The sequence below is a fragment of the Paenibacillus sp. N3.4 genome (assembly GCF_008017805.1).
GTDB lineage: Bacteria > Bacillota > Bacilli > Paenibacillales > NBRC-103111 > Paenibacillus_E.
Genome location: NZ_VRTT01000061.1, coordinates 1 through 44,196 on the forward strand (window position 1 = coordinate 1; position 44,196 = coordinate 44,196).

Annotated in this window: 44 protein-coding genes and 5 pseudogenes; 31 read left to right on the forward strand and 18 right to left on the reverse strand. The window is 40.5% G+C overall.

Annotated elements, in window-relative coordinates:
• Positions 1-98 precede the first annotated feature (98 nt).
• Positions 99-270 (reverse strand): annotated as a pseudogene (locus tag FU659_RS39370) (IS4 family transposase); the annotation flags it as partial.
• A gap of 230 nt (positions 271-500) precedes the next feature.
• Here FU659_RS39370 and FU659_RS25045 point away from each other — a divergent pair.
• From FU659_RS25045 to FU659_RS25055, 3 genes are all read left to right on the forward strand, one after another.
• Complete coding sequence (locus tag FU659_RS25045) at positions 501-2,099, forward strand: sensor domain-containing diguanylate cyclase (protein WP_261808038.1); 1,599 nt, start codon at positions 501-503, stop codon at positions 2,097-2,099.
• 12 nt (positions 2,100-2,111) lie between these two features.
• A complete protein-coding gene (locus FU659_RS25050; RefSeq protein ID WP_147950058.1) occupies positions 2,112-2,303 on the forward strand; it encodes a hypothetical protein in 192 nt (63 codons plus the stop codon).
• Between the two features lie 140 nt (positions 2,304-2,443).
• Entirely contained in the window at positions 2,444-5,230 is a 2,787-nt protein-coding gene (locus FU659_RS25055; protein WP_147950059.1) for a glycoside hydrolase family 3 C-terminal domain-containing protein, read from the forward strand.
• Positions 5,231-5,253: 23 nt separating this feature from the next.
• On the opposite strand, the gene FU659_RS37625 is transcribed toward FU659_RS25055, so the two are convergent.
• On the reverse strand, positions 5,254-5,376 hold the full coding sequence (locus FU659_RS37625; protein ID WP_261808039.1) for a hypothetical protein: 123 nt from the start codon (positions 5,374-5,376) through the stop codon (positions 5,254-5,256).
• Between the two features lie 345 nt (positions 5,377-5,721).
• Between FU659_RS37625 and FU659_RS25060 the strand changes: the two genes are divergently transcribed.
• From FU659_RS25060 to FU659_RS38980, 6 genes and pseudogenes are all read left to right on the forward strand, one after another.
• Positions 5,722-6,246: a DoxX family membrane protein gene (locus tag FU659_RS25060; RefSeq protein WP_187274382.1), complete on the forward strand. Its 525-nt coding sequence runs from the start codon at positions 5,722-5,724 to the stop codon at positions 6,244-6,246.
• A 76-nt stretch (positions 6,247-6,322) separates the two neighbouring features.
• Positions 6,323-6,562, forward strand: coding sequence for a diguanylate cyclase (locus FU659_RS25065; RefSeq protein WP_261808040.1), 240 nt, complete (start codon positions 6,323-6,325; stop codon positions 6,560-6,562).
• A gap of 117 nt (positions 6,563-6,679) precedes the next feature.
• On the forward strand, positions 6,680-7,153 hold the full coding sequence (gene mobA, locus FU659_RS25070) for a molybdenum cofactor guanylyltransferase (protein WP_147950061.1): 474 nt from the start codon (positions 6,680-6,682) through the stop codon (positions 7,151-7,153).
• A gap of 334 nt (positions 7,154-7,487) precedes the next feature.
• Entirely contained in the window at positions 7,488-7,631 is a 144-nt protein-coding gene (locus FU659_RS37630; RefSeq protein ID WP_261808041.1) for a cupredoxin domain-containing protein, read from the forward strand.
• Positions 7,621-8,256, forward strand: a pseudogene (locus FU659_RS25080) (pyruvate formate lyase family protein); the annotation flags it as partial. The gene FU659_RS37630 and the pseudogene FU659_RS25080, both read left to right, overlap by 11 nt.
• 32 nt (positions 8,257-8,288) lie before the next feature.
• Complete coding sequence (locus tag FU659_RS38980) at positions 8,289-8,492, forward strand: hypothetical protein (RefSeq protein ID WP_397356492.1); 204 nt, start codon at positions 8,289-8,291, stop codon at positions 8,490-8,492.
• A gap of 232 nt (positions 8,493-8,724) precedes the next feature.
• On the opposite strand, the gene FU659_RS25085 is transcribed toward FU659_RS38980, so the two are convergent.
• The 9 genes from FU659_RS25085 to FU659_RS35795 all read right to left on the reverse strand — a co-directional run bounded on the left by FU659_RS25085 (position 8,725) and on the right by FU659_RS35795 (position 18,250).
• The gene (locus tag FU659_RS25085; RefSeq protein ID WP_147950062.1) at positions 8,725-9,348 is read right to left on the reverse strand and encodes a hypothetical protein; all 624 of its coding nucleotides are present in this window, start codon (positions 9,346-9,348) and stop codon (positions 8,725-8,727) included.
• A gap of 20 nt (positions 9,349-9,368) precedes the next feature.
• Entirely contained in the window at positions 9,369-10,028 is a 660-nt protein-coding gene (locus FU659_RS25090; RefSeq protein ID WP_147950063.1) for a hypothetical protein, read from the reverse strand.
• 234 nt (positions 10,029-10,262) lie between these two features.
• Positions 10,263-12,344 carry a methyl-accepting chemotaxis protein gene (locus tag FU659_RS25095; RefSeq protein WP_147950064.1) on the reverse strand — a complete coding sequence of 694 codons (2,082 nt, stop codon included), beginning with the start codon at positions 12,342-12,344 and terminating at the stop codon, positions 10,263-10,265.
• Between the two features lie 369 nt (positions 12,345-12,713).
• Positions 12,714-13,304, reverse strand: a complete 591-nt coding sequence (locus FU659_RS25100; protein WP_187274383.1) for a TetR/AcrR family transcriptional regulator — start codon at positions 13,302-13,304, stop codon at positions 12,714-12,716.
• Positions 13,305-13,903: 599 nt separating this feature from the next.
• Entirely contained in the window at positions 13,904-14,581 is a 678-nt protein-coding gene (locus FU659_RS25105; RefSeq protein ID WP_147950066.1) for an MBL fold metallo-hydrolase, read from the reverse strand.
• Positions 14,582-14,914: 333 nt separating this feature from the next.
• Positions 14,915-15,280: a YybH family protein gene (locus FU659_RS25110; RefSeq protein ID WP_147950067.1), complete on the reverse strand. Its 366-nt coding sequence runs from the start codon at positions 15,278-15,280 to the stop codon at positions 14,915-14,917.
• 223 nt (positions 15,281-15,503) lie between these two features.
• A complete protein-coding gene (locus FU659_RS25115; protein WP_147950068.1) occupies positions 15,504-15,959 on the reverse strand; it encodes a chemotaxis protein CheX in 456 nt (151 codons plus the stop codon).
• Between the two features lie 37 nt (positions 15,960-15,996).
• Positions 15,997-17,211, reverse strand: a complete 1,215-nt coding sequence (locus FU659_RS25120; RefSeq protein ID WP_187274384.1) for an HD-GYP domain-containing protein — start codon at positions 17,209-17,211, stop codon at positions 15,997-15,999.
• 838 nt (positions 17,212-18,049) lie between these two features.
• Positions 18,050-18,250 (reverse strand): hypothetical protein, encoded by a 201-nt coding sequence (locus tag FU659_RS35795; RefSeq protein WP_187274385.1) that lies wholly within the window; start codon positions 18,248-18,250, stop codon positions 18,050-18,052.
• A gap of 119 nt (positions 18,251-18,369) precedes the next feature.
• On the opposite strand from FU659_RS35795, the gene FU659_RS25125 reads away from it, so the two are divergent.
• From FU659_RS25125 to hpf, 3 genes are all read left to right on the forward strand, one after another.
• Positions 18,370-18,555, forward strand: a complete 186-nt coding sequence (locus tag FU659_RS25125; protein WP_147950070.1) for a hypothetical protein — start codon at positions 18,370-18,372, stop codon at positions 18,553-18,555.
• A gap of 135 nt (positions 18,556-18,690) precedes the next feature.
• Positions 18,691-19,233, forward strand: coding sequence for a hemerythrin domain-containing protein (locus FU659_RS25130; protein ID WP_147950071.1), 543 nt, complete (start codon positions 18,691-18,693; stop codon positions 19,231-19,233).
• Positions 19,234-19,245: 12 nt separating this feature from the next.
• Positions 19,246-19,788, forward strand: coding sequence for a ribosome hibernation-promoting factor, HPF/YfiA family (gene hpf / locus FU659_RS25135; protein WP_147950072.1), 543 nt, complete (start codon positions 19,246-19,248; stop codon positions 19,786-19,788).
• A 16-nt stretch (positions 19,789-19,804) separates the two neighbouring features.
• On the opposite strand, the gene FU659_RS25140 is transcribed toward hpf, so the two are convergent.
• Positions 19,805-20,023 (reverse strand): hypothetical protein, encoded by a 219-nt coding sequence (locus tag FU659_RS25140; protein WP_147950073.1) that lies wholly within the window; start codon positions 20,021-20,023, stop codon positions 19,805-19,807.
• 156 nt (positions 20,024-20,179) lie between these two features.
• Here FU659_RS25140 and FU659_RS25145 point away from each other — a divergent pair, with 156 nt between their 5' ends.
• Positions 20,180-20,662: a hemerythrin domain-containing protein gene (locus FU659_RS25145; protein WP_147950074.1), complete on the forward strand. Its 483-nt coding sequence runs from the start codon at positions 20,180-20,182 to the stop codon at positions 20,660-20,662.
• A 64-nt stretch (positions 20,663-20,726) separates the two neighbouring features.
• On the forward strand, positions 20,727-20,969 hold the full coding sequence (locus tag FU659_RS25150; RefSeq protein ID WP_261808042.1) for a universal stress protein: 243 nt from the start codon (positions 20,727-20,729) through the stop codon (positions 20,967-20,969).
• An 83-nt stretch (positions 20,970-21,052) separates the two neighbouring features.
• Here the strand turns inward: FU659_RS25150 and FU659_RS25155 are convergent, their stop codons facing one another.
• Positions 21,053-21,799: a Crp/Fnr family transcriptional regulator gene (locus tag FU659_RS25155; protein WP_147950093.1), complete on the reverse strand. Its 747-nt coding sequence runs from the start codon at positions 21,797-21,799 to the stop codon at positions 21,053-21,055.
• Positions 21,800-22,097: 298 nt separating this feature from the next.
• On the opposite strand from FU659_RS25155, the gene FU659_RS25160 reads away from it, so the two are divergent.
• From FU659_RS25160 to FU659_RS25175, 4 genes are all read left to right on the forward strand, one after another.
• Positions 22,098-22,559 carry a GAF domain-containing protein gene (locus tag FU659_RS25160; protein WP_147950076.1) on the forward strand — a complete coding sequence of 154 codons (462 nt, stop codon included), beginning with the start codon at positions 22,098-22,100 and terminating at the stop codon, positions 22,557-22,559.
• Between the two features lie 92 nt (positions 22,560-22,651).
• A complete protein-coding gene (locus FU659_RS25165) occupies positions 22,652-23,305 on the forward strand; it encodes a response regulator (RefSeq protein WP_147950094.1) in 654 nt (217 codons plus the stop codon).
• Positions 23,298-24,410 carry a PAS domain-containing sensor histidine kinase gene (locus FU659_RS25170; RefSeq protein WP_147950077.1) on the forward strand — a complete coding sequence of 371 codons (1,113 nt, stop codon included), beginning with the start codon at positions 23,298-23,300 and terminating at the stop codon, positions 24,408-24,410. Before FU659_RS25165 ends, FU659_RS25170 begins: the two co-directional genes overlap by 8 nt.
• 337 nt (positions 24,411-24,747) lie before the next feature.
• Entirely contained in the window at positions 24,748-25,008 is a 261-nt protein-coding gene (locus FU659_RS25175) for a formate/nitrite transporter family protein (protein ID WP_261808045.1), read from the forward strand.
• Here FU659_RS25175 and FU659_RS38985 read toward each other — a convergent pair.
• Positions 24,919-25,155: pseudogene (locus FU659_RS38985) on the reverse strand (transposase); the annotation flags it as partial. The gene FU659_RS25175 and the pseudogene FU659_RS38985 overlap by 90 nt on opposite strands.
• A 324-nt stretch (positions 25,156-25,479) precedes the next feature.
• On the opposite strand from FU659_RS38985, the gene FU659_RS25185 reads away from it, so the two are divergent.
• The 4 genes from FU659_RS25185 to FU659_RS25195 all read left to right on the forward strand — a co-directional run bounded on the left by FU659_RS25185 (position 25,480) and on the right by FU659_RS25195 (position 29,329).
• Positions 25,480-25,854, forward strand: coding sequence for an HsmA family protein (locus tag FU659_RS25185; protein WP_222708639.1), 375 nt, complete (start codon positions 25,480-25,482; stop codon positions 25,852-25,854).
• 219 nt (positions 25,855-26,073) lie between these two features.
• Complete coding sequence (locus FU659_RS36515; RefSeq protein ID WP_222708638.1) at positions 26,074-26,271, forward strand: cation-transporting P-type ATPase; 198 nt, start codon at positions 26,074-26,076, stop codon at positions 26,269-26,271.
• Positions 26,250-28,388 carry a magnesium-translocating P-type ATPase gene (mgtA, locus tag FU659_RS25190; RefSeq protein ID WP_261808046.1) on the forward strand — a complete coding sequence of 713 codons (2,139 nt, stop codon included), beginning with the start codon at positions 26,250-26,252 and terminating at the stop codon, positions 28,386-28,388. Before FU659_RS36515 ends, mgtA begins: the two co-directional genes overlap by 22 nt.
• Before the next feature lie 404 nt (positions 28,389-28,792).
• On the forward strand, positions 28,793-29,329 hold the full coding sequence (locus FU659_RS25195) for a hypothetical protein (protein WP_147950080.1): 537 nt from the start codon (positions 28,793-28,795) through the stop codon (positions 29,327-29,329).
• A gap of 65 nt (positions 29,330-29,394) precedes the next feature.
• Here the strand turns inward: FU659_RS25195 and FU659_RS25200 are convergent.
• Positions 29,395-29,607: pseudogene (locus FU659_RS25200) on the reverse strand (DDE-type integrase/transposase/recombinase); the annotation flags it as partial.
• A gap of 832 nt (positions 29,608-30,439) precedes the next feature.
• Positions 30,440-30,586: pseudogene (locus FU659_RS38995) on the reverse strand (DDE-type integrase/transposase/recombinase); the annotation flags it as partial.
• Positions 30,587-31,008: 422 nt separating this feature from the next.
• On the opposite strand from FU659_RS38995, the gene FU659_RS25215 reads away from it, so the two are divergent.
• From FU659_RS25215 to FU659_RS25235, 5 genes are all read left to right on the forward strand, one after another.
• The gene (locus tag FU659_RS25215; protein WP_397356500.1) at positions 31,009-31,965 is read left to right on the forward strand and encodes an ABC transporter permease; all 957 of its coding nucleotides are present in this window, start codon (positions 31,009-31,011) and stop codon (positions 31,963-31,965) included.
• Complete coding sequence (locus FU659_RS25220) at positions 31,959-32,843, forward strand: carbohydrate ABC transporter permease (protein WP_147950082.1); 885 nt, start codon at positions 31,959-31,961, stop codon at positions 32,841-32,843. Before FU659_RS25215 ends, FU659_RS25220 begins: the two co-directional genes overlap by 7 nt.
• Before the next feature lie 109 nt (positions 32,844-32,952).
• Positions 32,953-34,521, forward strand: a complete 1,569-nt coding sequence (locus FU659_RS25225) for a type 2 periplasmic-binding domain-containing protein (protein ID WP_261808043.1) — start codon at positions 32,953-32,955, stop codon at positions 34,519-34,521.
• Between the two features lie 80 nt (positions 34,522-34,601).
• Positions 34,602-36,506 carry a PDC sensor domain-containing protein gene (locus tag FU659_RS25230; RefSeq protein WP_187274386.1) on the forward strand — a complete coding sequence of 635 codons (1,905 nt, stop codon included), beginning with the start codon at positions 34,602-34,604 and terminating at the stop codon, positions 36,504-36,506.
• Positions 36,499-36,909 carry a helix-turn-helix domain-containing protein gene (locus FU659_RS25235; protein ID WP_147950085.1) on the forward strand — a complete coding sequence of 137 codons (411 nt, stop codon included), beginning with the start codon at positions 36,499-36,501 and terminating at the stop codon, positions 36,907-36,909. The genes FU659_RS25230 and FU659_RS25235 overlap by 8 nt, the downstream gene beginning before the upstream one ends.
• Positions 36,910-37,517: 608 nt before the next feature.
• Here FU659_RS25235 and FU659_RS25245 read toward each other — a convergent pair.
• Positions 37,518-39,068 (reverse strand): response regulator, encoded by a 1,551-nt coding sequence (locus tag FU659_RS25245; protein WP_147950086.1) that lies wholly within the window; start codon positions 39,066-39,068, stop codon positions 37,518-37,520.
• The gene (locus FU659_RS25250) at positions 39,061-40,803 is read right to left on the reverse strand and encodes a cache domain-containing sensor histidine kinase (protein WP_187274387.1); all 1,743 of its coding nucleotides are present in this window, start codon (positions 40,801-40,803) and stop codon (positions 39,061-39,063) included. Before FU659_RS25250 ends, FU659_RS25245 begins: the two co-directional genes overlap by 8 nt.
• Positions 40,804-41,230: 427 nt before the next feature.
• Here FU659_RS25250 and FU659_RS25255 point away from each other — a divergent pair, with 427 nt between their 5' ends.
• The 4 genes from FU659_RS25255 to FU659_RS25270 all read left to right on the forward strand — a co-directional run.
• Positions 41,231-42,106, forward strand: a complete 876-nt coding sequence (locus FU659_RS25255) for an ABC transporter substrate-binding protein (protein ID WP_147950088.1) — start codon at positions 41,231-41,233, stop codon at positions 42,104-42,106.
• Entirely contained in the window at positions 42,103-42,558 is a 456-nt protein-coding gene (locus FU659_RS25260) for a hypothetical protein (protein ID WP_147950089.1), read from the forward strand. The genes FU659_RS25255 and FU659_RS25260 overlap by 4 nt, the downstream gene beginning before the upstream one ends.
• A 1-nt stretch (position 42,559) precedes the next feature.
• Positions 42,560-43,501: a carbohydrate ABC transporter permease gene (locus FU659_RS25265; RefSeq protein WP_147950090.1), complete on the forward strand. Its 942-nt coding sequence runs from the start codon at positions 42,560-42,562 to the stop codon at positions 43,499-43,501.
• 15 nt (positions 43,502-43,516) lie between these two features.
• Positions 43,517-44,196 (forward strand): carbohydrate ABC transporter permease (locus FU659_RS25270; protein ID WP_147950091.1); only part of this gene is annotated, 680 nt, incomplete at its 3' end.

Here is a 44,196-nt window from a genome sequence, read left to right on the forward strand (position 1 = left end):
CTCTGCATTTGGTTTTAAGTAGAATCCACTACTCATTCTAACCAAAAGCAACCTACGTTAGGCGAATGAGGGCCGCCTCGTTCATTATGACTAACGGGATTAAGAAAGCAATAAACGACATCTTTACCAGGCAATGAATCACCGCGATCACTTTCCAAAAGACGAAACCAATTTCGCTCCTCAAACATGGAAAATAGAAGCTGAAAAACATCCAAACTAGAAAAGCAAAAAAGATTTGATGATTCCAGCATTTCGAAGCAGTTGGCCTACTTACTTTGCCTGTTCAGACAAGGATTTTTGGTGTACCACAGGAGTTGCTCGCCACTTCCATGATACCAAACAAAGAGGGTGTTTTTTTGTCAAGAGGAGCAAAAATTCTCCATTAAACCTCGCAACCATAAGGCTCAACTAGTTTTTCGTAGGTGCGAAAGTTGAGTAATTAAATATATCAGAATATGATATATTAGTTTATAGAAATGTAATAAGGAGAAATTACATCCATGAAGCTTTCGTTAAAGCACTTAATTTTATCAGTAGCACTGATTTCGGTGATTTTTACTCTGTGTAACAGCACTTTATCTGGTTATCGAATAAGTCAGAAAACACTTATTGAAAATACTTTAGAAACTAACCGAGTCTATGCACAAAAACTTGCCAGTACAACAGAAGTTTTCTTTAAAATGACACTTCAAACGTTGGAGCTGAGCTCAAAGAATATTTCGTTATACATGAGAAGCGATGAATTTAAGCCAAAGCTTTTTCAAGAGGCGGATCGTTTGAAAAATCAGACCAATACGTTTAATTCGGTAGTGATTGTCGCTGCCAATGGTGAAATTCTAGCGGCGTCACCGCAAACTCTAGATATAGTTGGGAAATCTCTAGATTCTACAGGTGGACAGCAAGCTTTAAATGGGAAACGTCCGCTTATATCAAAGCCCTACTTATCTATCACGGGGCGGTTAATTATTTTTATTTCGTATCCGATCTTTGAAGAAGATGGGAAATATCTTGGTTTAATTGGCGGCACCTTGTATTTAAAGGAAGAAAATATTTTGAGCGAAATTTTAGGAGAGCATTTCTACAAGGATGGATCTTATGTATATGTTGTAGACGAGGACGGTCGCATTATTTATCATCAAATGCAAGAACGGATCAATGATCATGTCCCGCAAAATCCGGTCGTACAGAAACTGCTGAAAAAAGAGAGCGGATCTATCCGTGTCACAAACACACAAAATGTGGACATGCTTGCAGGATATGCCTATATTCCGGCGGTTGGATGGGGAGTCGTATCACAGCGACCGACGGCTGTTTCATTAGCACCAACGACGGACATGATGAAAGAAATGATTATGAAATCATTGCCGTATTTATTGTTATCTTTAATACTTATTTCGCTTATTTCCAAGGTAATTGCTCAACCCTTACAGAAGCTAGCGTTCTTTACGGAATCAAGCACCCAAAATAATCAAGATGAAAGTTTGAAAAAGGTTAGAGCTTGGTATTATGAAGCGATTCAATTAAAAAAAGCACTGACCTATAGTCTTGGTTTTTTCCATGATAAAGTAGACTATTTTACATATCAGTCTAAAACAGATCCGTTGACAAAACTTACAAATCGGCGGACGTTAGATGAAGAGACTCAAAAGTGGGCGGAGAATGGGACACCTTTTTCAATTATTATACTTGACATTGATCATTTTAAGAGGGTTAATGATACATTTGGCCATACGAAAGGTGATGAGGTGTTAAAATTTTTGGCAGAACAAATGAGAGAAGTATCCAGGGAAGAAGATATTTGTTGCCGCTATGGCGGTGAAGAGTTTGTGTTACTTCTCCACGACCTGAATAGTGACGAAGCGTTTCAAGTTGCTGAAAAATTACGTAAGAAAGTAGAAAGCACAGTGAGTCCATGCGGCGACATAATTACAATATCTTCAGGAATCGCTTCTTATCCAGTTTGCACGACTAATCTTTCAGTTTTATTTGAAATGGCTGACCTATTTTTGTATGAAGCGAAGAATACCGGAAGAAATAAAAGTGTAGCATCACTCGGTAATCATCAGTTGCCTTCGGTCAGTGCCGATGCTATAAGGTGAACCGTATCACAAGTGATGGTAAAGGAAAAGTTTGAAATAACAATACCATATAAAATGACCGTACAAAGCCAAATGATTTTTGCAGTTTCCCCATCAAAAAGAGAAATTCGGGGTTTTAAATGCACCGGGTTTCTCGACATGCTGGAAAAACCCACAGCTGTAAGCGTTGTGGATTTTGCTTTTTCAGAAGCAATGCTTGTTTAATAATATTATGGCATTTATCCGTAAAGTACTTTGTAGAAAACATGCATAGGTTCGCGAAAACCTAGAAGTTTCGAAAGGGTCGAGCTACCCTCCCTTAGAACCGCCAATATGCATGGAAATAACAATCGGGAGGAAACGAAATGAGTACACAGAGTGTGGGAGTTCCATTAGAAGGTTTTGCTGAATTTAGTCGAACGGTAGCCGCAGAAGGCGCCGTGCTGTTAAAGAATGAAGGACAGATGCTTCCGCTTCGAAATGGCGACAACATTTCAGTTTTTGGCAGAACCCAAGTTAATTATTATCGCAGCGGTACAGGTTCGGGTGGGAGTGTCCATGTTTCATATACGACCAATTTATTGAACGGTCTTCGCAGTAAAAAGAACCTTACCGTTAACGAAGAACTGGCGGCTATCTATGAAAAGTGGATTGAGCAAAATCCATTTGATGATGGCGGAAAAGTATGGGCGGCAGAGCCGTGGCACCAGAAGGAAATGCCTTTGAGCGATGAATTGGTGTCGGAGGCAAGAAGCAAATCGAACAAGGCGATCATTGTGATCGGCCGTACGGCGGGAGAAGACCAGGATAATGCCGACGCGCCGGGCAGCTACCAATTAACGGCCGATGAACAAGCGATGCTGAAGCAGGTTACTGCCTATTTTGAACAAACCGTTGTTGTGTTGAATGTATCGAATATTATTGATATGAGCTGGCTGAACGATGACAGTTATGTACACCCGATACCGTGCGCTATTTACTCTTGGCAGGGCGGTATGGAAGGGGGCAATGCGATTGCCGACGTACTGGCCGGAGAGGTGACACCGAGCGGTAAATTAACGGATACGATCGCTTATTCCATAGAAGATTATCCATCGACCCGCAATTATGGCAATGAATTTAAGAACCTGTATCAGGAAGATATTTATGTGGGCTATCGTTATTTTGAGACGTTTTGCCCGGATAAGGTGCAGTTTGAGTTTGGTTATGGTATTTCTTATACTTCATTTCAAGTCGTGCCTGAAGAAGCCAAGATGACCACCCGAGAAGGAGAAACATACGTTGAAATCGGCGTAACGGTAACCAACACGGGAACTGCTTTTGCGGGAAAAGAGGTCGTACAGGTCTATTACGAAGCACCGCAAGGAAAGCTGGGACAGCCGGCTAAAGCTCTGGCGGCATTCGGCAAGACAAAAGTCCTTCAGCCGGGCGAATCAGAGCGTCTTACGGTTAGCTTCCCTGTTCGTTCTATGGCCTCCTATGATGACGCCGGTGTGACGGGCTATTCTTCGGCTTATGTGATGGAAGCCGGGACGTACCGCTTGTATGTGGGAACCAGTGTCAAACTAGTGGAGGAAGTCAGCGTGGAAAGTCAAGTCGGCTATGTTGTGGAAACTCTTCAAGTGGTGGAGCAGCTGCAAGAGGCGATGGCTCCGATAGAAGACTTTACGAGAATGAAGCCGGGCGCTCGTATGGAAGACGGTTCGTATGAACTTATTTTTGTAGAGGTACCAAAACGCAAGATTGCCATGGCGGAGCGGATCAAGAAGAACCAACCCGAAACTTTGGAGCAGACCGGTAATCAGGGGTATCAATTAAGAGATGTTTTGGACGGAAAAATCGGTATGCGAACCTTCATCGCCCAACTCAGCGACCAGGATCTGGCTGCGATCGTCAGAGGAGAAGGCATGAGCAGTCCGCTCGTTACACCGGGTACCGCTTCGGCTTTCGGGGGAGTAAGCGATCAGTTATTCAATTACGGTATTCCAGTGGCTTGTACCGCAGACGGACCTTCCGGGATTCGTATGGATAGCGGGCAGAAGGCGACCCAGGTTGCTATCGGAACCTTGCTTGCGGCAACTTGGAATGCGGAGCTAGTTGAAGAACTTTATGTCATGGAAGGCAAGGAACTATTGAGCAACAACGTGGATACCTTGCTCGGACCCGGCCTCAATATCCGGCGCAGTCCGCTCAACGGACGCAACTTTGAGTATTTTTCAGAAGATCCGCTGATTTCCGGGGTATTTGCTGCAGCATGCACTAGAGGTATTATGAAAGGCGGCTCTAACGCCACACTGAAGCATTTCGCCTGCAACAACCAGGAAAAGCATCGCAGCAAGGTAGATGCCGTCGTTTCCGAACGCGCTCTGCGGGAGATTTATCTAAAAGGCTTTGAAATTGCAGTGAAGCAGGGCGGCGCGAATTCGATTATGACCTCCTATAATCCTATCAACGGGCACTGGGCAGCGTCCAATTATGATCTGAATACCACGATTCTTCGCGGGGAATGGGGCTTCGCAGGTATTGTAATGACGGACTGGTGGGCTATCATGAATGATGTCGCCGAGGGAGGAACTGCAGATCGGAAGTACACGAACTGGATGGTTCGTGCCCAAAACGATTTGTACATGGTTGTTCCTAACTATGGGGCAGAAATCAACGGCTGGGATGACAATACGATTGAATCTCTGGAAAATGGTTCATTAACCCGTGGGGAACTTCAGCGCTCCGCCATGAATATTTGCGAGTTCATTATGCACGCACCGGTGTTCTCCAGAAAACACGAGATTGTAGAATCGGTTGCTGCCTTCAAGGCGAATCCATCTCTTTCGCCGGAGCGGGTGCAGGCACTAACCGAACATGCACAGGTTAACCCTGCCACAGCCGGATCAACATTTATGAGAGTGGATCAAGCCGGACAATATCGGATCATCGTCCACATCATGTCACCGGAACCGGAACTTGCCCAAAGCGCTTGTAATGTAACACTGAACGATCAATTGATGACGACCATTCAAACGAATGGGACGGAAGGCAAATGGGTCAGACAGAAGCTTGTGAAAATCGAACTGGAAGCTGGCCTTTACGAATTGAAATTGGATTTCGTTAAACCGGGCTTGCAGATCGACTGGATCGAATTTAAACAATTGTGAATGTAGAAACGGCAATGAGTTCATTAAACGGCCATGGCCAAGCCACCTCCATCTTGAAACCCGCTCTTGGAGCGGGTTTTTCCCATTTTCGGTATGAAATTGTAGCCAACAGCATTCAGTCTTACGGATGGGGATAGTGCAAACATCTACGCTGGTAACAGCATAATGAACACCGTTTCCTTCAGGAAGAGTCACTTACATGATCAATAGGTGAAACGATAAATTCCTGATCCGAAAGCTGAAGCCATTCTAACAGAAAAAGCAGCATTGAGAGAATCAAATAATCAAATATTTAACCGGATTTTCCACGATTTGATCTTGAAAAATGTCGGTTTTCTCCTCCAAAATGTGAACCCGGTTTAGAAGCTTTATAAATGACGTTTTCTTTGTTAGCAGAATGACGTCATGACCACAGGTTGTGATATATCTCACATACACTTCATTTTTAGAGAGATATAATCAAATCATAAGGAACGAAGGAGATGGTTCAAATGATGAAATGGTTGAGGGAAAATAATTACGCTGCCATATTGTTGACGATCATTCGCTTATATGTAGGTTGGGAATGGATGATTGCTGGATGGCACAAAATCGCCGGAGAAAAAGCTTTTGATGCTACAGGGTTTTTAAAGGGAGCTATTGCTAAACCTGTTCTTGAAACGGGCACAAATGATATGATTTATGCAAATTATGTGGGCTTTTTAAAAAATTTCGCGCTTCCGCATGCGGGTTGGTTCAATGTTATAGTTCCATGGGGTGAACTTTTGGTTGGATTAGGTTTACTGATAGGCGCATTAACGACAACAGCGATGTTCTTTGGCGTATTGATGAATGTGATGTACATGTTTGCTGGTACGGTCAGCACGAATCCTTGGTTAATGTTGCTAGGTTTCATCATTTTAGCGGCAGGTGCTAACGCAGGTAAGTTTGGTGTGGATCATGTGATTCTTCCTTACCTTCACAAATGGTTCGATAAAATTGTAGATCGATTTCATTTAAAGCCTAAATACAGATAAGTTGAGGGTCACATCAATGATCATATTTTGAAAAGCCTATTCTCTTTCTCAGTAGCTGAGACTAAGAATAGGTTTTTTGTCTAATGCAAGGCTTGGAAGAACGGTTGCAGAAAGACTTCGCAAGAAGATTGCCGCGACCAAAAGTCCTACAGGGGAAGCTGTAACGGTTTCAATCGGAATAACGGATAATACAGATCATCCTGATAATCTGAAAATACTGCTTGAAAGAGCAGACATAGCACTATACAAAGCGAAAAATCAAGGCCGCAACCGTACCGTCATTGAAACTTCACTTAAAATAAATGTATTAGCGTAGGTGTGTGGCTATGTTACGACGGTATTGTGGCGGTGTGACATTTTTCACTTACAGACAATGTTATTTTGACTAAAGTGAAACTATACCAAGCCTTCGAAGAGGGAGAAGTGATGGAAAATGCTTTCGGGAGTTATTCTGGCTGGTGGGGAAAACCGTCGCATGAGAGGAGAACTGAAGGCATTGCTTCCGTTTGGCGGAAAGCCTCTCATTGCTCGGCAGATTGATATAATGAGGGAAATTTGTGATGAAATCATTGTTGTAACAAATGAGCCTAAACCTTATTTAAGCGTAGTAGATCGTTCAGTACGTATTATTACGGATTTTTATGTGGGTCAAGGGCCTCTTGGAGGAATGCATGCAGCACTATCTTTAGCTAAACATGCTTCCATCTGGGTCGTAGGTTGTGATATGCCCTTTATATCCAGTAAAGCTGCGCAGTTACTGCTGCAAAGAAAGTTGGATGGATTTGAAGCCGTTGTTCCTTTGGTGGCTGGGCAGATGTATCCCTTGCATGGGATTTATGATCAAGCCTGCGCGTCTCATATTGGACCTCTGTTACAACTAGGTGAACTCGAGTTTCAGCCTTATTAAAACATGTTTTTTGGAGTGAATTAGGAGATCAGTTCTTACGTGAGAACGGTATCCAATTGAATTTTATTTCCAATATCAACACGTTCGAGGACTACGAAACTATGCTGCACTTGGAAAGCCAACGTTAGTAACGAGCTACGTTCTGTAAAGGGTAGATTCAACCATGATAAGCTTGAAAAGATTTGGCTTACGATTGGGATCGTCATGTTATTTATGTGTTTAGGTGTGCTCGGGATCTCCGCATTTGCAAGGGGCGTCAAGCCGCCGAGTGAGCACCATCACGCCATTGATCCGGTCAAGGTCCAAGTGACGGCGCCTTTCGACAAGCCCAGATGTGGTACACGGATTTGAAATTCCGGGTGCGAACGTCAACATGATGATTGTTCCAGATGAAATCAGTCACGTAAGCAGCCACACCTTTTACGATACCGTTAAGGATCTGATCGTGAATTCGACCATGGGATCGAAAGCTCTCTGAACAAATCCGCAGTCTGGGTGAGTTGAAGCTGATGGCCAAGACCTACGGCTTCGACGCTAAACCGGCAATGAATGCCCGTGAAGCTGTGCAATGGCTGTATTTCGCTTATTTAGCCGCTATTAAGGAGCAGAATGGTGCAGCAATGAGTCTTGGCTGCGAATCCAGCTTTCTGGATATTTATATCGAGTGGGATCTGCGTGCGGGGACGTTGACAGAAACAGAAGCACAGGAACTTGTGGACCATTTTGTTATGAAGCTTCGCATCGTCAAATTTTTGCGCACGCCCGATTACAACGAGCTTTTCAGCGGAGATCCGACTTGGGTGACCGAATCGATTGGCGGCATGGGGCTGGACGGCAGAGCGCGCGTGACGAAAAATTCCTTCCGCTTCCTGCATACCTTATACAATCTGGGGCATGCGCCTGAGCCGAACCTGACTGTGCTATGGTCGACCAAGCTGCCTGAAGGCTTTAAAGCTTATTGTGCCAAGGTATCGGTGGAGACCAGTTCTATTCAATATGAGAATGATGATCTGATGCGGCCTTACTTTGGGGATGATTACGGTATTGCATGCTGTGTATCCGCTATGCGCATCGACAAGCAAATGCAGTTCTTCGGTGCCCGCCGTTTACGGGCAGAAGACGGGGAGCACCCCGGATGGACGTAAAGCCGGAGAACCCTTCGCGCCAGGCGCTAATCCTATGCACGGACGCGATCGGAAAGGGGCGCTCGCTTCAATTGACGATTCGCGTTTCCGGCTATGCGGTAAACTTTATCAAGCTGACGCGGAAGCAGCAGCTTGATGTGGATTCATCGTACGTTCCACGGCACGATGTAAGAGAGAAGAGTACAGACCGATGAAAGGACGCATACACTCCTTCTTTCAGCAAGAAGATGAAAATATAAAATATGAGAGCTAACAAAAAGCCCTTTATGATTAACAACACATCTTATCGCTTCAAAGAACCAATATATACCTACTAAAAAGAAGAGTGTAGCACCCATACTAATGAATCAAGCGCAAAAGGAGCTTTAAAAAGTATCCATGGAAGCATCCCTAAGTTGAGATCTTTTAAAATTCCGCTGTACACTTTTAAATTATAATCTGTATTTTGCTGCGTTCTTTTGGTTCTAAAAGATCGATAAAATAGTTCCAGCCTTCAGACCATGAGGAAGTCTTCGTCTTTGTTTGCAGCAGTAACGCCTTTTCAAACTTTTCATCAAAGTGAGGATCGTCTGAACGAATGTATCCTGTTTTAAATAGATTTGCAGTTAGTTCTTTCGACTGTTTGACATAGACTCGCTCAAAGTCTGCGAACGCTTGATCAAATTTACCTTTGAATTGTTCACCGGGTCCGTTAAATATATCGCCAATGTTTTTCATGATGTTTTGGGCGAGAGTGCGGTCGATATTTCGCCCGAATGCAACACTATTATTTGCCATTGTATCTATTTTTGATAGGATTACACGATCTAACGATCTAGTAAATGCCGTACGAATAGAATCCGAAATCTCGACATTATTGATCATCATTGTTGCTTTGGCTTTAGTCAAACCTAATGATGCGCTAAATATTAGTTCATGAGCAGTCATATCATCTGGCTTCGCTGGTATATCATCCGCACGGGAAATACCGTCATTTGTTCTACGAACAATATTTAAGAGTGCTGAAAGATCTTTTTCTCCGAGGTTCTCAAGCTTTTTTTGATCCGTCATTACATCTGCGCTATCATGACTTACCAAATCACTAAAAAATCAACATTGGATGCAGACAATCCAAAAACTCGATACTTATTCCAGTCCGCGTCATGAGAGTCACTCATGTTTTTGAAATATTGTCTTTTACTATCATATATATTCCCTAAGTGCTGCTTGAATTTTGATATATCGAAATCAGTACTTTTAAAAAAAATACCCATTTCATCTGTTATACCGTTTACAATTTTATCTTTAATTTCAGAAACAAGATCGTTGAGTTTATTTAATTGATCCTGTTGCTCATCACCCAAAATGAATTGTTTGATATTATCCCGATATCTCGCTTCCAACTCGACTAGTTGATCCATTTTTTCTAACGGATCCTGGTATACAGATTCGCCAAATTTCAATTGATAATTTTCAGAGTCCTCGAATGCTTGTTTAAAACGTCCCAAATCAGTCAAGTTTTTGCCTGTAGGGGCAGATGCATTAATTTGGTGATCTCGTGGTGGATTCTTCATTAAATCTAGCGCCTCTTGAGAAATAGTTACATGATCGACAGGAATTCTCGCCTCGATAGGTATGTTACGATGGGCAATTTCGTTAACAGGTATTGCATGCATTTCCATCTCTTTAAAGACATTTGTGCGCGTGTCATTCATCGAACCCAACAACCTATGCGAATAGTTAATATACATGCTCAACCTCCCATATGATGAATATCTCTCATCTTCAAATATAACATACCGACCGTTGGTTTTAAAATTTTCGGAGAAAGTATTTAATATTCTTCAAAAATGGCCACCTTGGAATGTTTACCCTTGAAATCAACTCTCCGTCCACGTCCGCTATGGCTATATTTCTTTTAAGGGATAAAGCAAAAGCAGCTAATACACTTGAAATTGAGGGGAGAGGGGTCATTTAAAATTTAACTAAACTTTAAATTGAGAGATAAGTTCTTGTAACTCTTGAACCATTAGAATTAGGGATTTAGAGGAAGTTGTGATCTCTTCCATAGAGGCTAATTGTTCTTGGCTGGAGGCTGCAACAGATTGAGAATTATCCGATGCACCAGCAGCAATTCTTGAAAGTTCTTCTACAGTAGCAGTAACCTGTTCTGAGCCCGCTGACATTTCCTCCGTTGAGGCTGATATTTCTTCAATTTGTCCTACCATTGAATCGATGTCCTGCAAAATATGGTTAAATGATTCACCTGCTTCTTGGACAAGATTTGTGCCTCTTTCTACTGTTTGAGTACCTATTTTAATCGAATTAACCGCATCCATCGTATCACTTTGTATGACTTCAATAATTGCTTTAACCTGTGTAGCGGAATTTCTACTTTGTTCGGCTAAATTACGAATTTCTGTAGCGACAACCGAAAACCCTCGTCCGTATTCCCCGGCACGTGCAGCTTCAATACTCGCATTTAGAGAAAGTAAATTTGTTCGTGTACTGATTTCACTCATTACTTCAATGATATTATTAATCTTTTTTATGCGTTCACTTAATCTAGTAATAATATCGGAAGTCTCGTTAACAGTTTGATTAGCTAAATTCATGTTCATTACAGCATTTTGGATAATCTCATTACCTTGAAAAGCCATATCGGAGGTTACTTGAGAGACTTCCCTCACAATTGAGCATGACGCAGCAACCCGTTGAACCCCGAGTGTTAACTCTTCCATGGCTCTTGCACTTTCTTTGGAACCTTGCATTTGATGCTCCGCTCCGTTTGCAACTTCTTGAATGGTGGATGATATGACCTCAGCTGCTACACTAGATTGCTCGGCACTTGCCGTCAATTGCTCTGACGTAGAAGCTACATAATTGGCATGATCGGAAATTTTGGTAAACATCTGCTTTAATAATCCCGTTGTTTGGTTGAAATTAGTAAGCATCTGTCCGAACTCATCTCTAGTAGTGACAGGAATTGTTTGTGTGAAATCTCCTTGAGAAAGATAGTGAGATAACTCATTAACTTTTTTAATATGGCTGGTAATATCTCGGCTGTACAAAAATATGACAATAATAATTAGGGCTATACCCACCAGACCGACCAATATAACTTTTTCAATCAGCGAATGAATGGGCGCCACCAATTCTTTATCCGGAAGTGCAATTGCTAAAATCCAATGCGTTCCAGGCATTTCTTGAAAATAAACATGAACATTCTCATTAGATTTTCCGTAATGTAAATTCCCATTCTTTTGAGCAAGTATAGTTTTACCAAGATTTGCTAGAGTTGCGTCTTTATCTTCTTGAAGCTTTTCTTTCATAATCTTATCTGTATCAGGTCCAGCAAGATAGGTTCCGTTTTTATCCAACAGAAAGGCCCAGCCCGTCTCCCCAACTTTGGTCTCACTAATAATTTGTTTAATCTTAGAAAGAATTAGATCACTAGTCGTAACTCCAATAAATTGTTCTTTGGAATTGAACATAGGGACTGTCGCAGTAACCATATACAATTCTCTTACATCATCAAAGTAGGGGTCTGAGAATATGACACTTTTTTTATTTGAACTACTTTCAATTTGTTCTACTGTCGTTTTATAAAAATCTTGGTTGGGATAATCAAAGCTTGGATCACTATATTCTTCCGATGTAATAATTTTATTGTTATCCCATAAAGCATATGTAGAGAAGTATTTCGTACGGGTCTGGTAAGCGTTAGGTTCAAAGAAAATACCAACCCCAAATAAGTCCTTATTTATTTCTAAATTATGGCTAGCGATAGTGTGATAATCATCCAAGGAAAATTTAGTATGCAAATCTTCCACTGTTCTAGCGAAAACTTCCGGAACTTTGCTAGCAGCTGTAATTCGATCTTGAATATTATAACTTATCGTTTGGAGTTGTTGATTCATTTGATCATTTGATTGTTTCACAATTATCGAATCCGAATAAATAAAAGCCAACGAAACCACGGAAACAAGAATAAGGCTAACTAAGGGTAAAATAATGAATAACGTCTTTGCTCTCACACTTCTGAATTTAAGTGTTGGTACTTTCATATTGGTAAACCTCCGGTATCAATCTGTTAATTGAGTTAAACTAAACAAGTTTATAAGATATTTGATAACCCCCTCAAAATATTCACTACTTTAGACCTATACAAACTAAATAATTATCATTATATGTCGATATAATAAACCAAAACTTTACCTAGAGTCAAGTTTATTTGAAAAATCTAAAAATCTTTTTTTGTTAATCTCCAAATTATTCTATAATTGTTTAATTGTACACAAATAGACCCGCCAGATGTATCCCTAGTAGGCCTAATACATATTAACATACCTTTAAGTCAGGTTAGATTGAAATATCTGACTATTCATTATATGGGAGTTCACCTGCACCCTGAATAAGCTTGCGAAAAGTTATCCTTATCCTTCAATCCCACTAATATAATTTTTTATAGTATCATCCATAACTTCTGCTAAATCTTTATTTGCTTCATCTAGAAAACTCCACTGTACGATAACCCCAATATATATTTTCACTAAATTTTCTCCGATAATCATGGGGGATATATTTTTAGTAATAACACCAATTTCTTGACCGTGTTGAATCGTTTTATACATTATGCGTGGCAAAATGTTAAAAATCTCTGATAAAAGTTTTTTATAAACTGGGCTTATTGTACCTAAATGGATCAAATTCTGCGTGATAATACGAGTCTTATGAAGATTTTTTGCCATATCCACTATTGCTTCTCTTAGTTTAGACAATAGTTCTTGACTGTCCTTTACACATAATTCCATACGCTGTTCAAATACTTTTAACTGTTCAAGATCAAAATCATAAAGTAATTCTTCCTTCGTTTTAAAATATGCAAAAAAGGTGGTTTTTGTAACTCCCGCTTTCTTTGAAATTTCTTCCAACGATGTCTTTTGATAATCTTGAATGGAAAAGAGTTCGATTGCAGACTCAATTATCTTTCTCTTCGTATATTCCTTGTTTCTTTCCCTATTCATATTAACTCTCCTACTCATTTCCTAAGAATTCAATAGCCCTTATTTATTATACTGTCGAAATAAACTGCGGTAAAGTAACTATGCATGAATAGAACGTTTTTATTACACTTTGGGATGATTTGTAGTTTCTGAGTAGTATTTCGCCTACTTGATAATCTGGTTAGTTTAGTAAAGCATGGCTTTTTTATGATAACCATGGGTGGCAGCGAACAGTTAATTTTGATTCATGAATCTTTTGCCTCAGTGTTAATGGATGTTGAGTTTTGCGTCGGCGGGCCTAGTATCGATTTAAAACTCAATGTCGACTATTATATATTCAACTCTACTAGCGGTCAAGTATTTGTGAATTTTCTGATTATAAGACAAGTCGGCCTCGTCCGGTGAAAACTGCTTCACTTTTTATGGATCCCATGCATCTCAAACCCGATTGAAATAGACTTGATGATCCGGAGCATTTTTTACCATCTTCCTTGGATTAACCCTAGCTAACAAAGTAGGGATGGACGCTAAGATTTTAAGCAGCGGTAGCCTGAGATAGGAAAATAAAGCCCTAGACTGCCGCTGTCATTATTGAACTGGTTTGCCATCAGTTGAACGAACTAATCCAACATTTCAGTTGTTCTGACCAGATTTCCATATTGAATCGCGGCTTCTTTAACCACTCCGAAATGGGCACAGGCTGTTAGCTTCGGCTGCAATCTCTCTACAATTACTCCGCTTTGAAGTGATTCTTTCATGTTTGCCGTGAACTTTTCGATCGGCCTTCGGAGTTTACCGAATAATGAAGTAAATAAGTCACCAGCAAGCAAAATACGATCTTCGGGGTGATAATAGGCAACATGTCCTAAGCTATGTCCAGGAGTATGGAAAGGGATAATCCCGCCGTAGTTGCCCTTCATGTCTAGAAGTTCTAGCTTATTTTTAGCAAACGGTTTGATGTCGCTAGTCTTGCTTCCTTCTCTTAGTGTTGTATAAGACCTTTCTCCGGTGAGAAATGGAATTTCGAACTCGTGTGCCGTGATAGGAATATGTATATCTTCCGTCAGTGCATAAAGCATTCCTACATGGTCATTATGTCCATGGGTTAGCAGAACACGGTTTAGAGGACGACCGTGGAATGTGGTGCGCAGAACATCACGCATCGGATGCCACATGGAAGGAAAGCCCCCGTCTATTAGAGTCAATCCGTCACGATCTTCGACGATCCATACCATCACAGGCAGCGGCCAATATACGTATCCTGCCCAAACATGGCGAGTCAATTGCTTCAATCTCATTCGTTTCATCACCTTTCATTTTGTGCTTATCCGTACATACACAGTAAAATAATATCGAATCAACAACTCTTCAATGGCTGAAGGGAAGAAGGTCTAATCTTGAATTATGAAATTCTTACATTTAAATATTGATTAATACAGCTAGTTCAGGCTAAGCCAATTCTCAAATTAGTCATTAATTTATGTTGCTATTTAAGGATTTGCCACGAACTGCCTTGGTTCTGGTTTCATACAGGAGCCCGAAGGTGGTCAGCGTATATACTACAAGTAAAGAGAGTGGAACGAGTAAGAAAGCATTTGCCAGAAACAGATATCCAAAAATAAAAGATTTGGTTAATTGCTACTTGAATGTTCATGAACTATTTTCCAATGTCCGTGAGTGTTCTTAATAAATATATTCGTGGCTCTGCCATTTCCTGAAACAAACTTATCCTCGTGATATCCTTCCCAATGGTAAGTATAGATGCATGTAGCAGAATTACTATCTACAGCGATCCATTGAACATTGATCACAGAGTACACTTCATTCTTTATTACATTCCAAGTACTCTCAAAATAATTTTGAATTTCGCTCATTGAAGTAAAGCTTTTGTCGGCGAACCAATACACAGCATTATTATCTAAAATACTTTTGACATAGTTAAAATCATGTGTGTTTGTTGCTTGAATGTATGTTTCAAATGTTTCGATATAGCCCAAGAGAGTTCCCACTTTCTAAAAAATGTGTTTACCTCAAATTTTTCTTTTCTCTAATAACAATTAATTCACAGATTCCAATACTCTATCTTCTGAAAGGGCTTAACAATCCTTAATTCTTTCAATGCCCTTCAGCCAAAATGTTTCTTAACATCATTCTCATAAAAGCTTCAGCATTTACCGCCATAGTTTTAGCTATTCTCAACACACTCCCAAATTCAAAATACTATTTTATATCTAGTTTTATATAAATTTTGATTATTCCAATCTCTGTCGAGATCGGAACAACCAGATACTTATAAGGGGAATGAATAATGGAGTTTCCTTCTTGGATAATGGGATGTGTAATATTAACCATGATTCCTTGTGCTGAAAGCTCGGTGGCAATACCACTGGCAATCCAATTTCCAAACTCTTGAAATGCACTCCAATACATCTCATCCAATTGGTGGATCTCGAATCCGCAAATCATTCGACTAATGATTTGTTTGACAGTTTCCTTACCCATGGTACAGAGGACCTGCCCTTCCATTTGACCTACAATTTGGATGATGACTCCTACCTCGTTACTTTCGAATTTTTGCTGCCGTTCAAGATGCGGGAGAGGCTCCGAATGTAATCCTAAATAACCTTGGAGCACACTTTGACTCACTTTTCTTATAACTAAGGATTCATTGAGCATGCTGACCTCCTATAATGTTGATTTCTATTTGGTTTCATTATACGTCCGCATTCTCATTTCTATATTTGTTTTCATTTCTTTTGGATACCGACGGACGGTATGTTTTCTCGTACACAGTATAATTTTTCTTTAATAATACCTCTAATGCATGGACTGCTGGTGTCCAGAACTGCGTACCCGAACCTTCTCTCAATATATCTATTGCTTTATCTTGCGTCATTGCAGGACGATATGAACGATTGCTTGTCATGGCATCAAATGCGTCCGCTACCGCCATGATTTTAGAATGAATAGGAATATCTTTATCGTTTAACCCCATTGGATATCCCAAGCCGTCTGGACGTTCATGATGGTACAACACGATTTCGTAAATCATTTTTTTCGCATTATCAGTTAAGGATGGAAGAAATTGGTACACACCTCGTAATAATTCTTCTCCTATTACTGGATGTTGTTTCATTATGAGGTACTCGTGTTCCGATAGAGGTCCTTCTTTATGTAAAATAGAATCCGGTATACCTATTTTTCCTATATCATGCAATAAACCACTTAAATAAATAATTTGTCGATGATCAGGAATTAATTTAATTTCTGCTGCAATATGGTATGCATATTTGGCGACTCGTTCACTATGTCCTGCGGTATATGCGTCTCTTTTTTCAAGGGATGCGGCAAAAGCAGCCAATATATTATCATTTGTAACTTCCAATTTATGATTTAATACATTTACCTTTTCTAATGTTTCTGTAATTTTACTCTGATGCAGAATACTAATATTTCTCAAGGTAAATCGAATAACTACAAAGAATAAAAGAAAGGCTTGAGCAATAATTTGATATGTTACATTTCCCTCAATAATCGGAAGTATCTTACTGATTAATATAAAAGTACATAAGGAGAAGGCATCTACCCATGTTAGTATTAATATCTTTCGCCGCCATTCTCGGAACTCCCAAGGAATTTGATTAAGCAAGTGAAAGGAGATCATTGTGGCAATCTGGGTACTGTATAGACAGCTAATAATATTTACATACATACCCAACAGGGGGATGTTAAAAAAAATTAAATTATTCATTAGATGAAAACTTATGTATAGGCATAAAGTCTGCATAATGAGCAATAAAAAATTCCGAGAATACTCAGGTTTATTTTTTCTTCTATTAAAAAACCAAAAGGTTACTATATAAACAAACACGGAGTAAAGTAATAAATAAATACCACCTACCCATAAACTGGCCATCCATGCAAACAAGTGACCATCTTCCCGAAATTTAGTGTTTTTATTTATAATAAAAATGAAGTATATAGGGTATGAACATATATTGATTAGAGTAAAAGATAAATATGTTGCTATTACAACGATCATTACTATTACCGCTCCCACAATGGAATTATACTATTTTTTAAAAACATAACGAATTCATGTATTAGTATGTCGAACTTGTAATGTTAATGTATAATTTGCCGGTGGATGTGTTCAACAACGGATTTAGAAAAAGGGGGAACTTCTTCCCGTAATCAAAAGATCACGTGGGGAGTATTTTTGAATATAAAAATTTAAATTTGTGATATTTGATCTTGTAGATCCTGAACCATTTGAATTAAGGATTTCGAAGCAGTTGAAATTTCCTCCATTGAAAGAACTCGATTGCTCCGCATTTGCAGTCAATTGTTTGGAGGTAGATGCCACGGAATTTGCGTGATTGGAAATTTTGGTTAACATTTGCATTCATAGCGGCGCCAACAATTCTTTATCCGGGACCTGCAAGGTAGGTTCCGTTCTTGTCCAACAAGAATGCTCAACCTGTCTCTCCAACTTTTGTTTCGTTAACGATTTCTTTGATTGTTGTAAGAACAATATTACTGCTCGTAAATAACCCATTACTTAAGACCTATGAAATTGCGATAATTATCATCATATGTCGTTATCATAAACTATGCATTACTCATAGTCAAGTTTATTGGAATAATCAGACTATTAAAATTATTCGAACTATATTTATTTTCTTCTCTTAATAGATCTTAATCATATGACTGAAACCCATCGCATTCTTTGTTTTTCACATTAGCTAGAGGATATATATCATCCGTTACATTGAAAGTCCTGTAACCCAAGCTGTAAAATTTAGTGTAAGTTGGCGGTGGGTTTGCAGGATGTTTATATTTCCCGAATTGTTTAATACGATTGTATCATTCTTTTCAAGGAGAGAAAGTTCATCCAATAATCCTCTGACTTCTTCAATCATTCTTTTGATGAAAATAATCCGTTTTACTGAAGCTTTTTCGAACACTAAAAAGTTTGCGAATCCTTCGATTACGGTCTGTGACATATCTCATAGAACGCTAATTACAAAATTAGTACATTATAAGTAGCCGATAAAGAAAATAATTTTAGATAAGGTGATGATAAATGATTACTTGCGAACAATGTGGTAAGACAAATGGATATAGGAAGTTAGGAAATAGTTGGGTTTGTGCAGATTGTAAAATAGGAGATGTTAAAACTACGCTGCAAAACAGTGGGGGTAAAGTTACTATTGTTAAAGAGAAGATAATAGGATATGAAATCGAAGGTGAAAATGCGGAGGGTTATTAGGAAGAAAGTAATACGAAAGCTTTCCATGCAAACGCAGAAATGTTGGCGGCTAATGTGATATACAGCACAGCGCGAATCTATTGGCAAAGCTTATACTAAAGGAAGATAGTAAACGAACCTTGGGAGGGATTCTGTATGGCCACACATGCTACAGGCTACACTTCGGGGATTGCTTCTTCAAACCCAGTGGAGCTTGCTTTTGCTACGGATCGTTTAAAGGAAGAGCATAAAGAATTGAGAGAGAAGCTAAGGCTGCTTGAAACGAGTGCCAAGGAATTGATTCTATTGGATGATTCGGGGAAGGGCATACAGCTGGTCCAAGAACTCAGATTACTGACCGATCAATTTATGATTGAGCTGGAAAGACATTCTGAATGGGAAGATCAGGAATTGTTTCCGTTCCTGTTAACTTATTTTGATCGCCAACCGGCTCCCTCGATGATGCCTTCCTTCTGGGTATTGGAAAAGGACCACCAACTTGGCATTTCGTTTATTCAGTCTTTTCAAGAGGCTATTATTGATGTAACACCTTTAGTTGTGAAGAAGCGATTAGCCGATGCCGCAGCGCATCTCGTACAGGCATGTCTGATATTAAACGACCATTTCACCATGGAAGAACAACTTATATTCCCATTAACGGAAAAAGTATTAACAGATTTGGAGTATTTTTTCTCATAGGAGATGAGCCTGATGAAACTGATTATACATGGAAAAGACGTTAAAGTGACCCCCTCACTACAAGATTATGTGGAACGTAAATTAAGGCGATTGGAACCTTGGTTTGAAGAAGATTGTGATATGCATGTTACCCTATCTGTTCAAGGCCATAAACACATTCAGGCTGCAGAAGTGATGATCACTTGCAAAGGCACCTTGCTTCGCGCGGAAGAAAAAGGGAATGATATGTACGCATCGATTGATGCTGTCGCAGACAAGTTAGAAAGACAGTCACGAAAGTTAAAGGATAAGATCAAGATTAGGATGCGCCAACAAAACGGATTAAAGGAGCAGGTGCTTGAAAGCATGGCGCCTTCAAACAGTGAATATGACTCCCCATTTGAAGTTGCTCGCGTTAAGACCGTTCCGAACAAACCGGAAGATATTGAGGAAGCCATTCTTCAAATGAATATGCTGGACCATAACTTTCATTTGTTCTTTAATAGAGATTCCATGAAAACAGAACTTATTTATCGTCGGAATGACGGTACTTACGGTCTTATTACAACTGTATGATAGAAGGAGGTATGGGTTATTCCCGTACCTCTTTTTTGAGTGGAAGCTTAGCGTTTAAAGATAGATTCGGTTCAATAAGTGGTCGACTAAACCGACGCACCCATTCTTGCGATAGCAGCCAAGTAAGCGTGACGGCAAACAGCAGGACGAGTGTCATTTGCGAAGCAGTGTGCACATGGGTGAGGATTGGAAAATGAGATAATGGTAAAAAATCATCTGCAGATTTTTGATTCATTGAACATCCAGAAGGAAGTTTTTGGGGAAATTCCAGGGCTGGCATGCCGCAGTGATTAAAGTCACGAAACGATAAGATGGGTTGTGATTCTCCTCACAGTGAATTCTGAAATAAAGGTTTATAATGTGATTACAGCAATAAAAGGAGGAATGATGTATGGTAAGACTTCAACAGGTTCTGGAGCGGTTAAAGGACGAACATGGCGCGTTGAAAAAGGAGCTTGACCATGTTCAAGACATGACAAGACATATGGTGGGAATGCTTGGCTCAGAAGAGGCGAAGCGTTTACTTCAAGAAATTCGAAAACAAATGGAACTTTTTATGCAACAGCTCGAGGCACATGAACACTGGGAGGAAGAGGAGGTGCTGCCCCTCCTTGCTGAGTATGCGAACCAGGGGATGGAGCCCACTTTTTTGACCTCAACTTGGGTTCTGGAAGAGGATCATAAACAAGCAGAACGATTTGTTCGCTCATTTCTTGACCATGCTGAGCAATGCAAAGGGGCTGATAGCGTCAAACTGAAAAAGGCGATTTCGCTGCTTAGTGTGGCCTGTTCCGTACTATCCGAGCATTTATCATCCGAAGAGGAGATGTTTTTCCCGGTTGCAAATCAAATGCTGAGCGATATAAGGGAATAGTGATTTTCTCACATCTTCGAATTGAAACAAGCGATATAATGAAGGTGTCATTGAAACCAATTATTTGGATTACTCTGAGCAGGTCATTGGAAAAATCAATGAAAAAATTGCGGACTTCTCCAACATTCATATTGAAGTGAGAAGCGGTTCGATTACCAAAGAAATTCTGGATTATGCAGATGAAATTAATGCAGATCTTATTATTGTTGGCAGCAGAGGTCTTAGTAGCATTAGTGAATTTGTTCTGGGCAGTGTCAGCCATAATATTGTTCAGCACGCCAAACTCCCTGTACTTGTCATAAAATAAAGGGAATCAAGCAAAAAAAGGACACCACTCTTCTCAAGAAATGTGGAGTCCTTTTCATGTATATTGAAAAAATCCCACATGAGCTACATGCGGCATATTTCCAACGGGCAGTTTTCGCAGTGGCAGATATCGCGGAGGTATGCTGCATTCTTAATCATAATTTGCCCGTTATGAAACTCAACAGCATCTTCTTTTTTCATGTCGCTTAGCATCCGATTGACGCTTTCACGTGTAGCTCCAATCATATCGGCCATTTCAGAATTGCTGATCTTGTAATTAATTAGGGTATGTTTACCATTAGGGATGCCATACGAATTGCTTAGTCGAATTAATAAAGAACAAAGCGCACCTGGCTTGCCGTACATCATTAAATCGCGGAATTTCGATTCTGTCATGCGGTGCATGAGCCCCATCCATTTCATAAATTCAATAGCTAGGTCTCCGTGCTGCCATAGAAGTACCTCGAGGTCTTTTCGCTGAATCACACCAATTTTACAATCTTCTGTCACCTCGGCACTAAAGCTCTGCAAAGAGTTCTGAAAGGGATCCATCTGGCCGAACAAATCACCCGCCTGATGCAGATAAAGAATGAAGCTTTTACCCGTATCGGACAGCTTGGTAATGCGAACCCCACCCTGTATGACGTAATATAATTTGTCGGCAGTGTCGCCTTCCCAGAATAAGTAGTCGCCTTTAGCTGCATGCTTCACATACATGATGCTTTGAAGTCTTTCAAAACTTTCTTCAGAGAAGAAATTCATAATTCCTTTATGAGCTTTCGTTTCCGTGTGATCGCAAGTGTTGCATTCTTTTTTCGCTATATGATTCATGGCCATCTGGACCAACTCCTCAACGTTTCTTTGTTATCTTCATCATAACGGCTTTTCGTGGTTTTGGTTATCGGGAGTTATACTGATCTTTTAAGGTGAAACTCCCTATCTTCGTGTGAGAAAAATCACAGAACAATTCCTTATTTCCCTAGCGATACGCTAAGGCAAAACATCGGAATTAGGGCTGAAACTCCTGATGCGGAAATCAGGGTTTTCCCTGACTTACAAGAAGAGTAGAAACGACTACAATGTGATGTATGGATATTCTGCAACGTTTCGTCGATGGGAGGTGGCCGATATGGCGTTTGGCGATGCAAACCTGATAGCAGAATTGGAGCTTTTGCGAAGCTTGACGTCAAGCGATTTCATTGCATTGGCACATCTTCAGGGAAACATGGGGCGGGGCGGCTGGGACTATGTGTTGGGAAACAGTAATGATCGTTATCAGCAAATGGTTATCAAATCAGGCAATGGATTAGCGGGTCATGCTCTACGTCTGGGCAGATGGGTAAAGCTCGATGATACGCATCCTAAGAGTAGTCAAGAAAGGCTTCATTGTCCTCTTATGCTCGCTGAACAACTGAAGACTGCTGCTGTGTTTCCGCTTGTGACGACTTCCAGCCCCGTGATATTGGGCTTGCTTTATATGGGTAAACGAGAACAAACCAGATTTGAACCCAATGAATGGCTTGCAGCCCATGATAATCTCTACACATTAGCTTCAATATTAGTGGAAATTAAAAAAGAATCCGTGAAATGAATTCCATTACTTACTGGAATTCATTTTTTTTGTTATGATTAGTGCAGACTAAGATAAATCGGGAGCATTATCCGGTTATTAGGAGGATGGGGATATTGAAAGTTCTGGTCGTGGATGATCACGCAGTAGTTAGGTCAGGTTTAATGATGCTTCTCCATGGCAAGCATGACATAGAAGTAATTGGGGAAGCAGCGGACGGTGAAGAAGGCTTTCAGGCAGCTCTATTGCTGAAACCCGATGTAGTTTTAATGGATCTTAATATGCCGACTGGCATGGATGGGCTCACTGCGACCACGGAGCTGAGGCGTTTAATGCCGAACTTAGCCATTTTGATATTGACCATGCATGACGATGACGAGTACTTATTCCGAGCTATTCACGTTGGCGCTTCAGGATACATATTGAAAAGTGCGCCGCATGAGGAACTGTTAACGGCTATCCGCTCTGTTGCTGCGGGAAATGCCTATCTGTATCCAACAGCAACGAAGAGGCTCATGAATGAATATATAGAACGATTGAAGCAAGGCGAAAATACGGACACATTTGAAACTCTTTCGGAGCGTGAAAGGGAAGTTCTAGCTCTTATTGCCAAAGGATTCTCAAACAAAGAAATTGCAGAACAATTAATCATCAGCGTTAAAACAGTGGAATCACATAAAAGCAACGTGACGGAGAAGCTAGGCCTCAAGACGAGACCGGAACTCGTGAAATACGCTGTGAAGAAAGGACTGTTGAACTTTGAGTGAGAATTTGAACAGGGAGTACCCTGAAGTAATCGGTGAGAATGTGACTGAACTATTAAGTCTTCTTGATAATCATATCGCGGACTCGTTGTTTCAACAGGATTTGAGACAGTCGCTTAAACAATTATCCAATGTTAAATTTGCTCTCGACGAATCCTCCATTGTAGCCGTTACTGACCAAAGAGGGAAGATTCTGTATGTGAATGACAAATTTTGTGGAATTTCCAAGTACCCCCGGATTGAACTTATCGGTCAAGACCATCGGATTATCAACTCTGGCTATCACCCGAAGGAATTCATGACAGAGTTGTGGAAAACCATTTCCTCAGGGCAGGTATGGCGCGGCGAAATTAAAAACAAAGCTAGAGACGGAAGTTTTTATTGGGTAGATACAACCATCGTTCCATTCGTGGATGAACAAGGACAATCCTACCAATATCTGGCCATTCGTAATGAAGTAACGGAATTGAAGCGTGTGGAAGAAGAACTCCAACTGTTGATGTCGCAGGTCATTCAAATTCAAGAGGAAGAGCGCCGCAAGTTTTCACGCGAGCTCCATGATGGCATTGGTCAAAGCCTTTTCTCGTTGTTGATCCAAATGGATAGATTGATCGGGGACGGAGAGACAGAAAATTCGGAGTTGATGCTACTTAGAAATCATGTTTCCGGAATCATCGAAGAAGTGCGAAGTCTGGCTTGGCAGATACGCCCTTCCGTATTGGATGATTTAGGTGTTGTGCCTGCTGTTCGAACTTATATTGAAAATTATACCAACCATTACGGGATTCGGATCGTGTTGGATAGCCGCTTGCGTAGAAGATTGGGAGCACTTGTGGAAACCACCATTTACCGTGTGATACAAGAGGCTCTTACCAATATTGCCAAGTACGCGGATGTGTCAGAAGCCAGTGTTGTCGTTCACGAGATAGATGAGAGTGTTAAGGTTCTGATAGAGGATAAGGGAAAAGGATTTGTCAGAAAGAGCATTTCAAAAGGGGTAGGCCTTTTTAGTATGGAAGAGAGAGCCAAAAGTATTGGCGGCAAGTTAGATATTCACTCAGAACCGGGACAAGGAACAATAGTCAGATTGATCGTTCCTTTGAAATGATCATTCGTGTGTTGTAAAAGGATGTGCCTCCATATCATGTTGGGGGCATATCCTTTTTGTATAGTAACTTAATTCACATACCTTTCCTTATACATGTTCTATATTGAGGTAATTAGTCGTGTAGGAGGAGTCATCATGGGATTTGCAAAACCAGAGCAATATGGGAACGAACGGTTGAAGTTGGTTTAAAAAAGGCCCATTTAGGGTACAAGAACCAAATTGATGCGCGGCTTTTTGGGCGGGGCTTATATTGCCTTAGGCTTTCTGCTGTATATCAGGGTTTAATTTATGATTAATTACAGTGGGGAACCTCATAGGAGCTGTGTTCATCGCTTATGTGTTCAGACATCTGGTTGGTTTAACCGAACATGGCGTATATGTAACAAAGCTTGTAAAGCTTGTCCAAGCTAAAACTGTAGAGCCGTTTTCAGTGGCGCTCTTATCAGGTATTGGCTGCAACTGGTTAGTAAGGCTTGCAGTACTCTGTTATAACTTAAGGCAAAGACGATTAATAATTTGCTTTGACCGCAGTTCGTATTTCCTCGACCGTAGCGAAAAAAACATTATAGATGACCGACCTTTTCAACCAAGCCCATAAGCCCTCAATTCAGTTTAACTGCGGACTGTAGGGAGGCAGAAAAACGAGTTCAAGTTGCTGCACATGAGCTTTCAGGAACGGTTGGATCAGTTTTGCATGATGGATCCGGGTGTTGTCCAGAATCATCACGGTCTTTCCTTCAGGATATTTGGCAACGATGTTTTCCGGAAATTTTCTTTCCAATAGATTTCACCTGCTTCATAGTCGAGTGTGCCCATCAGTTTTGCATCAGGATGTTTTCCGTAAGTTGGAATTTCTGTTGCCCTTCGGAAACCACGTATTTGCTAAGACTTGATAATCTCGAATCATCATTCATCTTCAAACAGGTATAAACTAATTGGTTGTCACTGTGATTTGTATCACATCTTACTGAACCTCATGACCTATACAATGAACACATATCAATTTTCAGTGGTTTGGGAATGATTAAATATTAAAATAGGAATCTGAAGGGGGGAGTAAGCTATGAGTATGCTACCGTACGCCGTTATATTAATTACTCTTGCTTTGGTGTTCTACACCATTGGGGTTTGGGCGGAAAATATCCAGGGAGTTTTGAAAAAATGGCATCTAGGAATGTTCTGTTTAGGGTTAGTATTTGATACATCTGGTACTTATGTCATGGGGCAACTAGCGAAGGCAGGTTCAAATCAAAATGGTTCCTTTCATCTGATTACAGGGGCGCTTGCACTTATTCTAATGCTGATCCATGCCATTTGGGCATTTATTGTTTTGTACAAAAATGCCAAGCAAATGTTGCAAAAATTCCATAAGCTCAGCGTGATCGTTTGGATCATCTGGCTGATCCCATTCTTATCAGGAATGATCTATAGCATGCTTAAATAACGGATTCGATGAACCAAACATCATAAAAATCAAAGATAGAGCTGACGATTCCAAATGTGATCATAAATTTGCAATGAATTTGATATCCAAGCGTCGCGATTTATCGATCATATCAGAATCCAAGCAGGGAGTTAGTTGTAGTCCGTTTCTTTTTTCCAACTTACTGGTTCGATTTATATTCGATCGGGATTGCTCGTAAATAAATGGGGAGGTTAATGTATGAATAATCCGCTACAATCATTTTGGAGTCAATCAGTTGAGGTACTGTTAAAAAGCCTTGAGACAACCTCTCAAGGCTTAACGCAAGATGAGGCTGCAAAACGATTAATTCAATATCGTTCGGATTTAATCAAGCCTCAGAAAAGGTTCGATTTGTTATCCCTTTTTTTTCTCAAATTAGAAGTCCAATCGCGTTGATTCTTCTCATAGCGGCAATCTTATCGTTTTTTTTGCATGATTATACGGATGCGATTATTATTTTGGTGATCGTTTTTATCAGCAGTTTCCTTGGTTTCCTGCAGGAAAGAGGAGCAGCTAACGCAATGAATAAATTATTGGCTATTGTACAAATCAAAGCCAATGTGATACGTGATGGAAAATCGCTGGAATCTCCTATAAATACACTGGTTCCTGGCGACGTGATCCAATTGCATTCCGGGGATGTTCTTCCAGGAGATTGCCTCGTACTGGAGGCCAATGTATTGTTTGTAAACGAAGCTGCCTTAACCGGGGAAACCTTTCCCGTAGAGAAATCTCCAGGCGTATTGGAAGAAGATACAGCTCTAGCACAACGCATAAACACTCTCTATATGGGGACCAATGTAGTAAGCGGTACGGCTAAAGCTTTAATCATCCGTATAGGTAATAAAACGGAGTTTGGGCAAGTATCCGAACGTTTAAAGCTTCGACCTGCGGAAACAGAATTCGAGCATGGTATCCGTAAATTTGGCTATATGTTGATGGAAATAACGTTAATCTTAGTTTTCGCAATCTTTGCAATAAATCTATTTCTGGATCGACCGGTTCTGGATTCTTTTTTATTCTCATTAGCATTAGCTGTAGGTCTGACACCGCAGCTACTGCCTGCGATCATCAGCATTAACTTGTCCTACGGCGCCAAACAGATGGCAAATAATAATGTTATCGTGAAACGGCTCGCCTCTATTGAGAATTTTGGCAGCATGAATGTACTCTGTTCCGATAAAACGGGTACGCTAACCGAAGGTACAGTGCAAATAGATTCGATTGTCGATGCGAATGGCGCCTCCAGTGAAAAGCTGGAGCTGTATGCGTATCTAAATGCACACTTTGAAACGGGTTATTCAAACCCAATCGATGAAGCAATTCTGGCCCACAAAAAAATAGATATTAGCAGCTATACGAAGCTGGACGAAATACCTTATGACTTTATGAGAAAACGTTTAAGCATTCTTGTCTCAGAGGATAATGAACGCCTTATTGTGACGAAAGGCGCATTGCAAAATATTTTGGACATTTGTTCTTTCATCGAAGCGGCAGATGGAGCTCAAACGGCGATTGCCCCAGAGAAGGATCGTATTGCAAAACAATTTGAAGAATACAGCCAAAAAGGACTACGGACTTTAGGCATAGCAGTTAAACGGAAAGTAGATTCGGAGAAAATTACTAAGGATCAGGAGAAGGATATGGTGTTTCTCGGTTTCCTGCTGTTTAAAGATCCGCCCAAGCCTGGAATCCCCGATACAATTAAGCAATTAAAACAGCTTGGCATTGCTTTAAAGATAATAACGGGTGATAACCACCTGATTGCCGCTAATATTAGTGAACAAATCGGCTTGGTTCACCCAAAAGTCCTGCTTGGCAAAGAGCTTGCCGCGATGAGCGATGAAGCTTTAATGCATCAAGTAAATATCATTGATGTATTTTCTGAAGTTGAGCCGAATCAAAAAGAGCGAATTATTCATGCAATAAAAAAAGCAGGTAATGTAGTCGGCTATATTGGTGACGGTATTAACGATGCTTCAGCTCTACACGCTGCAGATGTCGGTATTTCCGTTGATAGTGCAGTTGACGTCGCCAAAGAAGCAGCGGATATTGTATTACTTGGCAAGGATCTGAATGTACTAGTTCGAGGGGTTCAGGAAGGTAGAAAAACGTTTGCTAATACGATGAAATATGTTTTTATGGCGACAAGCGCTAATTTTGGAAATATGTTTAGTATGGCTGGAGCCTCACTATTTCTCCCTTTCTTGCCTTTGCTGCCTAAACAAATTCTATTGACTAACCTACTTACAGATTTCCCTGAGATGACCATAGCTTCGGATAATGTAGATTCTGAAATGATCGATAAACCGCGACGTTGGGATATTAAATTCATTCGCAAATTTATGATCACATTTGGAATCGTCAGCTCTATCTTTGATTTTATGACGTTTGGAGTTCTTAAATTTATGCTTCATGCGACGCCTGAACAATTTAGAACGGGCTGGTTCATCGAATCCGTTATTTCAGCATCGCTGATGTGTTGGTTATTCGCACCCAAAAGTCTGCATTGAAAAGTACACCTTCGAAACCACTCATTTTTGCTACCTTGGCTATTATGGTTGCGACACTCATCTTCCCATTTACATCCATTGGCAGAATTTTTGGATTTACCTCAATCCCAAACGAAATTCTTGTAGCAGTTGGTCTCATTATCGTTCTATATATCCTCACAGCGGAATACACAAAAAGAATTTTTTACAAAAGGATGAGAATGTAAATAAACGGGTTATGGAGCAAATAATAAATTACATTATACAAAAACTCAGGGTTATCAAACCGCAAATATTCTTCTGATTGGATCATTCTATTCTTCCCTATCTTTACAATTGGTTTGAGAAACACCAACATCCCAAAAGAACCAAAACGGAAACGAAAGAACCCCTAATATATAAGGCAGATCAAGGAGCGAATGGTTATGAAAAATACGGTGGAAAATGATGGGTACGTTACTGAACCGATGAACTCTGGTGAATGGTTGCAATTTGTCAACCGATTGGAGAAAGAGCATGCTTTTTTGGCGCAGGAGTTGAATCAATTTTATACTACCTTACAAACCGCTAATGGTAACAATAGTCAAGACGAAAATGGGTGGATAGACATGATCCCTGCCTTACGGAGGCTAGTGCTTGGTTACACTTTGCAATTGGGCCAGCACTTGGAGATGGAAGAGCAAATTTTACTGCCTGCGATGGAATTGTATTGCAAAGCGGAACATACCTATCCATCCGTTCGGTTTTCCTCCTTGTTGATGGAACAACATTTTCACTCAGCGCGCGCTTACTTTCCGATGTTCATCGATCAAACGAACACACCAAAGGAATGGTTATCTAGAAATGAAGTTAAAAATATGGCTACTTACTTGCGCGAAGGGCTTATTATGTTGGCGGAATACTTCAAAGTTGAACAACAATTCGTCTTGAGGCAAGCGGAACAAATGATAAAAGATATGTGAGGCATAAATGGGTCTTGGTGCAACATTAAAACGGATCAAAGACAGTCATCATATTTGTTGTTTGACTATGCTATCAGCCCAAACATTTTATTGATCAATTCAACTGCAGAAAGGACAGACGAATGATTGCATTCGACCTGTCCTTTCTTTATCATATGCATGACTTCTATCCCAACAATTGTTTTCTCCGCAGTACTGAAAGACTTGAATCCCAGCATTGGTTTAATAGCTTTCTTTATGAATCGCTGATCTTGTTCAATAATATTGTTTAGATATTTCTGTTATCGTAGTAATGCTTCCTGATTCATAGCTTTCTCGTCCTTCAATTACTGGACTGCGATAGGGTATCGACCGTGATCACGCGCGGCGATTGATTGTAAGGTGAAGTCAACGCTTTCTTGAAAAAACGTTTGGCTACCATCTTACTGTTAGCAAGATAACCTCTGATTCATACTGCTTCCATTTAATAAAATCTAATTCCATTTTTAATGTAACTGCTCCATCTCATGTATTCATTAAAATCAATTTATCATGTATTAGAGCTTTGCACCACAACCCGACTCTTTTCCTCCTCCATCCCGACTCCTGGGAAGATGAAGGTATTGACTCTTGAACAGCAGATTCCATTGAGTATCCTTCTTTCTTTTATCCAATATCTTTGGTTCAAGGCAACATTATATATAGGCAGTAAGTAATCCGTGACGTAAAAGGTCTTTAATCCATTCAGTATCTTTCACATCCGTCTTTCTACCTCTTGTTTGCTGCTCTGACATTACCCTTTCAGCTCCTCACCGATTGATTCGTAATCACTTTTAGATATATTTCGTAGGCATCCGTCCATTGGTCCGCATCTTCAGCCTCATATCGATCAGGAGGAAAAGAATCCATAACGATCGGGTTATCCAAATGCAGGGGGGGATGCTAGGGATGTTGACTTCAATGAGCTTCAAATGCAATGAAGTAAAAAATAGCGTTAGCCAGCAAACATAGCGTTGGTTCTCTTGACGACGCATTGTAAATAATTGATAGCGTTATCATTTAATGAAAATCTATTTAAAGGAGACCGATATTTGCTGGGTTTTTATCCAAGGTGATTACACGTGGGATTTAAGTATGTGGAGAGGACAAAGCCCTTGTAAAGAAGCGCTTATCCCGATTTTTAGATAACATGAAATCAATGGTTTTCCCCATAGAATCAACCGCTCTGTATAAATACTTCCACTGACCTTTAACTTTGATGTAGGTTTCGTCGTTCCTCTAAGAATCGTTTGTAGGTTTCAATAAGGGACGCATTCGTTTGTCGATTTCGGGTCCAAATTCATGGGCCGATCTCATAATCTTGTATGGGAAATCCTTAATCCTCAATCAAATACCATCTCACCGTAAGTAAAATGATTGCCGATTCATATTGCTTCCATTTAAATAAATCCAATTTCGTTTCCAAAGCAAGTCGCTCCACAACCGAAAAAACCTTAATCAATTATAAAAATTGAATTTCTAATTCGGTAGCCCAGATTTTGCAATACTCATGCCTCCGAACCCGCGCCGTTCCAGCATTCTGTAAAGAAAAGCAGATGTGAGAAAAAAATGCCGATGGACGTTGAAAGCGCTTTGTTTTATCGTAAACGGCAAGGGAGTCCAACACCCGAACAACTATACGGAAAGGATGGTGTATCTATTTGAAGCATACTACGCTGGCAACGGCTCCGGCAAAAACGGCAGCGACCCGAAGGTCCCCCTTCGTATCCTCGATGCGCAAGCATTGGGATTTGTACGCGCTCTTATTACCGGTGATAATTTATTTCATTATTTTCCATTACATCCCGATGTATGGCGTACAAATCGCGTTCAAAGAATTTATCGCCTCTAAAGGAATTAATGGCAGCCCATGGGTCGGTTTCCAGCACTTCGAGAGGTTTTTCGACGGCTTTTACTTCTGGCGGGTGATTCGAAATACGCTTGGAATCGGTCTGTACGAGCTGATCGTGGGCTTCCCGGTACCGATTATTTTGGCGCTCCTCATAAACGAGGTTCAGTCAAAATCGTTCAAGAAAACGGTGCAAACCGTCACCTACGCCCCCCACTTCCTGTCCACCGTCGTTATGGTCGGCATGCTGCTCATCTTCCTGTCGCCGCGCTACGGCATCGTCAACACCCTCATCGAATGGTTTGGCGGGGATCAAATCGCCTTCTTGACGGAGCCCGGCTGGTTTAAGACGGTGTATGTATTTTCAGGCGTCTGGCAGCAGATGGGCTGGAGCTCGATCATTTATTTGGCGGCCTTGACCGGCATAGATCCTCAGCAGCATGAAGCGGCTAAGGTCGACGGGGCAAGCCGTTTGCAGCGAATATGGCATGTTAATCTGCCCGGCATCTTACCGACCATCATCATATTACTTATCTTGAACGTTGGATCTATCCTGGCCGTTGGCTTCGAAAAAGTGTTTTTGCTGCAAAATCCGCTCAACATGGAAGCGTCTGACATCATCTCTACTTACGTATACCGAAGCGGGATCTTGGAAGCACAGTACAGCTTTTCCGCTGCTGTCGGTCTGTTCAACTCGGTTATTAATTTCTTCATGCTCGTGACCGTCAACTTTATTGCCCGAAAGGCGGGTGAAACGAGTTTATGGTAAAGCAATCGTTCGGAGACAAAATATTCGTCTTTATCGTGCACGCTTTGCTCGTACTGGTCCTGATCACGGTCCTGTACCCGCTCGTATTCGTGCTCGTCGCTTCGATCAGTGACCCGGGCAAAGTCGTGAACGGCGAAATTTGGCTATGGCCGGAGGGCATTACGTTTCACGGCTATGAGAAAGTGTTTCAAAACAAAGATATTTTGACAGGATATGCGAATACAATCCTTTACACCTTGTTAGGGACATGCGTCAATCTCATCATGACGATATGCGCCGCCTATCCACTATCGCGCAAAGAGCTTTACGGACGCAGCTTCGTTACGGCGTTGTTCGTATTCACGATGTTTTTTAGCGGCGGGCTTATTCCGACGTATTTGCTTGTCAAAAAGCTCGGCATGGTGAACACGATGTGGGCGCTTATCATTCCGAATGCGGTGGCTGTCTGGAACATTATCATTATGCGCACGTTTTTTCAGCAAAGCATTCCAGGAGAAATTCAGGAATCGGCGCAAATTGACGGCTGTAACAACCTTCAAATATTGCTGCGTATCGTCCTGCCCTTGGCGCTTCCGATCCTCGCCGTCATGACGTTGTTTTACAGCGTAGCTCATTGGAACTCTTATTTCAATGCTCTTATTTATTTGACGGGTCGTGAGAAGTATCCGCTGCAGCTCGTGTTGCGCGAAATTTTGATCCAAAGCAACATGAAAGATATGGTCGCAAGCGGGGAAGAATCACTCGCAAAAAGCGTTATGGAAGCTGAATCGATCAAATACGCAGTCGTGATCATAGCCAACCTGCCTGTACTGATGATGTATCCGTTCCTGCAGCGGTATTTCACCAAAGGTCTTACGATCGGTGCGGTGAAGGGTTGATTATTTTTTTTGAAAATAAATGGTATTTTGAAAGTGGAAATATACAGCAAAAATTGGAGGCCAATCACATGACTCAAAAAAAAATGTCACCATATTATTATCGTTCGTTTTGTCGATCAACTTGTTGTCCGCTTGCTCCGGAGGCGGGGCGAAAAGTCCTGGCGATACGAAAAAACCAGAAGCGGGAATTAGCACAACGGGAATGCCCATTGCACCCGAAAAAATAAACCTGAAGATGATCGCCGGTAAAGCACCTACGACCGCTTCCAATTGGAACGATGTCATGCTTTGGCAGGAGTACGAAAAACTGACGAGCATTCATGTCGACTGGGATATGATTCCGGACGAAACCTTGACGGAAAAGCGCAACATCATGCTCGCTGGCGGGAATTATCCCGACGCCTTCTTCACTGCGGGAATTCCTACGCCGGACTTGCTCAAATACGGATCACAGGGCACCTTCATCAAGCTGAACGATCTAATCGACAAGTATGCACCGAATATCAAAAAGCTTCTGAACGAATATCCGGAGGTGCGCAAAGGGCTAACGATGCCGGACGGCAACATTTACTCGTTCCCAACGGTGTTCGATCCCAAGTTTACATCGGTGCTTAGCGGTGGTAAAGTATGGCTCAAAAAAGAGTGGCTAGACAAGCTCAACCTGAAGGAACCGGAAACGACCGAAGACTTTTACAATATGCTGAAAGCGTTTAAGGAAAAAGACCCGAACGGCAACGGCCAGGCGGACGAAATTCCATTCCAGAGCGTTGGCTTGCCCGGCATCATCAATTATTTCAAAGGCGCCTGGGGACTCGGCACACGAGGAATTCTCCATGCCAATGTTGACGTGGATACCTCAGGTAAACTAAGATTTATTCCAACGGATCCAAAATACAAGGAAATGCTGCAGTATGTACAGAAGTTGTATAGCGAGAAGCTGATCGCCGAGGATATTTTCACGATCAAGTCGAACCAGTTTTATGCGACTGGCTCGAAAGGCTTGTACGGCGCAATCCGTACGACAAGCCCGCAGACGCTGATGAATCAGCCGGGATACATCGGCGCTAACGCGTTGAAAGGGCCTCACGGCGATCAGGTGTACACGGCCGTCGGATCCCCTTTGGCCGATCCAGGGGCATTCGTCATCACCGACAAAAACAAGCATCCCGAAGCGACCGTACGCTGGATGGACTATTTGTATGGTGAGGAAGGCAGCAAAATGTTCTTCATGGGCTTCGAGGGCAAGTCGTATGAGAAGACACCCTCTGGCGAACTGCAGTACACGAAGGAAATTACCGCCAATCCGGGTGGCTTAACGTTCGAGCAGGCGCTTGTTAAATACGTCGTATGGCCGGGCGGCGGCTATCCAAACATGGTGCAGCAAAAGTTTTTCAAAGGCGCCGAATCACTGCCGGAGTCGATCGCAGCGGCGGAAAAGTTCGTGAAGTATATACCGAAGGAGATCTGGCCAACGTTCTCTTATACAGCCGAGGAAAATCAGAAGATGGCCGCACTCAGCGCCGATATCAATACATACGTGACGGAGATGAACGCCAAATTCGTCACTGGCAAAACTCCTTTCTCAGAGTGGGACAGCTATGTCGAAACGTTGAAAAAAATGAAGCTGAACGAATATATGTCCATCTACCAAGCCGCATACGATCGATATAAGAAATAATGGCTTCCAGCATCTGACCCGACAGGGCCAGCGGGAAGGTAACCATCGTATAGGCATCGTTCGGGAGGGAGGGGTTGCGGTTGATCCGGAGTCAACGATTTTACCACTTTTTGTTCTCCTACATTTTGCTTGTTGTCCTGTTGCTTGTCGCCGTAAGCAGCGTCGTGCACCGGAGCTTTTTCGAAACACTGCGCAGCGAGGTGGAGGAATCGACCGTAGCTTCTCTCGCCCAGTTTCGAGATGCCGTCGATTTGCGTGTACAGGAAATGAACCGACTCGCCTCCCAATTGTCCGCAAATCCGCAGCTGATGCCGTATACGGCAACTGACGGCGGTTACGGCTCGCTTCAAGCGGTAGCCGAGTTGGAGCAGTATTTGTCTACGAACCTGTTCATCAATGACGTTGTTCTCTATTACAAAAAAAACGGTGTTCCGAAACTTTACGCCGCCAGCGGGACGTACGATATGAACTTGTTTTTTGAAGACATTTACCGATACCGCAACTGGAGCTCCTCTGAATTCATCCGAACGGCCGATACTTTGTCCACTCCTTTCATGCGTCCGGTAGAACCGTTATCGTTCAACCGCGTCGCAGAACAACGCGTTGCTACGTACATGGCGCCGATCCCGTTGAATGCGGAAGTCCCTTATGGCGTTGCGCTGTTTCTTATCCGCGAGGAAACGCTGGCCAGTCTTGCTAAAGGCGTTCTGACCAAATCGAGCGGTATCCTGTTTATATTGAATCAAAAAGGGGAAGTTATATTTCGGCAGGAGAGTGGGGTGTCCGAGCAAACTGGGGATCGTTTGCTTGGAGAAATCCGCAAGATCAATGGACAATATGGTATTGGCCAGGTGTCAACGAACGGACGGGAGTTTTCTTTGCTAACACAACAGTCGAGCTTGCAGGATTGGTCCTACGCGGTTGCGTTGCCAAACGACCAATGGATGGGCAAGGTTTCCAACATACGAGGCATCTTTAATACGACGGTTGTTGCCGTGTTTCTGATCGGGGTTGCGATGGCGATCGGATTCTCGATCCAACATTATCGTCCGTTGAGCAGGCTGGCCCAAATCGTATCGAGCCAGTATCGGTTGGGATTATTCCACAAATCCGGCGATGAGATCGACTACATTTCACGTGCTGTCGGCCAATTGGCGGAGGAGAAGGAGAACTTGCAGCATCGGCTTCGCAGTCAAAGCCGGGCGCTTTCGGAACAAGTACTGATCTCCCTAATCAAAGGGAGGCTGAAAACAAAAGCAGAGATCGACGACATGCTTCAGTTTTCAAATCTGAGCCTTGACAAGCCTTATTACGCCGTTATGTTGCTAAGAATCGACGATTACGCCTCCTTCCGCAAGCAAAATTCCGGTCGGATGCAGGAACTGCTCACGTACGGCTTGATCAAGGCGGTCGAGGAGCTGTCTTTGGAGGCGGGAAGCGGCTTCGGCACAGAAATGATAGACGGTCACGGTATAGTGTTTCTCGTGAGCCTGAACGAAGGGTTCGACGATCCGGAAGTGCTTCGGGAGCTGGCCGAGAAAGCGAGATCGTTTTTCAAGCAATACTTTCGCCTTACCGTTTCGATTGGGCTCGGTGGTATTTATGATGAGGTGGCATCCATTTCCAGGTCATACGTGGAAGCAACCCATGCATCCCGGCATCGATTCGTGCAGGGCTGCGACAGAGTTTTCTCCTTTGACGAAATCGGCCCGACTCAAACGAACGATTATGTTTACCCCGTGGAATGGATCGACCTGTTGGTCAAGGGGATTAAGCAAGGTAACGTCAGTCAGGTCGAGCAAGCGGTGCGGGGCGCGTTTAGCCACATCACGGAGGCGAACATCTCTGTCGAAGCGTCGGAATGTATCTGCTTCGATATCGTCAACAGCACCATCAAGACGGTCATCGAGCTCGAGCTTGAGCTCGCGACCGCCTTGATGAAACGCTGCAGCAACTGTTCGTACCCCGCTGCGAGACATGGATGAGTTGGAGCATCTTGTCGTCGGCATATGTCTCAAAGTTTGCAAATATGTTACAAAGCAAAAAGAAAGTAAAAACGTCGTCCTGCTGGAAACGATGACAGCTTACATTGAGCGTAAATACATGGATCATTCGCTCGACCTTGAAACGATCGCTGGGAAGTTTGGACTCTCCGGTTCGTATGCGACTCGGTTTTTCAAGGATCAAACGGGCTGCTCGCTTATGCGCTACATCGACTCACTCCGCATGGAGGAAGCGAAGCGATTACTAAAAACGACCGAACTGGCCCTCAAGGAAATCATGGAAGAAGTCGGCTATGTCGATATAACGAACTTCATTCGAAAGTTCAAGAAGGTCGAAGGTGTGACGCCGATCCAGTACCGCAACCTTACCAGAGGCACAGTATGATTACCGTGCTGCTGCTTCGTCACACTTCACCTAGTAAGAAATAGAATGTACAACTTAACCTCATGTGTTATGCAGTTGAAGATAAATTCTGGTAATACCTCCGGAAAGTGCTCACTTACAAGAAATATTAGAAGCACATAAACTCAATATATCAAAGAAGTATGTTTTATCAATTTAAGGCATCTCAGTAATTAATAGATAATTGAAAAAAACACGATACTTAAAAATTTATATCGTGTTTTTTTTGTTTTATTCACGAAATTCTGTGACAAAACAATGGGTATCTGAGTACATGCATTCTCCAGCGGACGTCGTCTGCCGAGTGAATACACACGACAGGCTACCGTCTTTCAAAGGTTACGTATCATGATGAGGGATCCGGAATTTTGGGTAACGGATAGTGTCCGACTGCAAAACCGGATTATCCGCTGGTTGGATATTAGGTTCCCCGAGTATACCTCGGTATTTAAAGACTGGACCTACAAACGTTCCTTGGCTACTATTAAAAATTTCCCCACTCTCGTTTAGAATCTCGTGGGTCTGGATAATTAACTTTAGCATTTTCGGAAACTTTGAGGCTTTAGAAGGTGTTTATGGATATGGTGAGTTTATCTTCTGCTATAATCCTTAGGACTTACACCAGTATATTTTTTGAAAATAATAGAAAAATATGAAGGATCAGGAATTCCAACCTCTTCAGCTACTTCATAAGTTTTCAAATCAGTAGTGCTTAATAGTTCTTTAGCCTTTTCTAAACGAACTTTATTAATAGCTTTAGTAACGGTATCACCGGTTTCCTTCTTAAATAGCCTACTTAAATAGCTACTATTAGTGTGTACATAGTCTGAAAGTATCTTTAGTGTAATGGAACTTTTATAGTTTTCATTAATATACCTCATAGTTTTTATGATTATTAAATTATTTTGTTTTGTTATGATGGCTAGCTTTATTGAAACCTCAGAAGCTAGTTCAACTATTAGCTGGGAAAGTTTTAAAGCTGAAGTACAAGCTACTATTTGTTTATATATAGGTTGTTCCTCCTTTGTGAAGCTGGAAAAACTTAAATTATAATTTGAAAGCAAAGCTTGGAAAGCAAAACAAAGATTGATGCCCATATTTTTTATATAGTCTATAGGCTGCTTAGTAGCTCTTAGCTTTTCAAATAGTTCAGAAATAAGTCTAGAAAACTCTGGTCCATTTCCTACTTTAATCTCATCTAGGATATTCTCTATAGAAGTATTTGTTGAAAATTTTTCTTCATGGCACAAGGAATTGACATAGTTTGAATATATACAAAGGCTATTTTCAGTTTTGTTATAAAACCTAGAAGAAAGAGAGATACTAGTTTCTTCATAAGCTGTTTTAAGCTCCATAATATTTAAGTGAGGGTTACTAATTCCAATAGAAATAGGGGCGCTTATAAAGCCTTCTAGAGTTCTAAGAATTTCTGAACATAGCTCAAATAGGAGATAGGAATTTTCATCCTTAAAAGAGATTAGGGTACCTAACTGGCTTTCCTTCAAGCAGACAGTATAAAAAGTATAGTCCTTGAAAACTAAGCTAATCAGCTGTTTTATATCTTCAACATTTGTATTATGGATTTCAAATAAAAGTACATAATAGGAAGTTAAATTTAATTCGAGCTCGTTAGCTTTGTCAGCAATAGCGCTGTTTGTTTTTATTACTCCATCAAAGACATCCTTAATAAATTTTTCTCTTAAAGCTTCTGAGTAATCAATAATTTTATTTTTAAGCAAGCTAAGGCTATAATCTACTTCTACTGCAGCAAGCAGCTGTGCCTTAGCTTTTGTTACTGCAGCAATCAGTTGCACCGGTTCTGTTGGCTTAAGGACAAAGTCTACTACATTATATTTAAGGGCAGCTTGAGCATAGGAGAAGTCAGTATAACCTGTTAAAATTATGACCTTTATCGGCAGAACCTTTTCGTGAATATATTTTGCTAATTCTATTCCATTCATTCCAGGCATTTTAACATCTGTAACTATTATTTCAGGAGCTAGCTCTTGGATTTTTTCTATAGCCTCTAACCCATTAATTGCCTCTCCAACTACTTCACAGTCTGCAGAAGCCCATGCTACAAAATTAACTAAACCAAGTCTGATAGCACGTTCATCATCTACAATTAATACCTTATGCATTATTAAGTTCTCCTTTATCTAATGGAATTCTAACTATGACTTCAGTTCCTTTACCTAATTCACTGGTGATATTTATTCCATAGTTTTCACCATACAAAAGCTGTATCCGTTTATTTGAGTTATATAATCCTATACTTACATGTTTTTCACTTTTTAAGGTAGTAAGCTTATTTGTTTCAAAACCAGCTCCATTATCCAGTATTTCAATTTGTATTCCCTCAGAATAGAACCTAAAGCTAATAGTAAGCAAGCCCTTGCTAAGTTTCTCTTCAAGCCCGTGGATTATTGCATTTTCTACTAAGGGCTGAATACAAAGCTTAGGAAGATAGTAGGATAAAATGGAACTGTCATCTACATTAACCTTACTTTCAAACCTATCTTTGAAGCGGCTATGTTGGATGGAAAGGTAAAATTGTATATATTGGAGCTCTTCTTCTATGGTTATTTTTTCCTTGCCACTAAGGGAAAGGTTAGCGCGCAAAAAGGACGCTAAGGGGGAGATAATTTCGTTTATTTCTTTATTTTCTGTGGCTCTAGCATGCCAGCTAATGGTATCTAGTACGTTAAAGAGAAAATGAGGATTTATTTGCGCTTGTAAGGACATTAATTCAGCTTTCGTTAAAAGTAATTGCTTTATATATACATCATTTATAAGATACTGAATTTCATCTGTCATTTTATTAAAGGTTTCTGATAATTGCCTAAGCTCTAAAGCTTTATAACTAGGCATTTTAGTTGCATAGTTTCCTTTTCTAATATGATTTATATTCTTCATTAAATCCTTAATAGGTTTGGAGATTTTAGCTGAAAGCAAAATAGTAAGCACTAAGAATAGTAGTAGAATTAGAGCGATTACTTCAATATATCTTAAAAGATCCTCTGAAAACTTAGAAAATACCTGCTTTTTAGAGACAGAGATACTGGAGATAAAGTTATATTTTTCTATTGGTTTAGCCATGGTCAAATAAATTTCTCCCTTACTAGTTACTTCCTTTAATTCAGTAGAAGAGCCCTCGTCTAGGTTAGCATTTATTTTCTTGCCTAGCATACTAGTGTCGGTATGAAGCAAAACTTCCTTGTTTTTATTAACAAGGATGGCTTGGGCACCTTTATATTGAGTAATATCTTTAAAGTTTTTCGATAGAATTTGCACATCTATGGCAAAAATAATTGTGCCAATATGCTCTAAAGAGTATTCACTTTTCATGTTTTTAACTAAGTAAAGGGTTTCATCTTTTTCAGTAGGGGGTATTATTTGAGTTGCCTCAAGCTGTAAGGAGCTTTCCTGGTAAGCCCTTACATTATGTTGAAGAGAAACCTCCGTAGTTAAACTATTATGTTCAATGTGGTAATGGGCGTTTTTACTATCAAATATATATACAGATTTTATTAGCTGTGCATCCCACAAGTAGTTATAGATAAGTAAATAAGACAATTGTTTTTCGATATTGGTTTTTTGCATGGCTTGATGAACTTCCTCAAAGTTTGGAGATTCTTTATCTAAATTATCTCTAATTAAAGGGTTGGACATGAAAAATAGTAAGGTTGAATCTATAGTATCAAATTGCGCTTTCAGATTATTATTGGTTTGATTTAAAATCTGAGAAAGTTCCCTTTCTGCATTAGATCTTAGGGTATTTGACATCGTAAAATAAAAATACCCACCAGTTACAGAGGTAATAAGTATTACAATAAAGGTTATAAGAAGAAAAAGCTTAAATCTAATAGTATTCATAACAGCACCTCGCATAAGGAATGCATAGTAATTCGACATAGCTTTTACCAATCCTTTTTCCTTATAAATAGGGTAAAATTAATAAAAGAAAGTAAAAATAAAAAAATTTTTTATTTGTAAGTAAAGGTCTACTGAATTTTCAAAAAACTAGGCAATAAAAGTAAAAGTTTAAAACATTTTACTCAATTAACTTAAGGCTTAAAATTTTCTATAATAAACTCAACTTGAAAATATAGGGGGATACAGATAAAACAAACCAGAAAAAGAATCTTAGCAGCATTGGTTTGCTGAGCAATGACATTAAACTTAAGGGGTTGTTACGCAAAAGACGGACAGCGCTTTCATTTGTACAGCGCTTATCCTCAGAAAATGAATAATGGTTCTGGTTGGCGAGAACCTGAGACTGAAAATATAGGAGGAAATATAAATGAAACAAACGACAAAGAGAATCTTAGTAGCAATGGTTTGCGGTGTAATGACACTAAACTTAATGGGTTGTAACACTAAAACGGAAAGTGCTTCCACTAGTACAGCTACTAGCACAAAAAAACAACCTGTAACCCTTAAAATAGCTACTTATTGGGTAGGTACTTTACCAGAGGCAGCTTTCTTTAAAAAATTAGTAGAGGAATTTCCAAAATCAAAATTGGGAGAGGGAGTAACCCTTGAAGTAGAAGAAATACCAGGAGCGGATGCTTATGCTCAGAAGATGAAGCTGCTAATTTCATCAGGAGACCTTCCAGATATAATTCAAGCCACGGGTGCTAATTACTTAGATTTAGCTGTAAAATCAGGAAAAGTAACGGATTTGACACCTTACTTTAATGCAGATGAAGACTGGAAGGGTTTATTTGACCAAAAGTCATTAGATTATAACTCTAGAGATGGCAAGATTTACGGAGTTCCTTATACTAAGGAAGTTGGTACTATGTACTATAATAAAGAATTGTTTAAAAAAGCAGGTATAGCAGAATTCCCCAAAACCTGGGATGAGTTTTTTATAGTTTGTGAAAAGCTTAAAGCAGCTAATATTACTCCAATTGCCTTGGATACCGCAGAGTATGGATGGTTCACTTCCTTAATGCTTTGCTCCATGATTGGCACTAGTGGAACAAATGGTAACAAGTGGATGAATACGGCCTTTCCTAAAGACTATACTTCTCCAGAAGTAATTAGTGCGTTTGCAAACATTCAAAAACTGTTCAAAAACTATACAACTAAAGATGCAGTAGGTGGAAACTGGGTAGTTCCTACAAATCACTTTGAAAAAGGTGAGGTGGCTATGATTGCCAATGGACCATGATGGTACCAGATTTTAAAGATACTACAAAGGTGGAAGCTGGTTTCTACGATAAAGTTGCAGTTGCACCCTTCCCAGGTGAAGGTATAATTTCAGTTCCACAGTTTGGTGAAATGATAGGTGCTAAGGACAAAGCCAAAATAGAGGCGGCTATAAACTTTGAAAAATTCAAGACCTCTATGGAAAATCAAATAGAATACATGAAAATCACTGGAAATATTTATGAGTCGCCAAAGATTCCAGCACCGACTAATATCATAAAAGACAATCCATTACTAGGGGATATTATTGATCTTAGCAGCAAGATAAAAACAACCTATGGAGAAAACCAAGCTTTATGGTATCCAAACACTTTAGACGCATTAAGTAATCTGCTTCCAGACCTTGCTTTCGGAAAGTTAACGCCTGAGGATATGGCAAATAAAATCACAGAAGTAGCTCGAAAAAATAAATAATATGAATTTAAATAAGGATAAATCCTCATGGAATGTGGGGATTTATCTTTTAGAGGGAAGGATTTATGTGGTTAAAAATAAAAATTTTTGGGTGATTGCTTTTATAGCTCCCACAGTATTGCTTTTTACTATAATTTTTGCTCTCCCATTAGTAACTGTATTTGTTACAGCCTTTTGTAATTACACGCCTTTTCAAAGCCCTGTATTTGCAGGTATAGATAATTTCAAAACTTTGTTTATAAACAATAGCGACTTCTGGAAGGCCATAAGTAACACTACAATTTGGATCCTGCTTCAAACCACCCTATCTATTTCATTCGGAATATTAGTGGCACTTTTACTTTACAGAAAGCCTTTTGGCTGGAAATTTGTAAGAGCTTCTTACATGATTCCCAATATTATACCTACTGCAGCTACAGGCCTAATGTTTTATCTATTACAAAATCCAGATTTAGGCATTGTAAAAAGTATTTTTGTAGCCTTAGGCAAGGGAGATTTAACTCCAAACCTATTTGGCAATAGCAGCTATACTTTTATAACGGTTACCTGTACTTGGATCTTCTATTCAGCCTTTAATACAATACTAATCATGTCCGAAATAGGTACCATACCTACGGAGGTTTTTGAATCTGCAAAAGTGGATGGGGCCAGCCGCTTTCAGGTAGATTTATTTATAACCTTACCAATGTTAAGAAATATATTAACTACCTGCGTTATTTTGGCTGCTGTTAGTATGATATCTCAATTTGATATTTTATATATAACTACCAAGGGTGGGCCAGATAATACCACTTTAAATTTACCAATTTACCTCTTTAAAACTGCAAACTTAGAAATGAATTATGGCTTGGCTAATGCTATAGGTGTCGTTCAAATTATCTTTGGCTTATTTTTAGTATTCTCTATTGGTAAAATATTTAAATTCGGTAAAAAAAATGAATAGAAGGGAGGGCTAAAAATGTTTAAAAGTTTTGTAATTGTTCTTATAAAATATATAGTTTTGTTATTTTTCGTAGTTATTTCTATAGGACCGATACTATGGGTAATCCTAGGTTCCTTTAAAACTCATAAAGAATTATTTGGAAATTCGGCTTTTTCTATTCCTAAGCAATTTAGTTTTAGCAACTATGAGAAGGCCATGTCTATAGCACCTGTAGGAAAGTTCTTTACAAATTCTCTACTTATTTGTGGAATAAGCACCTTGTTAAGTGTGATTATAGTTTCTTGTTGCGCCTATGTGGTGGCAAGATTTGATTTTAAATTTAAAGGTCTTTTGGTGCTGCTAATATCTTCAGTACTATTAATTTCAGCGCAATCCATATCCCAACCAATTTTTGTTTTATTTAAAACCTTTAATTTATTTGACACTAAAACAGGACTTATATTAGTATATTTAGCCTTTAGTATACCTGTAACCTTTTATATTATGAGAAGCTATTTCCTCAGCATACCGAAATCCTTAGATGAGTCGGCCTACATAGATGGGGCTGGTTTCCTTAAAACTTATTTACAAATAATACTCCCATTGGCAAGGCCTGGTGCTGCAACTGCAGCTATACTTCAGTTTATAGGCTCTTGGAATGAATTCTATTTTGCCTTAATTCTAACCAGCGGAAATAATGCAAGAACCGTCCCAAT

Excerpts from the sequence above, each read along its gene's own strand:
- FU659_RS25045 (WP_261808038.1), top strand. The coding sequence starts at position 501 with ATGAAGCTTTCGTTAAAGCACTTAATTTTATCAGTAGCACTGATTTCG.
- FU659_RS25055 (WP_147950059.1), top strand. The coding sequence starts at position 2,444 with ATGAGTACACAGAGTGTGGGAGTTCCATTAGAAGGTTTTGCTGAATTT.
- FU659_RS37625 (WP_261808039.1), bottom strand. The coding sequence starts at position 5,376 with ATGTTTGCACTATCCCCATCCGTAAGACTGAATGCTGTTGGCTACAAT.
- FU659_RS25060 (WP_187274382.1), top strand. The coding sequence starts at position 5,722 with ATGATGAAATGGTTGAGGGAAAATAATTACGCTGCCATATTGTTGACG.
- mobA (WP_147950061.1), top strand. The coding sequence starts at position 6,680 with ATGCTTTCGGGAGTTATTCTGGCTGGTGGGGAAAACCGTCGCATGAGA.
- FU659_RS38980 (WP_397356492.1), top strand. The coding sequence starts at position 8,289 with ATGGACGTAAAGCCGGAGAACCCTTCGCGCCAGGCGCTAATCCTATGC.
- FU659_RS25085 (WP_147950062.1), bottom strand. The coding sequence starts at position 9,348 with ATGACGGATCAAAAAAAGCTTGAGAACCTCGGAGAAAAAGATCTTTCA.
- FU659_RS25090 (WP_147950063.1), bottom strand. The coding sequence starts at position 10,028 with ATGTATATTAACTATTCGCATAGGTTGTTGGGTTCGATGAATGACACG.
- FU659_RS25095 (WP_147950064.1), bottom strand. The coding sequence starts at position 12,344 with ATGAAAGTACCAACACTTAAATTCAGAAGTGTGAGAGCAAAGACGTTA.
- FU659_RS25100 (WP_187274383.1), bottom strand. The coding sequence starts at position 13,304 with ATGAATAGGGAAAGAAACAAGGAATATACGAAGAGAAAGATAATTGAG.
- FU659_RS25105 (WP_147950066.1), bottom strand. The coding sequence starts at position 14,581 with ATGAGATTGAAGCAATTGACTCGCCATGTTTGGGCAGGATACGTATAT.
- FU659_RS25115 (WP_147950068.1), bottom strand. The coding sequence starts at position 15,959 with ATGCTCAATGAATCCTTAGTTATAAGAAAAGTGAGTCAAAGTGTGCTC.
- FU659_RS25125 (WP_147950070.1), top strand. The coding sequence starts at position 18,370 with ATGATTACTTGCGAACAATGTGGTAAGACAAATGGATATAGGAAGTTA.
- FU659_RS25130 (WP_147950071.1), top strand. The coding sequence starts at position 18,691 with ATGGCCACACATGCTACAGGCTACACTTCGGGGATTGCTTCTTCAAAC.
- hpf (WP_147950072.1), top strand. The coding sequence starts at position 19,246 with ATGAAACTGATTATACATGGAAAAGACGTTAAAGTGACCCCCTCACTA.
- FU659_RS25140 (WP_147950073.1), bottom strand. The coding sequence starts at position 20,023 with ATGAATCAAAAATCTGCAGATGATTTTTTACCATTATCTCATTTTCCA.
- FU659_RS25145 (WP_147950074.1), top strand. The coding sequence starts at position 20,180 with ATGGTAAGACTTCAACAGGTTCTGGAGCGGTTAAAGGACGAACATGGC.
- FU659_RS25155 (WP_147950093.1), bottom strand. The coding sequence starts at position 21,799 with ATGAATCATATAGCGAAAAAAGAATGCAACACTTGCGATCACACGGAA.
- FU659_RS25160 (WP_147950076.1), top strand. The coding sequence starts at position 22,098 with ATGGCGTTTGGCGATGCAAACCTGATAGCAGAATTGGAGCTTTTGCGA.
- FU659_RS25185 (WP_222708639.1), top strand. The coding sequence starts at position 25,480 with ATGCTACCGTACGCCGTTATATTAATTACTCTTGCTTTGGTGTTCTAC.
- FU659_RS36515 (WP_222708638.1), top strand. The coding sequence starts at position 26,074 with ATGAATAATCCGCTACAATCATTTTGGAGTCAATCAGTTGAGGTACTG.
- FU659_RS25195 (WP_147950080.1), top strand. The coding sequence starts at position 28,793 with ATGAAAAATACGGTGGAAAATGATGGGTACGTTACTGAACCGATGAAC.
- FU659_RS25220 (WP_147950082.1), top strand. The coding sequence starts at position 31,959 with ATGGTAAAGCAATCGTTCGGAGACAAAATATTCGTCTTTATCGTGCAC.
- FU659_RS25235 (WP_147950085.1), top strand. The coding sequence starts at position 36,499 with ATGGATGAGTTGGAGCATCTTGTCGTCGGCATATGTCTCAAAGTTTGC.
- FU659_RS25245 (WP_147950086.1), bottom strand. The coding sequence starts at position 39,068 with ATGCATAAGGTATTAATTGTAGATGATGAACGTGCTATCAGACTTGGT.
- FU659_RS25250 (WP_187274387.1), bottom strand. The coding sequence starts at position 40,803 with ATGAATACTATTAGATTTAAGCTTTTTCTTCTTATAACCTTTATTGTA.
- FU659_RS25255 (WP_147950088.1), top strand. The coding sequence starts at position 41,231 with ATGAAACAAACGACAAAGAGAATCTTAGTAGCAATGGTTTGCGGTGTA.
- FU659_RS25260 (WP_147950089.1), top strand. The coding sequence starts at position 42,103 with ATGATGGTACCAGATTTTAAAGATACTACAAAGGTGGAAGCTGGTTTC.
- FU659_RS25265 (WP_147950090.1), top strand. The coding sequence starts at position 42,560 with ATGAATTTAAATAAGGATAAATCCTCATGGAATGTGGGGATTTATCTT.